Source organism: Novosphingobium sp. B1, from assembly GCF_900176395.1.
Taxonomy (GTDB): Bacteria; Pseudomonadota; Alphaproteobacteria; order Sphingomonadales; family Sphingomonadaceae; genus Novosphingobium.
In genome coordinates, this window is record NZ_FWXL01000018.1 from 1 (window position 1) to 50,952 (window position 50,952).

The following is a 50,952-nucleotide window of genomic DNA, read 5'->3' on the forward strand; positions in this document are numbered from 1 at the left end:
GATGCGGTCGCCAAGGTCATCGCCTACCTACAGAACGACTGGGACGGCTTCACCACATTCCTCGCCGACGGCCGCATATGTCTCTCGAACAACGCAGCAGAGCGACAGCTGCGCAGCGTTGCTTCGCGGAAGAAAAGCCTGGTTGTTCGTCGGCTCAGATCGCGGTGGCCAGCGCGCCGCAATGATGTTCAGCCTCTTTGGCACCGCGCGTCTTAACGACGTCGATCCACTCGCATGGTTCACCGACGTCCTCGCCAAGATCGACGACATACCCCAGAGCCGTCTTCACGAACTCCTCCCGTGGCATTGGAAAGAAAGTCAGTTGCTGCAGCAAACCGATGAAATCGCTGCATGATCTCTGGCAACTCCGCGCCACCTACCGAATGCGTACTCTTCAGCATGCTTTAAGCTGAGAGATGAGCACTTTGCGCCCCGCACTGAATTTCCAATGTGAAGAAGGCAGTCAATACTGGACGTTAACTAATCGTTCCACTACGCCCCTCATGTGTCCTCAAGCGCACTTAACACGCTGACGAGCAGGCATTTATTCAAATATTAAAAGAGGCAACGCAGCAAATACTTGAACGGGAATTTGTTCCCCCTGCTCGAAGCGCATTTGACAGCTCAGGCTGATTGCGCGGCAAACCGCAACGGTGCGTGATCGCACAGTGTGGTGGGTCATTCCTGCATCCAGGCGGGCCAACCCGATCGGCGTCAGCAGATTTCTCGCACTGGACCTTGCCAAGATCTTAGACCCGCAGGTTTACCGTGGGGTAGCAGAGAAGCATTTCGGCTCTAACGTTAAATGCAAATTCTTGGCGGACACACGGCGCGCGACGTAAGCGCCCGGAGTTTCGTCCAGAACCAGCTTAACGCGAAGCCCTTGCGCTCCAAGGGATGTTAGCCTAGCTCCGCGGACAATATGACCGTCAAGCAAATCTGAGCCTAACCATGACACAAATGGACCTATCCGTTCCTCGCGACGGACCGTCATCACAAAATATTTCAGCCGTATCCGCTTGGCTGAAAAGGCGGCGTTGGTTCGTGCTTGTCGTGATAACTCCGACGATTCTTTCGGCCGTATATTTCGGCCTGATAGCATCTGACGTTTATGTTTCTGAATCTCGCTTTGTCATAAAAAGTGCTAATCAGAAACAGCCTCAGCTCTCGACCCTCGCCAATCTTATTCAGACAACAGGTTTGTCTTCCGGGCAGGAACAGACCAACGAAATTCTCGACTATGTCAGATCGCGCGATGCCCTGAAGGCGCTGCAGTCCTCAGCGAAGGTTAGCGAGCGTTATGGCGCTCCAAACGGGGACGCGTTGTCAAGATTTCCAGGAGTTTTCTCGGACACAAGCTTTGAAAGTCTCTACAAATTTTACGGCAAGATGGTGGACGCCAAGCTCGACAACGAAACGGGCGCTGCTGTTCTGACGGTCAAAGCTTTCAGCCCGCAAGACGCATACACGATAAATGCGAGCCTGCTGCGCATGAGTGAGGGGTTGATAAACCAGCTCAACAATCGCGCGCAGAGCCGCGCGATACTTGAAGCGCAAAAACAAGTCGATCTCGCCATGCAACGGGCCAAAACCGCTCGAGTCGCCATCACGCAATATCGTAATAGCCAGTCCTTGCTCGACCCTACGAAACAGGCAGGGGGGGTACTGGAGGTTTCAAACGGCCTTGTTGCAGCAAGAGCTGAACTCCAATCGCGACTTCAAACAATGCAACAGGTTGCCCCACAAAACCCATCAATACCCGCTTTGCGGCAGCGGATTGAGGCTTTGTCATCGCAAATCGCTCTACAAGATGGCCGGGTGGCAGGGACGCCTACAGGGCTGGCTTCCAAGCTGGGTGGGTATGAAGAGCTTGTAGTCGAACAGGAGTTCGCCACAGAAAGTCTGAACGCCGCGAACGCAGCATTAGTTCAGGCTACAAATGAAGCCCAGCGCCAGAAGTTTTATCTTGAGCGTATTGTCGATCCCAACGTTCCAGACAGAGCTCTTTTACCTAAGCGCATATGGAACATCATCGTGACGGCAGCCGCCATGCTATGCCTTTATTTCATTGGCTGGATGCTGGTTGTTGGTATTCTCGAACACGCGCCGGATGACTGACATGGCCGCTCCCGCTTTTAGAAAGCTTGCAAACGGATGGCGCATACAGCGCCGCGTGATCCATGCCCTCATGATCAGAGAGCTCGTTACACGCTTTGGTCGTGAAAATATTGGCTTCCTCTGGATAATGGTGGAGCCATTGTTGTTTGCAGGCTTGGTGGCGACTGTATGGCGCTTCATGAAAGGACCAGAAGAGCACGGTGTCGGAATCATTGCCTTCATCGTCTCAGGCTATATCCCAATTACGTTGTTCCGTCATGGAATGTCACGCAGCGTCAGTATCTTCATTTCAAATTCTAGTCTAATGTATCATCGCCAGATAAAGATTCTTGATTTTATATTTGTGAGATTCATTATTGAATTTCTTGGCGGCGCTATGGGATACGTGTTTATTGCTTCAATACTTATTGTATTTAACGAGTTTCCGGTTCCAGCAAACATAGGTTTGCTAATCGCGGGTTGGATGGTTTACGCGGTGTTTACGCTATCAATCTGCTTTATCGTAGCCCCTTTGTCCGAAATATCAGAAGTGATGGAAAAGTTCATTCCAGTAATCACCTACATTATGGTGCCGTTCTCAGGTTTGTTTACAATGGCCTCATGGCTTACGCCCACAATGCGGGAATACCTTCTTTGGTCGCCATTCGTTAATGCGATGGAGATGATGCGTGAGGGCATTTGGGGCAATAAGATCACAGCATATTATAACGTTTGGAATCCAATCATTTGCTCAGCCGTGGCTGCGACCATTGGGTTGGCCCTCTGTCGGCACGTACGAAGGACTCTGACGGTCGAATGATCCGGTGCAAAGATATTAACAAGATCTATTCACATGGGTCGCAGCGAAAGCAGGTGCTGCAGAATGTCAATTTCGACGTTTTGCCTGGCGAGCGCGTTGCTCTTCTAGGACGGAACGGAGCTGGCAAGAGCACCTTGATCAAGCTCATTGGAGGCGTTGAACTGCCTACCTCGGGTAAGATTGTTCGAGATATGACGCACTCGTGGCCTTTGGGATTCTCTGGCGGTTTTCAAGGCAGCTTGACGGGTTATGATAATGCTCGTTTTATAGCTCGTATCTACGACCATGATTATAAATCGGTCCGTGCGTTTGTCGAAGAGTTCACTGAACTCGGAAGGCAATTAAAGATGCCGGTGAAGACCTACTCCTCAGGCATGCGCGCGCGCTTAGCCTTTGCCCTTTCATTGGCGATTGAGTTCGATTGCTATTTGATCGACGAAATCATCTTGGTCGGAGATCAGAATTTTCAAAAAAAATGCCATGAGGAATTATTTGAGAAAAGAAAAAATCGCGCCATGATATTGGCTTCTCATAGCACGGACGCGATAAGGTTGTTTTGCAATAAGGCAGTAGTATTAAACAAGGGCATCGCAACGACGTATGCGAACGTGGACGAAGCTCTTGATATCTACTCTGCTCTCTAAGAAAATTTTCTACCAATTGGTCGGGAGTGTAATTTGACGGTCGTCGGCATTCTTGGGGCAAATGGTTTCATCGGCCGGCATCTCGCCCGTGAGCTTGTGCGCACTGGTTATGACGTCGTTTGCTTCGCACGACAATTTCCTATCGATTTTCAAGAGGAATTTCAGAAGCGCGCGCGATTACAGTTTATCGAACTTAGCGACACCCTTAACGCATATACCAAAATAAAAGGCATAGATCATATTGTTCAATTGATCAACACAACCAATCCATCTTTAGGTAATTCTATGGTTGTGGCTGATATAAAAGAGAATGTCGTACCGCAAGTCTCGTTCATACAATCGTGTATCGAGGCAGGTGTCAAATCGTTCACATTCCTTTCGTCTGGCGGCACGGTTTATGGAGTTCCATTGACTGTTCCAATTGATGAAGATCACCCTTGCAGGCCGTTAAATTCGTATGGCATGACAAAGTTGGTCACCGAACAATACCTTCACATGCTCTGCACAGCTTCGGCGATGCGTTTTAATATTCTTCGGGTGGCGAATCCGTTCGGGCCTGGTCAGCTAGGCATTGGAGGTCAGGGGCTAATTGCTACTGTTTTGCAGAAGCATGCCAAAGGTGAGCCTCTGACAATATTTGGTGACGGTTCGAGTCAGCGTGATTATATTTATATTGAAGACACCATCGGAGCAATTGTTAGTGCTGTGGAAGTCGGTGGGACAAATTCTGTGATAAATATTGGGAGTGGGGAGGGGCGTTCCATCCTTGATGTGATCTCAACGATCGAGTCATGTATTTCTGTACCTATAGAAAGAGTCCACGTGCGCTCAAGATCTACGGATACGTCTATTAATATTCTTGATGTCAAGAAGGCGAAGCAGTTACTTGGATGGCAGCCGCAGGTAACCTTCCGCGAAGGTATATCGAAGACGGTTGCGCAATTTAGCCTATAAACTCGCCTTTTTGGGAATCGCTTATGAAGGTAAAGTCACTCGCTCTAGATGGAGTAAAGGTCCTTTCTCCCTTGTTTCGGCGAGACGAGCGCGGGTACTTTGCTGAAATATTCAGGCAAGAGCAGTTTTTTAGTGAAATTGGCCCGGTCAATCTCGTTCAAGAGAATGAGTCTCTGAGTATGAATGTGGGGACGATAAGGGGATTACACTTCCAGAGCCCTCCACATGCGCAAGGTAAGCTTGTTCGTTGTAATGCCGGTGCAATTTTCGACGTCGCAGTCGATATTCGACACGGGTCAAGTACATTCGGGCAATGGGTTTCTGAGGTTCTGACTCCGGAGAACGGTTTCCAGATGTGGATCCCTTCTGGCTTCGCTCATGGGTTTTGTACGCTAGAACCGGGCTCGGTAGTGTCCTATAAAGTCTCAGACTACTATTGTGCAGAGAGTGACAGAGGGATTGCATGGGACGACCCGGATATCAACGTTGCCTGGCCGGACCTTGCCGATCCCAGTACGCTTTCGAGCAAAGACAAGACGCAGCCCCTGCTCTGTACGCTTCCCCACTTCTTTGAATTGGACCTTTAGATTATGCGCGTGATCGTAACAGGTGGTGCCGGTTTCATTGGCTCTGCGCTTGTCCGCTATCTCGTTCTTGAACGGCAGCTGACCGTTCTTAATATCGATGCTCTTACCTACGCAGGATGTCGTGCTTCCTTGCGAGACGTGGAAACATCCGAGAATTACTTCTTTCTCCACGCTAATATATGTGATCGGGTCGCGATGGACAAAGCCATCAGCGACTTTCAACCAGATCGAGTAATGCATTTGGCGGCCGAGAGCCACGTAGATCGATCCATAACGGGCGCAGCCGACTTCATTCAGACTAACGTTGTGGGTAGTTTTGTCCTCCTTGAAGCGGTCCGTGAATATTGGAGTAAATTGGATGAGCCAGCAAAGAGTGGCTTCAGATTTTTGCACGTGTCGACTGATGAGGTGTATGGTTCTCTAGGGGAGGAAGGTCTTTTCCATGAGGATACAGCGTACGATCCAAGCTCGCCGTATTCTGCATCAAAGGCGGCATCGGACCATCTAGCAAAGGCCTGGCACAGAACTTATGGGTTGCCGGTAATTGTTTCTAATTGCTCGAACAATTATGGACCATATCATTTCCCCGAAAAGCTGATTCCTCTCACAATTTTGAATGCGCTCATGGGCAAGAAGCTCCCTGTGTACGGTCAAGGAACTAACGTTAGGGACTGGCTTTATGTCGAGGACCACGCTCGAGCCCTAGATCTTATTGTTTCCAAGGGGAGGCCTGGCGAGACATACAATGTGGGTGGTAGAAATGAACGTCGGAATATTGACGTTGTGAGAGGTATCTGCCGTGTTCTAGACGACCTGCTTCCAGAAAATGAGCCGCGCGAGAATTTGATTGAATTTGTAGAAGATCGTCCAGGTCATGATGCTCGTTATGCAATCGACGCCACCAAGCTAGAGAACGAGCTAGGTTGGCGGGCTTTGGAAAACTTCGACTCTGGGATCATCAAGACGGTTAAGTGGTATCTTGCCAACCAATGGTGGTGGAAACCTTTGCGCGAGAAGTATGACGGTGCTCGGTTGGGCCTTGAGGTTGAACACTCGCCGGTTGTTCAGGTCCCAGAATGAGGGTTCTAGTCACTGGACGGTCTGGGCAGGTTGCGACCTGCTTAGCGGAAAGAGCAGCCGTCCATGGCTATGAGGCGGTCCTAGTTGGCCGACCTGAGTTCGACCTGACCGACGCAAGCACTATCAGCGCTGCCTTTGATCGCTGGAATCCAGACATTGTAGTTTCCGCAGCTGCTTACACAGCCGTTGACAGAGCGGAGAACGAGCGAGAGTTAGCTTTTTCGGTCAACTCGACCGGTCCCGCTTTCGTTGCCGCGGAGGCAGAGGCAAGATCGCTGCCAATTATTCATATTTCGACTGATTATGTCTTCGACGGAGAGTTGCAAAGAGCTTATGTCGAAACCGACCCTACTGTTCCAACCACTGTGTATGGCCAGTCAAAGCTTGGTGGAGAAGCAGCAGTCTCTAAGCATTCAACGAACTGGGCAGTGTTGCGGACAGCATGGGTTTTTAGCCCATTTGGCCGAAACTTTGTAAACACGATGCTTCAACTCGCGGAGCAAAAAAGTGAGATTTCGGTAGTAAAAGATCAATTCGGTAATCCCACTGGCGCACATGCTATAGCAGACGGAATCCTAGCCGTTGCAAAAAATCTGATTACCGACAGTCGCCCGCAATTGCGCGGCATTTTTCACATGGTGTGTTCGGGCTCGGCAACATGGTGCGAGTTTGCTGAAGCTATATTCCAATTGTCGGCACGGCGTGGAGGGCCGGCGGCGAAAGTAGTTGGAATTATGAGTGATGCTTACCCAACTCCTGCACGTAGGCCGGCCAACTCTCGGCTTGATTCAACTTTGATTCGCCAAATACATGGCATAAAACTGCCAGCTTGGCAGGTCGCTCTTGAAGACTTAATGCGACGCCAATACGAACAATACGCAACCTTTGAAGGATAGTTAAGTATGAAGGGCATTATTCTTGCTGGTGGAAGTGGTACTCGGTTATATCCGATGACGCTACCGACGTCTAAGCAGCTTATGCCTATTTATGATAAGCCAATGATCTACTATCCCCTCAGTACGCTAATGCTTGCCGGGATCAAAGAGATTTTGATTATTTCCACGCCGAGAGATTTGCCTGCTTTCCGTTCGCTATTAGGCGACGGTTCTTCGTGGGGGTTGGAAATTCAGTATGCAGTACAACCGAGCCCCGACGGGCTTGCTCAGGCTTATATAATTGGCGCCGACTTCGTTTCTGGTGAGCAATCTGCGCTAATTCTGGGTGACAATATTTATTACGGAAATGGTCTTCCGGAATTGTTGGAGAGCGCGCGGACTCGGAAAGTTGGCGCCAGTGTCTTTGCTTATCATGTCAACGACCCTGAGAGATACGGTGTAGTCAGTTTTGATAAAGCGATGAGAGCAGAGTCAATTGAGGAGAAGCCCAGCCAGCCGAAATCGCATTGGGCGGTCACTGGGCTTTATTTTTACGACGCGGACGTCGTAAACATTGCGGCAAACTTGAAGCCCTCTCCGCGCGGCGAGCTAGAGATCACTGATATAAATCGCCATTATCTCGAACGTGGTGACCTTCACGTTGAAATTATGGGACGTGGTTATGCGTGGCTTGATACTGGTACGCCTGATAGCCTGCTTGACGCGGCGGAATTCGTGCGAGTGTTAGAAAAACGCCAAGGATTTAAGATATCAAGCCCCGAAGAGATTGCATTTCGTCAAGGCTTCATTGATGGTCAGCAATTGGAGAATTTAATAACGAAGCTTGGAAAGTCAGATTATGGTTTGTACTTGAAAACCGTTCTCAATTCTGAGGAGTGATTTTATTACTTTCACTCGTGCGTCCAGCTTGGTGGTCGATCCTTTGGCTATCAGGCTCGTGCGTATAGTCTATTTCTATGATTAGCCTATTGCGCTTTCAACCCTTTTTGCTTGGGCAACTGGCTGGTTATCCATCATACTTAAGATTATAGAATGATAAGTCCAACTGAGCTTACCCTCTCCACTGCTCATGTAGATACTTGCAGCTAAAAATAATTAGTTTAATCGCCCTCCGAAATTGCGTCTTAAATATTTGTGTATGTCGTATGATTTTAAACAGATCCAGCTTTGCGGTTTTTGACAATGAGGGTTCGAGCTAAGATTGATGCACAGGTTGCGTGTAATAACCTTGTAGATATGGCGTTGTCATAATTCGGAATACTCGTACACTCAGCGAACGTGTTACATGTTTGGCATAAGTTTACTCGCGAAATGCCTCATCGCGGATGCGGATAAATGGCCCCAAAATGTAGCTGAGGATCGTCTGGCTGCCGGACCGGATGGCCACATCTCCGGTCATGCCCGGAACAACCGGTTTGCCTAAGCCGAAGTCAGTTTTGGCTGCAGAGAGCCGCACACGATAGTACATTCCCCCTTGTGGATCCTGGATCGCATCAGGCGATACCTCAATAACTTTGGCCTCGATCGAGCCAAATACCGTTGAATCATACGCCGAGATCTTGACCGTTGCAGGCAGGCCTGGCCAGATGCTGCCACGATCTTTGGGTGCAACCTTGGCTTCGATGACCACCTGCGAGGCGATCGGCACGATTTCAGCCACGGGCTCACCGCCCCTGATCACACCGCCTACAGTTTGGACGTTCAAGCGGTTAATCACGCCATCTACAGGTGCGCGAATTTCCTCTCGCTCCACCCGGTCCTGCACTGCTCCAAATTGTTCGTCTGCCTTGGCCAATTCCAGGCGCAGCTGCGTTGCTTGTGCCTTGGCCTGCTCCATCACGCTGGTCCAAATCTCACCTCTGCGTGCGACCGATTCACTGACACCGGCATTCGATTGCGGTATTTGATTCTGGACATCCGCAATTCGGGTTTGCAAGGAAAGCAACGAAGCCCGTTTTTCCAAGACCTCGCGCTCTGATATTGCTTCCTCAGCATATGCCCGTTCAAGCTTGTCGAGTTGCTGCATTGCCAAGCGCTCTTCGTTGCGCAAATTTCTCAAGCGCGCCTGTAAGGAGCTGACCTCTGCGGTTTTTGCTCGAGCTTGCTGGTCAATGATACCAGCCTGCTGCATGCGTTGAGCCCTACGCGAGGTAAACATTCCAACCTCGCTGGCCGCAATCTCTGGTGCTTGGCTGGCGAGTTCTTGCGGGGGTTCAAAAAAGGAGGCGCCGGAGATTTCAGCTTCTAGCCGCGCAAGCATCAACCGCTTGGCGACAACATCTGTTCGCGCATTCTGAATGTCAGCTCCGGTTACGGCATTGGCAATGCGAAGCAGTACTTGCCCCTTGCGCACTCGCTGTCCTTCATGGACCAGGATCTCCTTTACAATCCCGCCTTCGAGATGTTGGACAATCTGGTTCTGGGTCGAAGGCAGGACACGGCCTGATCCTCGCGTCACCTTGTCTACGGTGAAAAAGCAGGCCCAGAGCGCAAAGGCAGTCACCAAAAGCATTATCGCCTTGAGAAGGCGCGAGGGTGCAGCGATCGACAGTCGGGCGCTCCACGGCAGGACCTGGGCGATAGGCCTGCTTGGCAGTGCAATTTCACCTGCGAACGCTCGATCGACTTCGCCCGGATGCACATCGTCAAGGAGACTTGCTCCTCCAAGATTTCGGATCAGCTTATCTCGAACTTGCGCAAACATCATGGTTAAGACCCGGCTATTTCAGCCACGCCTTTACGCTTCGTTATCCTTGTTTTTGCGCTTCAGACGGCTACGCAAAAACCACTAGCGGGCAATTCACCCCACATTTTCCATAAACTGGCACTTCACAGGCTCCTAAGGGGGAATCCATATGTCGTGCCTCGCGGATGCAAGTGAGCAAGTCCATAAAAACGCACAAGAAACCTCCGGGCAGATCGAGTCAACGGAAGGTGATGCGTGTGGACGTGGCTACGTCGAGCTCGCTCAATTTGCGATCGTTGATGCCCTTGTAGCGCTTGCAGCTATGCGAGGCATAGAGACTTGCGCCGATGAAATCTCCGTCGCTTTACCGGTTAATCAGGGGCACCTTGCAGACAGGTTTGTACCTCTGGCGCTTTCACGCATTGGTTTGGAAGCGCACTGGCACAAGCTTAGCCGGACCCGCCCCGAGCCATCTGATTTACCCCTGCTGGTTACGGTCCTGAACGGTGGTGCCTTTCTCATCACTGCATTGGGCGAGGGCGATCTGATCCTTGTTAAGCACTCCGCCGGGCAGAGTGCGGTCAACTATCAAGAGTTGCTGAAGTTTATTTCCGGTTATGCTCTCGTCACGGGGCTGAGTGATCCTGTAAACGGGGCAGGGGACGGTCAGGATCGTGAGCTCGTTCGCCGAAATCCAAGGCTTTGGTTGCTTGGGGCCTATCTTTCGGAACGGAAGATTCTCGGCAGGATGATAGCGGCCTCAGCGCTGCTCAACCTTTGCGCCCTTGCCATCCCGTTATACATGCGCGCGGTCTACGACCGGGTTGTTCCAAACCTTGCCATGTCCAGTCTCTGGGCGCTGTCGGCCGGCATCATCATTGTGCTGTTGTTCGAGCTCCTTCTGAAGAAAGTCCGCAGCAGCTTTGTTGACAGCCTTGCTGTGAGGGTCGGGCAAGCCGTACAACACCGCGCGGTATCGGCAGTTCTCAAGGCACGTATCCGATCCCAAGGACAAAGCGTTGGCACGCTGATGACAGCCTTGCGCGATCTTGAGCAACTTGCTCTTTTGATCCCGCAGGCCATTGTTACCTTCTGCGTCGACCTGCCGTTTGTCATTCTGTTTTTCACGCTGATAGCTGCAATCGGCGGCCTCACTGTACTTGGACCGGTCCTTGGCGCTGCGGGCCTCCTGATATTCGGCATGGTTGCCAACTATGCCCTGAAAGTCGCCAGCCGGCGTTCCAGCAAACTCCTCCAAGCGCGCAGCGACCTTATCGCTGAGCTCACTGAGGGGTGGACCACGATCAAGGCCAATAGGAGCGAGGGCCTCTTTGAAGGGCGCTGGGACGTGCTCGCCGACCACTTGGCGCTGAGCAACAAGCAGGTGCGGCATTGGTCTGAGTTGCCGGCTTCGGTCTCCGGACTGCTTGTTCAGCTTGTCACGGTAATGGTCGTCGTGATCGCGGTTATCCAGATTAAAGCTGGTGCCATGACAACAGGCGCCTTGATAGCGGTCGTCCTCCTGACAGGGCGCGCCATGGTTCCAGTTGCGACAACCGTCTCCATGTTCGCCCGGCTCTATCAGTCACTAGCGCAATTCAACGCCTTGGCGGCAATCCTGCAGGAAGAGCCGGAGCGCCAGGTGTCAGATCCGGCAATCGGCAATGGCACATTGAAGGGAGCGATAGCTGCGCGTGGACTTGGCCATCGCTTCTCAGATGCGGCTGGTCCAAGCCTTAGGGATGTGGACTTCACTGTTCGCCCTGGCGAAAAGATCGCGCTGATTGGCAAATCAGGATCTGGCAAGTCTACCTTGCTCCAGCTGATTGCCGGCTTGATCCCGGTCGAGGAAGGCCTGCTTACGATCGACGGCCATGCGATCGATCGATTTGCCATTCCTCACTTGCGTCGATCCATCGTTTACAGCGCACAGGATGCGGCGATCTTTGATGGAACCTTGTGGCACAACATACTCCTCGGCCTACCTGAGCCGGAAGAGCAGATTGTAGACCGTGCCATTCGTTGCTCAGGGTTGGACTCGTTCGTCGCGCGGACAGCAGAAGGCTATATGCGTCGAACCGGCCCGCGTGGGAGCGCCCTGTCGGGTGGTCAGCGCCAGTCGCTCCTTCTGGCGCGCGCGCTCATCCGGGATCCGCAAGTCTTGCTGCTTGATGAGCCGACTGCATCGCTTGATGTGTCCAGCGAGCAGACCGTCATCGCTGGATTAAGAGAAGCCTGCGCTGATAAGACCTTGATCGTAGCGACCCACCGTCTTGCCGTATTGGACATAGTCGACCGCGTTATCTGGCTGGAAGAGGGCAAGATCATCGCAGACCGCCCCAAAGCAGAAGTCCTTGCAAGACTAAACGCGCAAGCATCAAGCCGACCGGCAGCTGAAGCTGCCTGACGTGGTTAAATGCACTTTAACCAAGTTATCGTAAGTACCGCTAATATCAATCGCACTGCGACGTGCGTTATCGGATTCGGGAATTAAAGTGGCAGGCGCATCAAGCGATGGCGAAGTCAACCATTGGCCCGCTTTTGTCGACGTTTTGACAACGGTGATCATGGTCGTGACCTTCCTGCTCGTGATCATGAGCGCTGCGGTCATGCAATTATCCCAACGTGTAATCGCAAATTTCAAGCAACAGATGGAAGTTCAAGAAGCAGTCAAAGACGGCAAGATGGCGCCTGCAGGTAAGCAATCCTCGCAAAGCTCCAACTTTGGTCAGCCGAGCCCTGTCACCGCACCTGACGGCACTTCTGTGGCAGAACTGGGAGACGTTTTACGTAGCCCCACGCCCGTCAACGGCGCTGAGAAGCTGACTATTCGTACCCGTGAAACCAAGGACACTCTCGCAATCCAGGTTAAAGCTGTCGAGAAGACTGACAACACCAAAGGTGTCGAGGTTACCACCGCAGATACGCTGCTAAAGGTCGCGTTTGCGGCCAATGCAGCGAACTTTGACGAGGCTAACTCTGCACGGGTCATCAGCTTTGTGCGAGCGAAGGCCTCGCCAAACGTCAAGTACGAGATCTGGTCGTTTGCCCCGCAAACGGGGTCAATCTCCGAAGCGGAGCGCATTGCTTTCTATCGCGCGGCGATGACCCGTAACCTGCTGGTTAGAGCCGGAATTTCTCCTGGCAATATCCTGACGCAAATCCGGGTCACCGATCCATCAGCACCTGACGGGCACATGGTGCGCGTCGTGGTCAAACCTTAAGCCGATTTTGTAGCATCACTTTAGACCGGACGACGCTCATGGAACGGAAACTTCGGACAGAACTGTTCAAAATGTCCGGCATCATGCTGGTGCTGCTAGGGCTCGGCATTTACGCGCGGGATTTTGTCATCGCTGGCATACAAGCCAAGATGGCACTCAACCTTTCGATCTTTGCGATCTTTGGGCTTGCTGCTGCAATTGCCTTCAAGCACGTCCTTGCCTTGCGTAATGAAATCCTTGCGTTGCGCGCCTTGCAGGTTGACCATGGCGTAAAGTCGCGGCGTCCAAAAGATCCCTATGACAAGCCTGCGATCCTGTTCCACGAACCCGAACTGCTTGGTGAGGGGTACCACCTGATCGCCGGTGAACTGGGCAAGCAAGGGGATCTGCAGATCTCGACGGCTGCCGTACAGACGCTCCTCCACGATGTCGATCAGCGCATTAATGATCGCAAATCGACGATCATTTATTTCTCGGGGCTCATGGTGTTTCTGGGCCTGCTCGGCGCTTTCATGGGCCTTATGAAAACCGTTCACTCGGTTTCAGAGCTCATTGGCGCAATGGATGTCTCTGGCACAGCAAGTGCTGACAGCTTTGGCAAGATGATCGAGGGCATGAAGGCCCCGCTCAATGGCATGTCGGTGGGTTTCAGTTCGTCGCTGTTCGGGCTTATGACTTCCATGGTCCTCGGCGCCCTGGAGCGCTGCATGACCAGTGCGATGAAAGCGCTTCGCAACGAGTTTGAACGCTGGCTCTCGAGTGTCGCCGCGCTGGAGGGGAGTGCGACCGAGACTGCAGCTTCATCTTCCAACGAGCATGACCTGCCTGGCGTTCGGCGTGCCATTGATGCAGGTGCTCGTGAACTTGCTGCCATGCGCGAAGTGCTGGGAGAAGCAGCGCGCCAATCGGTTGATACGCAGGAGGAATTGGGTGCCCTTGCGGAAACTGTCTCGACACTAGCGGACGTAGTCAAGCAGACCGCGGACCCAAAGCCGTTCCTGGAGCCAATCAGCCGAGCTGTAGCTGAGCTTGCTAACAATCAGATTGTGATCATGTCACAGATGCAGGCTTTGTATCTGGATGCAGAAGCTGATCGTGCTGAACTTCGAGCGACACTTGGGCATATCGGAGCAGTCGTCGACCGTACCGCCAAGATCGATGCCACCATGCTGCATCGTCAGCTTGATCAGCTGGTAGCGTTGGAAACGTCGCGTAGCCACGGGTTCGCTGAAAGCAAGGAGCCCTCCCCTCCGGCCCGGAAGGAATCAGGCTGGACGAGTTGGGTGACCAGACCATTCTTCAGGCTGGGCGATGCTGTGGAGCGTGCCCGCAGCGCAAATGACAATCGCCGTGCCGTTCGTGAGATCGCCAGGCTGCGGAAGGAAACGCGCCGTATGCTAGCCGTCAATCAGCGTCAAACGCGTCAGATGCAGCGCGAGCTTTCAGAACGAATTGATGCGGTTGGGCATGATGCGCTGCTTCCTCGTGAAGCTGTCCGTATGCTGGCCGAGCTGGTGCAACGCCAGCCTCAACTATTAGCACCCGTGGGAGAGGCACTGGCTCCCAATGATGGTTCTACGAAATTGGACGCACGCGCGCAGCTCGAGATGCTGCGCACACAACTAAATGCGCGCATCGAGCGCCGCTCTGAGAGCCGGAAGGCGTCCTTGCCTGGCAGTGTTCAGACAAGCGTTGCAAGAGGGAGTTTCTAATGTCGCTCAACCCCTTCAAGATGTTCCGGCGTAAGCAGTATTTCGCTCGCTCTGCTGAACGTCATGCTTGTATGGTTAACGCAGAGTTGGTCCTTACCGACAGTCTCGTTACCTACGATGGCCGCCTGATTAACATCTCAGCTGGTGGAGCGATGTTCCGGCCGCGGCTTTCCTATCTGATGTATCGCCGTGATATTGAAGTAGAATTGCGTGTTGCGGGGCTCGTGCTGCAGGGTACGATTGTCGCGACAACGCCTGCTGGGTTCGGTATCCGCTTCTCCAACACGGTGGATCCAGCTATCATGCGAACGATCCTTGCGGCCGGAGAATCCCTACAAATTGCTGCATGAGCCTAGGTATCTTTATCTAAGTTCTCTCAACATCCGAATTAACCACACTCGGTGAAAATCATTGCCAGGATAGTAACCATCCTGGAGAACGGATTTGTCACGCCTTTCGGCCGCTCTGCGGCTTTCGACCGCCACACTCTCCATCGTGGCGATGTTAAGCCTCCCTGTTGCCACCGAAGCGCAGGAAGCTGGCATGGGGTCGCAAGTGCTCTCTGCGCTTGATCTGCAGGTTATGCCGTTGCGGCGTAGTCGCCTTGCAGGGCCGACGTTCGATGGAACTCCGCTTGCGGCGGCCGACGAGCGTTGGAGCAGGCCGTCAGCATATTATGATGTCGGTGCGCCAGGCGAGTTGCAGGCTCTTGAGCAAAGCGAGGATGCGCCCTCAACGCAAAGTCCGGGGCTGCGAAGTTCAGATCAGCAAGCTTCTGGGCAGCAAAGTGCTGCACAGGGCGCAACCGCAGTTCCTGATCAGGCAATGCAGGACGCGATCCTTGATGCGATAACACCGCCTCAATATTCGGGCCAGCAAGCCGTCCCCGAGCAAGGCGATGCAGACAATCCGCCTGCTGGTGCCGTGGAGTCGCTGCGGGATGCTATCGTTGCTTCACTGAAGCAGAACCCTGAAATTCAGATCGCAGTCGCGCAGCAGGACGACGCGCTTTACGCAGTCGATGAAGCTCGGGCCGGCTATTTGCCGCGGGTCGATATCCAGGCAGGCTGGGGACGCGAGTATGCCCAGGCGGCCTCGCAGGCCTCGACAGAACGATACAGAACCGAAGCAACCATCACACTGAACCAGAACATCTGGGACTTTGGCGTTACCACGAACGACATCCGGCGTGCTCGCGCCACTTATCGTTCTGCGCAGTGGGGTACTCGGGAGCGCATCGAGGCAATCTCCTACGACATAACGAATGCCTACCTTGCGGTCCTTCTTCAACAAAAGCTGCTTGAGCTGACCGAAAATGAGATCGCAGCCACCAAGAAGATCGTTCGTATCGTCACGATCCAAAAGGACCTTGGCCTCACCACACCTGCAGACGTTGGACGCGCACAAACGCGTTTGGAAAACGTGCAGTCCCTGTTGCTGGACCGCAAAAGCGCTCTCCAGCAGGCTCGCTCTGCGTACAAGCGGCTGACAAATCATATGCCGGGGGTGGTGAAGGATCTGCCGCTTGCAGGGAATACCTTGCCGGAGTCGGTGGAAGGCGCCATCGACATGATGGAAAGCCACTCGCCCCGCCTTGCCCAAGCCGTTGAAATCCGGCGCTCGCTCGACCGGCAATATGACAGTCAATCGGGCACGTTTTTCCCACGAGTAGGCTTTCAGGTTCAAGGCAATCGCCGTGAGGATGTGCTGGGAAAAACCGGCATCGCAAATGACGCACGTGCCATGATTACCTTGTCGTACAACCTGTTCAACGGGGGCGCTGACCTGGCACTCAAGCGCCGCATCGGTGCTCGCTTGAGGCAAGCGGACTACGAACTTGATCGCCGCAGACGCGAGGTCGAGCAGGACATTCGCATTGACTATGAAAGTCTCAATGCCGCCCGGGAAAAGATTGCCACGATCAACGCGGAAATCGACGCGGCGCAGAGGGTTGCTGATCTCTACAAGCAGCAATTCCGGGAAGGCCGGCGTACTGTCTTTGACCTGTTAGATAGCCAGCAGGTGCTGTTCAACGCACGTAACAGCCAATACGCCAACGAAATCTCGATGCGCGCCGCTGAATATCGCGTGCTGCAAAAGCTGGGCGGCTTGTTCGATCTTGTGAGCGAGGGCGAACCTTTAGGGCCGATATCGGTGCCTGCTCCAGGCGGGCTGAACTGAGGGCCCGATCGCTTACACTGCAAACACAACTGCTCTGAAATTGGTCCGCTGAGAGCGATTGGGCAGAGCTGGAACTGGATATACGATGGTCAAGATCTCGCGCGCAAAATCTGGCCTTGCCCGGAAGGGCAAAACGCCCAGCGCCTCTAAAGCTCAGTTGGCAGATGCGGCAACTGATGCGGGCGGGCCGCAGCATGATTATGGCGCTGTGAAAGTTGTCCAGTTGGACAGTTCCGACAGGGCCAAGCTTGGCATCAATTATGCTCCGTTCAAGGTCGAGATCGTCGACGTTGACGTTGTACTGGTCTTCCTCGACGGGACACGCATCATTATTCCAGGAATGGCGATTGCGGCCTTTTCTGGCCGCAAACCAGTCATCGTATTTAATGATAAGGAAATCACCGCAGACCAAGCCGTGGGCATGGTGGGCGAGATCAAGGCGGAAAACAATTCTGTCGAACTGCACCTCAGCAGTGCTGAGAACGCCAAGACGGTTGAGGGTCAAAAAGAACCTGCCAGTGTTCAACCGGAGGACTCAGCCAGGGCGCAGGCGCAGGAAGCGTCCAAGCAGCAAGCGCAAGGTAGCAACGAAGATGCTGCCAAGCGTCTCACAGAAAAGATCAGTGACACATCCTCATCAAGCGCTGCTTCTCCAGGCGTAATCAGCGCAAAGGCGGTAGAGCCTGCGCCAGACGACGCTATTGGACCTGCGGGCATTGGTAAGCTCGTACCCAAGCTCACATTCTCTCTATACAATTCAGAAGGAAGTGAGCGGACTACCGAGAACGGTCAGACTGTCATAAAAGGTGACACAGGCGGTCCAAACTCTGCCAAGAGCGCAAGCTTTTCTGCGCAATCGGCCCAAGAAACGCTTTCCGGGACCTCCGGGAATGATTTGATCTACGCCGATACGCCAGCCCATGCGCCGGTCGGCTCGACCATGCGCGTGCTCCAGGTCGAGGCCATGGTTCCTGCAGGTGGATTGTCTCTCACCAGCATTCTCGTTCCATCGCTTCCCGAGGGCTACACCGTTGTAAACGGAACTCTGACTGACAAGGGCTGGCTGGTTTCGATCGATGACGGCAACATCGTAAAAGAGACGACCACAACCAACGCTGAGGGTAAGACTGTCCCGGTCCCTTCAAGCCAGTCGATCTTCACTTTCGAGCTGCAACTCACATATACGCTGCCATCAACCGGTACACCGACGATGAGCAGTGGCTTCATCGACGAGTTCTTCTTCCCGGTCATGCTTGGCCTGTCGTCGGACGGAAAGACGAGCACCTACTCGGTCGCTGTTTCCACGCACTTTGGCATCAAGGACGTTACTGACGAAGCAGGCATGACGGTCAAGGATCCCGTGACCGGCGAGCCGATCTATGTGCTTTTTGCCAATCCCCCGGGCACCAAGGTTTCCGCCGGGGAAGGGGATGATCGCATTGTCGCCGGGGCTGGCGCTGACGACATCGATGGTGGATCAGGCATCGATACCATCGACTATAGCCGCTCAGGCGAAGGCGTGCGCGTCAACCTTGCAACCGGCAAAGGTGAGCAGGGATTTGCAGAAGGCGACACTTATACCTCCGTCGAAGGAGTAACTGGCTCCACTTTCGATGACGTCTTGACCGGCAACTCGAGCGATAACCGGTTCGTAGGCGGCAAAGGCGCAGATATCATTGATGGCGGAGAGGGGTTTGATACTGCCGACTACACATCTGCGATCGACGAGAAATCGCCCGGTACAGAAGGGGTCGAGATAAATCTCGATGGCTCTCCATCCAGCGGCGGTGACGCGCAAGGCGACATACTTTCCAGCATAGAGCATGTCATCACCACCTCCCGGGATGATGTTATCCGCGGTGGCAACGCCAATGAATGGATCGAAGCCGGCGCGGGCGACGACACAGTTATCTCAAGTCTAGGTGCTGATCGTCTCGACGGCGGCGCTGGGATAGATACGGTCGATTACAGCAAGTCCTCCTCGGGCGTACAGGTTGCGTTGGATGGCACGATCGGGCGGGGCGGGGACGCAGATGGCGATACTCTGCAAGGCTTCGAGAACATCATTGGGTCTGCCCATGATGACATTCTTACAGGCGATGGCGGTGACAACACGATTGTAGGAGGCGCAGGCGCTGACAAGATCGACGGCAAAGGCGGGGTCGACATCGTCGACTTCAGCAAAAGCGCAGTTGCAGTCGAAGTCTTCCTCAACGGAACTGCTGGTCACGGCGGGGACGCCGAAGGCGACACTTACTTCAACATCGAACAACTGACAGGATCAGCTTTTGACGATCACCTCGTGGGCGGTAGCGGCGAGGAGACACTTCGTGGCGGCGCTGGCGACGATGTCATCGAAGGTGGTAGCGGAGCTGACCTGATCGATGGTGGCGCAGGATTCGACGTCGCCAGCTACGCAGGCGCACAATCCGGCGTCAAAATCGCCCTTGATGGCTCAGTGTTGAGCGGTACCGATGCGCAAGGGGATCGCTTTGTATCCATCGAAGGGCTCGAAGGATCTGCCTTTAACGACACTTTGCTGGGAACCGCTGGCAGTGACGTTCTGAGAGGTGGTGCGGGCGACGACATTCTGAACGGATTTGGCGGTGCAGATACGCTCGAAGGCGGTGCAGGTGTAGATACCGTCGATTACAGCCAGTCTCGCTCTGGCATTACTGTTTCGCTGGATGGCACTGAATCTACAGGTGGTGACGCTGATGGAGACATTCTGTCCAGTATCGAAATCGTCATCGGCACGAGCTATGACGACAAGATCAGCGGCACCGCAGAGAATGAGGTTCTGTCCGGCGGAGCGGGCGACGATGTCTTGTCCGGTGGCGGGGGCGCTGACGTCCTGAAAGGCGGCGAGGGCCTTGATACTGCAGACTACAGCAGATCGCTTGAAGGAGTTGATGTTGCGCTCGATGGCGGAGTCGGTCGAGGCGGGGATGCGCAAGGAGATACTCTGACTGGTATCGAGCGGTTGATTGGTTCGTCCAACAACGACCGGCTGGGCGGAGACGAGCGCGACAACATCCTGACCGCTGGCGCCGGCGATGATGTCCTTCGAGGGGACCTCGGTGCGGACCTGCTGCAGGGAGGCAGTGGTTTTGACACGGCAGATTACAGTGCCGCTTCCGGGGCGATCAGAGTTCGCCTCGATGGAAACGCCTCGGCAGGAGATATTGCCGAAGGCGACAGGCTGACTGGCGTTGAACGCGTAATTGGCAGTAGCTATGCTGACCATCTTTCCGGCGATAGCGGCGACAATACTCTCGAAGGTGGGGCCGGAGACGACATCTTAGTCGGTGGTCTTGGCGCAGATCGCATGATCGGCGGCGAAGGCGTCGACACCGTCCAATACAGTGAGTCAAACACTGGGGTCATCGTAAGCCTCAAAAATGGAATTGGCCAAGGGGGCTCTGCTTCTGGGGATATTCTCAGTGGCGTTGAGAACCTCGTTGGGTCGGAATACGCAGACAGACTTGTAGGTGACAGCGCAAGTAACCAGCTCGAGGGGGCGGCTGGCAATGATGTCCTCGAGGGCGGCGCAGGTGCTGACGTCTTGATTGGCGGCGTAGGCTTCGACACTTCTGACTACAGCAATTCCCTGGAAGGCGTCAGCGTTTCGCTCGATGGCAGCAAAGGCCAGGGCGGCGATGCAGAAGGTGACAGTCTTCGGGAAATTGAGGCGCTTGTTGGTAGTCAGTTTGCAGACCGGTTGACAGGTGACGAGAATGCAAACGCACTGTCCGGGGGCGATGGCGACGATACACTGCAGGGGGGCGCAGGTGGCGACAGTATTGACGGCGGCAGCGGTTTTGACACCGTAGACTACTCACGTAGCGCAACCGGAGTAGTCATATCCACTGATGGGGCAGTCGGCCTTGGTGGCGATGCGCAGGGTGACACGCTTGCGAGCATCGAACGGATTGTTGGTAGTAGATTTGCTGACACTATCTCTGGCGGGGAAAGTGACGATCAGCTGGAGGGCGGCGCTGGTGACGACGTGCTCCAAGGGGGCGCGGGCTCCGACCTGCTTGACGGCGGAACTGGGTTTGACGTTGCCGATTACAGTCGCTCCAAGACGGGAATTGTTGCAGGCCTGGATGGGCGTGAAAATAGCGGCGGTGATGCTGCGGGTGATAAGTTCGTCGACATCGAAGCTATCCACGGTTCAGCATTTTCTGACACCCTCTATGGTTCGCAGGACGCAGAGACGCTTCTTGGTCAAGGCGGGAATGATATTCTCGTTGGCTCGAGCGGGGCTGACGTTCTGGACGGCGGTGCGGGATCCGATACCGTTGACTACTCGCTCTCCGATGGTGCTGTTACAGTAAACCTGGCTCAGCTCAGCGCGTCAGGAGGGTTTGCCGAAGGAGACACCCTGGCCGGCATTGAGCGTATTGTTGGCTCGGCCTTTGGCGATGACCTCTCTGGCTCGAGCGCGGCCGATTCTCTCGACGGTGGCGATGGTGACGACACCATCGAGGGGCGTGGAGGAGCCGACATACTCTCAGGCGGAGAGGGCTACGACACTGCTACATACACCAACAGTGCTGCGGCGATCACTCTAAGCCTGGATGGTAGCGCTGGCCTTGGCGGTGATGCGCAAGGCGATCATATTCAGGGATTCGAGCACATCATTGGCTCCGAGTATGGTGACACCATCACCGGGATCGGCTCGGATGAGTTTCTTGAAGGTGCAGGCGGCGATGATCGGCTCTTCGGGGATGCAGGCAATGACCACCTAGCAGGTGGGAGCGGCGCAGACCTCTTGGCTGGCGGTGCCGGAGAAGATCGCCTCGAAGGCGGCGAAGGTGATGATGCTCTGCGTGGTGGAGCCGGCGCGGATTTCATCGACGGCGGGGCAGGCACTGATATTGCAGATTACAGCGATAGCAGCGCTGGCGTCACAATCGATCTTGCTTCCGGAACTGGCTCTGGTGGCGATGCACACGGCGACACGCTCACGAGTATCGAAGGGGTTATCGGTTCAAATCAATCGGATCGTCTCGCGGGCTCACAAGCCAATGATATCATTGACGGTCGCGCAGGGGACGATGCCATCATTGGCGGTTCCGGGAATGATATTCTTCGCGGCGGCACGGGCAACGACCGTATTGAAGGTGGTACCGGTGCTGACGTAATCGAGGGCGGCGATGGTCACGATATCGCTGATTACAGCCAATCGACAGCAGGTGTTTCGGTCTTCCTCGATGGCTCTGCTGGCCTTGGTGCGGCCGCGACTGGCGACACTCTCTTTTCAATTGAGGAGGTCATCGGAAGTAGCAGCGGCGATACCCTTACCGGCGCGGGGGCAGATGAAATCCTCCACGGTGGCGGAGGCGACGATGTTTTAATCGGCGCTGGAGGCGCAGACCTTCTGGATGGCGGCGCTGGTATCGACACCGCTAGCTACGCCACCTCAGCGCAGGGCGTTTCGGTTGACCTTGCTGACGGGAAGGGATCAGGGGGCGATGCGGAAGGCGACACCTTATCTTCTATTGAGCGCTTGATCGGCTCAACCGGTAACGACGTGCTGCGAGGATCCGCACAAGATGACGAGATTCTCGGTGGTGGCGGAAATGATCTTCTCTCAGGCCACGATGGATCTGACCGACTGCAGGGCGGTGATGGCAACGACACCCTCGATGGTGGCGCTGGTGCTGACCGTCTTGATGGTGGAGACGGCTTTGATACCGTCGACTACTCCTCGTCAGCCGTCGCGATCCAGGCAAGCCTTGATGGTAACATCGGCGCCGGAGGTGATGCGCAGGGCGACATACTAATTGGCATCGAACGACTGGTAGGTTCCGCCTTTGCTGACACTCTGACGGGGGGTGTTCTTGGCGACACTCTTGAGGGTGGCGCTGGCGATGACGTCATCTCGGGCGGATCCGGTAGCGATACGTTGCGCGGCGGCGCAGGTGATGACCAACTCGATGGCGGTGCGGGTTCAGATGTCCTCGACGGCGGCGAGGGTATCGACACTGTAGACTATTCGGCATCTTCTGCGGCTGTGGCCATCAACCTTGACGGCAGTTTAAGTGCAGGCGGCGACGCGACAGGCGACCAGCTGATCGGAATCGAAGACCTGACGGGGTCTGCTTTTGATGACAGACTGACCGGCGCAGGTGCTTCTGAACGTATTCGTGGTGGCAGCGGCGACGACACGATTTCCGGCGGAGCCGGTGATGACGTACTTGACGGCGGAAGCGGGAATGATCGTTTAGAAGGCGGGGAAGGAGCTGACCAGCTGATTGGTGGTACAGGTGATGATACCGCCAGCTACGAAAGCGCAACGGCAGGTGTTACTGTGTCGCTTGATGGAAGTCGCGGCACTGCCGGTGACGCAAACGGCGACGTCCTGAGCAGTATTGAAAACCTTGTTGGCTCTGCGTTCGATGACGTTCTGGGAGGGGAAGCCGGTACAGAGCATCTAACCGGCGGAGCTGGTGACGACTTGCTTCTGGGAAGCCAGGGCGCCGACATTCTTGATGGCGGAGCGGGCTTTGATATCGCAGACTATCGCAATTCCAGTGGCGCCATCGATGTGCGCCTGGATGGTTCCAGCGGGATTGGCGGGGATGCTGCAGGCGATCAGTACACGTCTATTGAAGGTATAAGAGGCTCCACCCTTGATGACCGCCTGACAGGCGGAATGGCATCTGATCTGCTTGACGGCGCTGCAGGTAACGACGTGCTTTCTGGCGGCGGTGGTGACGATATCTTGCTTGGAGGCGCCGGTAACGACAAACTCGATGGCGGCGCAGGCTCTGATCTCCTCGATGGTGGAGATGGGCAGGACACAGTCGACTTTTCCTCGTCCACCTCTGGAGTATCAGTCTCGGTCGATGGTTCCGTTTCCAGCGGCGGTGCAGCTGAGGGCGATCGCCTGCTGAACATCGAAAATCTCATCGGGTCTGATTTTGACGACCGGCTGTCAGGCACTGTTGGCAACGATATCCTCATCGGCGGATCCGGCAACGATGTGCTCGCCGGGCGCGCGGGTGCAGATGTCCTCGATGGCGGCAGCGGATTTGATACCGCAGACTACTCCGAGGCTGCCGAAGCTGTAACAGTGTCTTTGCAAGACGGCACCGGTAGCGCAGGGGATGCAATTGGCGACGTTCTTATCAGCATCGAACGGATTATCGGTTCGGCCAATAACGATCGCCTAATCGGCTCTGCCAGTGCAGATACGCTTGAGGGCGGGGCCGGAGCCGATACGATCGTTGCCGGCTCTGGCGACGACTTGCTGTATGGTGGCGTCGGAGACGACTTGCTCGATGGCGGCGCAGGTGCTGATCGCATCGATGGCGGAGCCGGACTCGATACCGTAGATTACTCAGCATCTCTGGTTGCTGTGCAGGTCAATCTCGCGGGCTCTGCAAGCTCGGGTGGCCTTGCAGAAGGTGATATCCTCACTAACGTCGAAGCCGTTACGGGCTCAAATTACGCTGACGTTCTGAACGGTTCGGATGCGGCTGAGCAGCTTCATGGCGGCGCGGGCGACGACATTCTGCGAGGGGGGGCAGGTGCAGATATCCTCGACGGTGGCGCAGGTACCGACGTTGCAGATTACAGCCAAGCTACCTCCGGAATCTCACTTGATTTCTCGACTGGTGGGAGCAGTGGCGACGCTCAAGGCGACACCTTCATATCGATTGAGATCGTTGAAGGCTCGGATTTTGACGACATTGTCGTAGGTGGCTCGCAGGATGACGAGCTGCGCGGAAACGCTGGCAACGACTTCCTGAGCGGAGGGCTTGGTGACGACGTTCTGCTAGGGGGAACCGGCAACGATATCCTGCGGGGCGGGGCGGGCGCCGACATTCTGTCAGGCGGTGCTGGGAACGATACTGCCGATTATTCAAGCTCAAACGCTGCGGTAGCGATCAATCTCGACGGATCCCTGTCGGCTGGCGGCGATGCACAGGGCGACACACTCAGCTCAATCGAAACTGTTGTAGGCTCATCCTTCGATGACACCCTGACAGGCACGTCGTTGAACGAAGCCCTTGATGGAGGCGCTGGTAACGACCTTCTGCGCGGTGGTGCAGGGTCAGATAGACTGACTGGTGGCAGTGGCGATGACACGCTGCTTGGCGGATCTGGTGCAGACGTTCTTGATGGCGGTGCAGGCTTTGACATTACCAGCTATGCCGGATCATCTTCGGGCGTCACCGTCAGATTGGACGGCGGCCCCTCGACTGGTGGCGATGCCGAGGGCGATACGCTGACAGGTATCGAAGGTGTGACTGGTTCTGGCCAAGCTGACGCCCTTTACGGCGGGTCTTCTGACGACCGTCTTGATGGTGCAGCCGGCGACGACCTGATTTCTGGCGGTGCTGGCAACGACACATTGCTGGGCGGCAGTGGTGACGATGTGTTGATTGGTGGAGCCGGCGCTGACTCAATTGACGGCGGCGCAGGCAGCAACACGGCCAGTTATGCCGGCGCTGCAGCTGGTGTTGCGGTAGACCTGTCTGGTGCAGCGGGCACCGGCGGCGAGGCAGTGGGCGATACCCTCACCCGTATCTCGCGGCTCATCGGATCGGCATTCGATGATCGCCTTGGCGGTGGTAGCGGCTCTGAGATAATTGAAGCCGGCGACGGCAATGATACCCTGATCGGCAGCATCGGGAGCGATACTCTTGATGGTGGAGACGGCCGAGACACGGTTAGCTACTCATCCTCCGGCTCTGGCGTCACCGCCTACCTGGACGGACGATCGGGAAGCAGTGGCGATGCTGCCGGTGACGTCCTCATTTCGGTCGAGCAGCTCGAAGGTTCAGAGCACGACGACGAACTCTACGGCAGCGAAGCTGCCGATACAATTTCGGGCGGCGAGGGGGGTGACATCCTTCGGGGCTTCGGAGGAAGCGATAGCCTCGAGGGCGGAGGCGGCGACGACCTCTTGATCGGTGGCGATGGCGCTGATGCTATTGATGGCGGGAGCGGTGTAGACACAGCTAGCTACGGTGACTCCACGAGTGCGGTTACAATTTCTCTGGATGGTTCTGCTGGAAGTGGTGGTTCGGCGCAGGGGGATACCTTGCTCGGCGTCGAAATCCTTGAAGGCTCGATTTACGCTGACGTGCTTGGTGGTTCGGCTGGCTCGGATGTGCTGCGGGGTGGAGAAGGGGATGACCGCCTCTTGGGCTCAGCTGGAGCGGACAGTCTTGTCGGTGGCGCTGGCTCAGACACGGCCGACTACAGTCTGTCTGACGCAGCTGTGCAAGTTGCTCTGGATGGAACCACGGGAATTGGTGGTTTTGCGCAGGCCGATACGCTTAGCGGAATCGAAAACCTCACAGGGTCACGCTTCGCTGACGTCCTCGCGGGCAGCATAGGCAACGATACCCTGGACGGTGGAGCGGGGGACGACATTCTTCGTGGCTCGATCGGCGCAGATACACTGGTGGGCGGCGCAGGCTTTGACACTGCGGATTATTCATCATCATCAACAGGGGTCACAATTGCCAACGATGGAAGCTTTGGTGGCAGTGGTGATGCTGCAGGAGACCAGCTTAGCGGGATCGAACGTATAATCGGATCCGCTCAAGCCGATGCGCTGACGGGAAGCGGTTCGGCCGATACGCTTGAAGGTGGTAGCGGCAACGATGATCTGGTGGGTCTTGCCGGAAACGACAGTCTCATCGGTGGAGCCGGCGATGACGTGCTCTCTGGTGGCGCTGGCGCTGACATCCTCGACGGAGGAATTGGCTTCGATATAGTCAGCTACAGTGATGCCAGCGCTGGCGTTACAATCAATTTGGCTGCCGGCACCGGGCGAGGTGCAGAAGCCGAAGGCGACTCTCTCACAGGTATCGAGCAAGTCACAGGTTCGGACTTCGCAGACGTTCTTGTTGGCGCTGATGACGATGAAATACTCATTGGTGGCGCAGGCGATGACACCTTGGCAGGTGGCGCGGGCGCCGATCGCCTCGAAGGCGGTGTCGGCAACGATATGATCGCAGGTGGCGCCGGTGCCGATGAAATCTTCGGTGGCCAAGGTTTCGACACAGCCGACTATTCTGGCAGCACTGCTGGCGTTCAGATCAACCTCGATGGCTCGGCTGCCTCGGGTGGCGATGCCGACGGTGACACCCTTAGCTCTATCGAGCGGATACTGGGTTCAAGCTTCTCCGATATCGTTGTGGGCTCATCGGCGGCAGAGACCATTGAAGGGGGAGCAGGCGCCGACACATTGTTCGGTGGAGGCGGCGCAGACACGCTGCTGGGCGGAAGCGGCAATGACACTTTGCGCGGCGGGGCTGGCGCAGACCAACTCGATGGCGGCAGTGGCTTTGATACTGCAGATTACAGCTCTTCAGATTCGGCGGTTCAAGTTTCCTTGGATGGATCGGTCGCGCATGGCGGTGATGCCGAGGGGGACACTCTGACCGGTATCGAGAGGCTGGTTGGTTCGTCCGATAGTGACACGTTAACAGGCGGCAACGCCTCTGATACCTTGGTAGGCGGCGCCGGCGACGACCTCTTGAGCGGGGCAGGCGGCGATGACACGCTTCAAGGCGGGGCAGGCGATGACACGTTGGCTGGCGGCACTGGCGCAGACATTCTGGATGGCGGCAGTGGCACAGATACAGTCTCTTATGCAGCATCCGCGACTGCGGTGACTGCCTCTCTTGGCGGGATCACCGGCACTGGCGGCGATGCTCAAGGCGACGTAATCAGCAACGCGGAAATTCTTGAAGGTTCAGCCTTCGGCGACGTGCTCTCGGGCCGGGTCGGTGCAGATACCCTGCTTGGACAAGGTGGAAACGACACCTTGCTGGGAAGCGCGGGTGCCGATCACCTCGATGGCGGCAGCGGTTTTGACACTGTCGATTACTCGGCATCTGCCAGTGCAGTTACCGTAAATCTCGATGGGTCCGTGTCCTCTGGCGGAGATGCATCTGGCGATACCTTGAGCGATGTCGAGCGGGTCATTGGCTCGCTGCTGGGTGACATTCTGAGAGGCTCTGACGGCGCCGACACCTTAGAGGGTAATGACGGGGCTGACGCAATTTACGGCGGCGCTGGAGATGATACCCTGCTTGGCCAGGCCGGGAACGATACGCTGATCGGCGGTACGGGCGCAGACGCGCTGGACGGCGGCAGTGGAGCAGACACAGCAGACTACAGCGCTTCGGCGACTGGCGTAAACGTTGGATTGGATGGCGCTGCCAATAGCGGCGGTGACGCTGAAGCAGATACGCTTACCAATATTGAAAACCTTGTCGGTTCAGCATTCAACGACATCTTACGTGGCGGGACAGCTGCAGACGTCTTACAGGGCGGTGGCGGCGACGATATTTTAACGGGTTCGAATGGCGCTGACACGTTGGATGGTGGGACAGGCTTCGATACTGCGGACTACTCCCAATCATCGGCAGGAATTGTTGTATCCCTTGCAGGCGGGACCGGCAGTGGTGGAGCCGCTGCTGGCGATACTCTCCTTGGCATCGAGAAAGTCATCGGCTCGTCATTTGCGGACAGATTGTCGGGTGGCAACAGCGCCGATGTGCTGATGGGCGGAAGTGGCGCCGATACGCTTTCGGGCGGTATTGGTGATGACACGCTCGATGGCGGTGCGGGCGATGACGTGCTCGTTGGCGGCGCAGGCTCGGACATCCTGACTGGCGGGGCAGGTCTCGACACTGCCGATTACAGTGCCTCGATCCAGGCTGTCCGGGTAAACCTAGATGGTACAGCAAGCATCGGCGGCGATGCCGACGGCGACCTCCTGACTTCTGTCGAACGCGTGCTGGGCTCCTCTCAAGGCGATGTCCTCACCGGCAGCAGCGGAGACGAGCAACTTTTCGGCAATGGCGGCGACGACACGATCGTTGGCGGCGCTGGCGCTGATCTTGTCGATGGCGGAAGTGGCGCTGATACAGCTGACTACTCCAGCTCGACGACAGCGGTCACGATCTCCCTTGACGGCAACGTTGGGCAGGGTGGGGATGCAGCAGGCGATATCCTTACCAACATCGAACGTCTTGTGGGGTCTGGTGGCAACGACACTCTGGGCGGCTCGGCCAGCGATGATACAATCGTGGGCGGTAGCGGCAACGACGTGATCACTGGTGGCGCTGGCAACGATGTTTTGCAGGGCGGTACTGGAGACGATACGATCATTGGCGCTGCTGGCGCCGATGTGATCGAAGGTGGCGCAGGTACAGACACTGCCAGCTACGCCTCGGCACAGTCAGCAGTAACGGTCTTCCTGGACGGCACGACATCAAGCCGCGGTGATGCGGCAGGCGACACTCTGTCCAGCATTGAGCAACTGATCGGATCGGCTTTTGACGACCGCTTGGTCGGTGGCAATGTCAGCGAAACCATTCGAGCTGGCGCAGGTGCTGATGACATTTCCGGGGGCGCGGGCGACGACCAGCTCTTCGGCGAGGCAGGAGACGATATTCTGGCAGGTGGAGCTGGCGCCGACGCTCTGGACGGCGGCGCAGGCTTCGACACGGTCAGCTATGCAAGTTCTCTAAGCGCGGTGACTGTACGATTTGATGGCACCGCCTCACAGGGGGGCGACGCTGATGGCGACACTCTGCTCAACATCGAGAAGGTTATCGGGTCTGGCAACAGTGATACATTCTACGGCTCCTCGGCGGGCGAGCAGATCGATGGCGGTGCCGGGGACGACGTCATGTTCTCGAGCGCCGGCTCGGATAGCTACATAGGCGGGTCAGGCTTTGACACTGTAGACTACTCAGGCGGAACGACCTCTGTCAGCGTTCGTATGGACGGTCTGACCTCCAGCGGCGGCGAAGCTTCCGGTGACACTCTCAGCGGCGTTGAGCAAGTTATCGGCACGTCACTTTCAGACACGATCATCGGTTCCGCATTGGCAGACACGATTGTCGGTGGAGCCGGTGCCGATACCCTTTCAGGTGCAGCCGGCGCTGACATCTTGTTGGGCGGAGAGGGCAACGACGTTCTTGAAGGTGGTTCTGGCGCAGATCGCCTTGAAGGTGGCGCGGGTTTTGACAACGTTACTTATGCCAATGCTACCGCAAGTGTTGCTGCACGAATGGACGGGCTTGCCGGCACCTCGGGTGATGCGCTCGGTGACGTCCTCGTCGATGTAGAAAGTGTCACGGGCTCCAGCTTTGGCGATGCTATCGTTGGATCATCCGGCAACGATACGATAGATGGCGCGGCTGGCGACGATACACTTTTGGGCGGTGCTGGCGCAGACATTATCGCAGGCGGCAGCGGTAACGATCTTATCGAAGGTGGTGTTGGCGCCGACCAGATCGACGGCGGGGCCGGCACAGATACGGCCGACTATTCGAACTCATCCTCTGCCGTAACTGCATATCTGAACGGCACGAGCGGCGCTGGTGGCGAAGCTCAAGGGGACGTGATCAGCAATGTCGAAGTTCTCAAGGGCTCGAGCTTCGGCGATACTCTGATTGGCAGTTCTTCTGCAGACACGCTTCAAGGCCAATCTGGTGACGACATATTGGTCGGTGGTGCTGGCGCAGATACTCTTATCGGCGGTGACGGTTTTGATTCCGCAGATTACTCAGCATCGGCGCTGAGTGTCGTTGTTGACCTCGCGTCAGGCATTGGAAGCGCTGGTGATGCCAATGGCGATCGATTGACGGGAATAGAGCGCGTCGTCGGTTCGGCCCTGGGAGACACGATTTCTGGATCGACTGCCTCTGATACACTTGAAGGCGGCGATGGAAACGACCGGCTGGATGGCGCTGGAGGGTCTGACGCAATCTTTGGCGGCAGCGGTGATGACACGCTTATCGGCGGGGCTGGCAGCGATCAGCTTGATGGGGGCACCGGAGCAGACACTGCAGATTACACTGGGAGCACCCAGGGGGTAACTGTCTATCTCGATGGCGTGAGCAGCGGAGCAGGCGGCACTGCAGCTGGCGATACCTTAATCAACATCGAAACGGTCCTTGGTTCCTCTCTCAACGATTTCCTTGTCGGCGCACAGGGTAACGAGACTCTTATCGGTAACGATGGCAACGATGTGCTCGAAGGCGGTGGTGGGGCCGACCGGCTTGAAGGTGGCGCCGGAACAGACACCGCGTCATATGAGCATGCTCTTTCTGGCGTTTCTGCAAGCCTTGCTACAGGCACTGGTACAGTTGGCGATGCAAACGGCGACATCCTTGTCGGAATCGAGCGCCTCCTCGGCTCGGATTATGACGACACACTTGCAGGCGGCCTCGGCGCCGATACCCTCGATGGCGGCTCTGGAGACGATTTGCTGATTGCAAGTTTAGGAGCAGATACGCTGGTCGGTGGAGACGGCTTTGATACTGTGGACTATTCGGCAGCGTCGACAGGCATCACTGTTTCGCTTGATGGATCAGCTGGATCTGCCGATCTTGCAGCCGGTGACAAGTTAACCGGCATTGAATCAGTCGTTGGATCACTTTTTGCTGACGTGATCACTGGGACATTCTCAGACGACACGCTTGTTGGTGGTGCTGGGAACGACACGCTCTCGGGCGGCAGTGGCAGTGATATCCTGCAGGGCGGTGCTGACAACGACACATTGTCAGGCGATGCCGGGGCTGACACACTAGATGGCGGCGCAGGTACTGACACCGCAAGCTATGCAGGTTCCGGCGTAGCCATAATTGTCGACCTGTCTGCCAACACTGCAAGTGGTGGCGATGCGCAGGGGGACACCTTCGTGTCGATCGAGCGCTTTGTCGGTTCACGTGTTGGTGACACGCTGATCGGCGGAAGCGGCAATGATTGGTTTGACGGGTTTGACGGTAACGATACTCTGCGAGGCGGTGCTGGCAATGACACGCTGTATGGCGGCATTGGCGATGATATTCTCGATGGCGGGTCAGGTGCTGACACCATCGAGGGTGGCGCAGGAACAGATACCGTCGACTACTCTGCATCTACCTCGGCAGTAACTATTCGTACTTCTGCGACTTCGGCTGGCGGCGATGCTGAGGGCGACACCCTTTCATCCATCGAGAAAGTGGTTGGGTCAGCTTTTTCCGACCGGTTTGAAGGCTCTCTGGCGGACGAGGAGTTCGTGGGAGCAGGTGGCGATGACGTCTTCGTAGCGTCTGGTGGCGCTGACATTTATCGTGGTGACGCTGGCTCAGATACGGCTGATTATTCGGCCTCGACGACCAGCGGAATGCAAATTTACATGGATGGCAGCTTTGGTACGGGCGGCGATGCCGCGGGTGACCGGTTGTTCAATGTCGAGACAGTTATCGGATCGTCCCAGGCAGACACAATCACTGCCGGTGCAAGTTCTGCAGAGATCCGTGCAGGTGCTGGAAATGACGTGCTGTTTGGTGGCGATAGCGCTGACACTTTGGACGGTGGTAGCGGCGATGACACAATTGCCAGCGGCCTTGGCGCAGACCAGGTAATTGGCGGAAGCGGGACGGATATTGCCGATTACCGCAACTCGGGAGCGGCTATCGTTCTTGCCAATAACGGTTCTGCTGGCAGTGGCGGCTGGGCACAGGGTGATATTCTCTCAGGTATCGAGACAATCTACGGGTCGCAGAACTACGGCGACACGTTGAAAGGCGGTAGCCTCAGCAGCACGACGCTCTGGGGCTGGGGCGGTGACGATACTTTTGTTTCCTTGGGTCAAGCAGATAGCATCGATGGCGGTGCTGGTAATGACACGATCGACTACTCCGGCTCATTGAGTGCGGTGACCGTGCGGCTTGATGGTGCTGCGAGTAGCGGTGGTGATGCAGCAGGAGATACCATAACCAACGTTGAAAGGGTTATCGGTTCTGCACTGGGTGACACGCTTCTGGGCGCGTCTGGAAACGAGACGCTTGTGGGCGGTAGTGGAGACGACACGCTCGTTGGCGGGGCTGGAGCCGACACACTCGATGGCGGTGCTGGTTTTGATACTGCAGATTATTCCTCTGCAGGTGGCGTGGTTGTTCGCATGGATGGCACATCTGGCGGCGCCGGAGACGCCTCGGGCGATGTCCTCATCGGCATCGAGCGCGTGGTTGGTTCGTCACTTGCGGACGTTATTTACGGTTCAACCGGTGCAGACACCATTGTCGGCGGTGATGGCAATGATACTCTCGCGCCGGGGCTCGGTAGTGATACCCTGGACGGTGGCAACGGGACCGACACAGTTGATTACTCGAGCTCAAGCTCTGCTCTAACGGTCAACCTGGTGAACGCCTCGCTGTCGACCGGCTTGGCGCTGGGTGACGTCTTTACCAGCATTGAGATATACGCGCTTTCTGCATTCAACGATGTGTTTGTTGGCGCAGCCACTGCGGAAACGATCAATGCTGGAGACGGCAATGATACGATTGATGCCGGTGCCGGCGATGACACGCTTAACGGTGGAAACGGCAATGACCTGCTCGTTGGCGGCGCTGGTTCAGATATCATCGACGGCGGGGCGGGTACTGATACGGTTGATTATTCCGCTTCAAGCGGAGCAGTTTCGATCAACCTGGGTACCGGCACCGGGAATAGTGGTGGCGATGCACAGGGCGACATATTTGCCATTAACACAATAGAGAATGCAATTGGTTCGAGTGGAGATGACTACATCGTCGGGAGTTCAGCTGCCAACAATCTGAAAGGTGGATCTGGAAACGATACAATTATCGGTGGTGCGGGCAGCGACGTCCTGGATGGAGGCAGCGGAACTGACACCTTGAGCTACGCAAGTTCGGGAACGGCGGTAAACGTCAATCTCGCAAACGGGACGGGCTCGGGCGGCGATGCTGCTGGAGATACCTTCACAGGGTTCGAAGACCTTACAGGCAGCAGTGGTGCCGATACTCTCACAGGCGACAGTGCGGCCAACACGATCCGAGGTGGTGTTGGCAATGACGTCATCAATGGCGCTGCAGGTAACGATGCTCTCTATGGCGAGGAAAGCAACGACACGATCGATGGCGGCGCAGGCGCTGACTTCATGGATGGTGGTGTTGGCATCAATACGCTCAGCTATGCCTCAGCGACAGGTTCGGTGACGGTTTCACTTCTAGCCGGGTCTGGGAGCGCCGGTGATGCGTCTGGCGATACCTTTACGAACTTTCAGAACCTTACCGGTTCTGCAAGCAACGACATCCTAACGGGCGATGCTCAGCAGAATACCATCAATGGCGGTAATGGCGATGACGTGATCGATGGCGGTAGTGGTGCAGATAATCTCCAAGGCGGTAATGGCAATGACACCTTCCTCGGGGGTGCTGGTTCTGACGCAATGGACGGTGGCGCCGGTACTGACACTGTCGATTATAGCCTGAGCAGTGGCGGCGTTTCTGTTGATCTGACTGGCAACACCGGTAACGGAGCTGACGCTCAGGGCGATACTTTTGCGAACATCGAAAATCTTACAGGCTCTGCTGCTGGGGATACCCTGCTGGGCAACACTTCTGCCAACGTTCTGAATGGCGGCGACGGTAATGACCAGCTTTCCGGTCTTGCCGGTAACGACACCATTAATGGCGGTAATGGTGACGACGTTATCACTGGCGGTTCAGGAGCTGATGCTCTTGACGGCGGGGCAGGGACCAATACTCTGTTTTTCGGCAGCAGTTTCGGCAATCTTGCGAGCGTCTCTGCAACCTCTGGCGTCACCATTGTTCTGGATGGCGTAACCACTGGCATTGGTGGTGACGCACAGGGAGACACGTATCGCAACTTTGCGAACGTGTATCTGACCAACCTTGCCGACAGGGTCACTGGAACGGCGGCAAACGAATGGTTCAGAGGCCTTGGCGGTGCCGATGCGATCGATGGCGGGGCAGGGACAGATACTGTCAGTTACTCCGGCACCGGCGTAACTGGCGGCGTGTCGATAGGTCTGGATGGCGTTGCCGGCACTCTCAACGAGGCAGCGGGTGATGTCCTGACCAATATTGAAGTGCTGCAAGGCTCGCAGTTCGATGATACGCTCTGGGGCAACAGTGGCGCTAACACCATCTTGGGCATGGAGGGTAACGACACTATCCGCGGGGACGCTGGCGCGGATAGCATCGATGGTGGATCTGGCTCTGACACTGTGACCTACGCCAACTCAGCGAACGCGGTGTCGGTCAACCTGCTGTCTGCGAGCGGAACTGGCGGAGATGCTGCAGGTGACCAGTATACGTCGATCGAGAATGTCGTGGGCTCAGCGCTGGACGACACCCTGATTGGCGATTCATCCGCCAACACGCTGACTGGCGGGGCGGGGGACGATTTTCTCCGTGGTGGCCAGGGAGCCGATACTCTGAATGGCGGCAGCGGCACTGACACCGCCGACTATTCTGACTCGACGGCTGGAGTCACAGTTTATCTCGACGGTACCTCAGCGAATGGTGGATTTGCGCAAGGAGACGTCCTTGTCTCTATCGAAATAGTCAATGGCTCGGCATTTGCTGATACCCTCGTTGGTTCCAACGGGTCGGAGACGCTTAATGGCGGCGACGGAGACGACATTATCAGTGGCTTCGTTGGCGATGATGTAATCAACGGTGGCAACGGAAATGACACGTTGTCCGGTGGCAGCGGTGCCGACATCGTCGACGGTGGGGCTGGTACAGATACGTTCAGCTACGCATCGGCAACCGGAGGGGTCATTGCTTATCTCGACGGTACTGCTGGCAGCAGTAACGATGCGACCGGCGATCGCCTCAGCGGAATTGAGATCCTTGTAGGGTCGGGTTTCAACGACACACTTACCGGCACAAGCGCCGCTGACACTATCGTTGGCGGCAACGGAGACGATACTCTCGTTGGCGGCGCGGGTGGAGATAACCTGGACGGGGGAGCCGGCACGGACAGCGTCTCATTCGTCAACTCGCAAGTCGCAGTGGCTGCAAGCTTTGCGAGCGGGTCACTGGTTGTAAACACATCCGATGCCGTCGGCGACACTTACACTTCTATCGAGGGTGTAATCGGATCGTCATTCAATGACGTCTTGCGCGGTGGTACTGGCGCAGAATTGCTCGACGGTGGCGCAGGAGATGATACGCTCTATGGTAGCGGCGGCGCCGACATCATATCCGGCGGCGCTGGCATCGATAGCCTAGATTACTCGGCCTCCAACTCAGCCGTCAGCGTGCGTCTGGATGGAGTAGCAAGCTCAGGTGGCGACGCTGCCGGCGATGTTCTTACCGGCATTGAACGGGTCATTGGAACGGCGCTCGACGACATTTTTGTCGGGGTGAGTGCAGACGAAACATTCAGAGCCGGGGAGGGCGCAGATACAATCGACGGCGGACAGGGCAACGATCTTCTCTATGGTGAGGGCGGGAACGATCTACTGCTCGGCGGGATGGGTAGCGATGTGCTCGACGGTGGTGCTGGATCCGACACAGCGTCATATGCTCAATCGTCACTTGGGGTCGTCGCAAATCTGGCAGACAGTAGCTTCAACACGAATGAAGCGGCAGGCGATACGTACAGCAGCATCGAAAATCTCACCGGCTCGGCATTCAACGATCGTCTTACAGGTGATACTGGCGCGAATGTCCTCGATGGCGGCGCTGGAAATGACCGCCTTATCGGTGGCTCTGGAGCCGATGTGCTGCAAGGTGGACAAGGTTCGGACATCGCTGATTACACGTCGTCAGGAAGCAGTGTAGCGCTTAATCTGGGAAGCAATGGCACGCTCGCAGGTTTTGGCACTGGTGGTGACGCTGGCGGGGACGTGCTTACTGGTATTGAAAGCGTTCTGGGATCGACATTTGGCGATACGTTCACGCTCACACTGGACAAGGGCTTCTTCATCGACGGCGGTGCGGGTACTGATACGGTCGCGCTTGCCGCAAATTCCGGAACGCTTTCGGCGTCTCAACTGAGTTCTGTCCTGAACCACGTGGAAACCATCGACCTGACTGCCAGCGGAACGAGCGCCAATCTCCTGATTGATGCAGGTTTTGTGCAATCAATCGCTGGCGCAGGAAATGCCTCGCATCTGACATTGAACATCGACGGAAATGACCAAATCAGCTTCAGCAGCGACGCAGTCTATACGCAGAATGGCAATGACTACACATTCTACTCCGACACATCCATGACCCAGACAGTCGGTCAACTAACGCTAGGATGACATTGCTGCTAAGCGCCCAATCAATGCTTTGGCAAACGCCTCCTTGCTGTGCCGTCACGTCAAATGTGCGCTAAACCTTTGAAAAAGCCTCGACCAATCTGTGCGGAGATTGGTCGAGGCCGTACGGTTTGTCAAAGCGACGTGGGGAGTCGCACGAGTAGTCTACGCCGATTAACCGATAATCCAAGTAGGCTAATTTGAAAAATAGGGCCGCTTAAAAGATCCCCGACCATCGGGACGCGATTGGCCGGGGAAGTGCCACTTTGGCGAAGATCTGCATGATTCGCCTTATGTAGAATACGCTCATTAACCATAGATGCAAAGCCGCTTCCTTGCACTTTCTCCACGAAGCGAAGTAAACAGAAATACGGAACAGTAAGCGTTGTGCTCTGTGCTGGTGATTATGATGCAGCGTACTGTCCACTTGGCGCACTGTGCGACTTATCACGCGAGATCTGATCGCGGGCTCCCAAAATTTTGGAGCGATGCCAGGAATATGTGGGACTGTGGCACCAAACCGAAAATTTACCATCTGCCTGCGCAAACTCTTCACCAGATCTCAGGCTATTATGCTGCATGTGCACACTGACCGAACAAGCTGACCAGCACATCGAGACTGCAATGGAGCATCTTCGAGAAGCCCTCTACTATTGGAGCCAGGAAAATCGTGGCGTTGAAGACGCTGATGAATGTTGGTTGGCTATGTGCGATGTGGCTGAAAGATTGAGCCTGATTTCGATGGAAAGGTCCTATCGCAAAAAATCACCACGGAGCGCCTTCACTTTGTGACCCGCAAAGGCTGTCCTTCAGCACCTCGCTCTTCTGGATTTTCGCAGGCTGGTCGCCGACAAGTCTTTGATGTTGCGTTCGTCGCGGTTTTGATTGCAGACTGCCAAAACTCTTGGGAGTTCCATTCTTTATCGGACTGGCAATATGTCGCTAACGCAGGTCACATATAATGGCGCAGAGACAAGTTTCGCGCCCGAGGATAGCTCGAGTGCGTCTGGCGGCCATGTGCTGCGCGAACTAAGACTTGCTGCTGGCATTTCGCAAGAGGAGGCCAGTCGCCTCGCCGAGGTTGCCACACCCACGTGGCAGGCGTGGGAGCGAGGACACCGTAAGATTCGCCTCAGTCGCCTCAGGCTGTTTTGCAAAAAGCTTGAGCATCTCCTTGAATGCCGATTGCAGCAGGTTCGAGACGTATTAGCGAGTGTTGATCGTCGAGAGTGAGAATGCCCCTAAGCAGACAGATCTCGTGTCTGGATTTCTTAAGAAAAAAGCTTTTATTCGGTTAGAAACTTGCAAAATCTGCTCGCAGAAAAAAGTCGGCCTTTGATCAAAATTAGTAACAAATCGGCGCTAGTAAGAGATCGCGTTCATCGCGAACGCAACCTCGCTCTGCCCCACCGGATTAATGCCCCCTCTGTGATCCGGTGGGGCTTTTATGTTTGAGCTAAGCCGCAAGAAAGGCCGCCGAATCCCAAGTGCTCGGCTGCTTTGTCCTGAGGTCAGCAAGCTTGACCTGAAGAGCGGAGCGTTCCCTTCGCGCCACTGAATAACTCTTCAAGCGACCCGATTACCGCGGCTTTCATGAGGTCTGGACTAATTGATCCCGCGGCTCCGAATGAGGCGTAATCTGCACTGTGCAACGCCAGTGTTTGAAATTCTTCCAGCCAAGCCTCAGGGTTGGCGTGGCTTTTTGCTGCCATAGGAAGAAGGCATGCAATCACAAGCCGTAAGGTGTTGATATGTATTGAGTTAATAGATACCAGGTCACACGGTTGTTTTGCGTCTGTCTCAATTACCACTTACGACCATCCCTTTTTGATTTTGAGATCTCATACGGGTTTTACCATACTGGCGCTATCCGAACAGCGGATAAGAGGGCGGTGGGCGAAAAGGGTGTAAGCGGCATCCACTGCGGAGGTCTCTCAAAGTCTGCCGGCAATACCAGGCGTGCGCTATCCAGGCCGCCGCGCGGGCAAATGCTTTAGGCCCGTCGGTTCTCGCAAGAACGCTCGTAGCCAATCAAACAAAAAGTAAGTGGCGTGATCACCTTGTCAAATAGACCCTGGGCCCTTGCGCTGAGTGCTCTACGCATGCTTGCGCGGCCCTATATTGTTGCGTGCGTCGCTCAGGGTAGAAGCTGACGCTTTGAGCGTAACTAATAAATCACATCTCAACTGTACCAGCTTCGGACGCTCGGAACTTAGCGGTTCCAAGATCAGGATTCTTTGGCACGTTACATCAATCAAAACAGGAGGATGCCATGCTTTCGGTAGCCGACCAGTATGCAAGAAATCGCAAGGTGATACGGCGTCACCATTATATCTTGCTCATGAAGTCTTCAGATGGAGATATGACCAAACACGTCGAGCTGTTTGCTGCAGATGTCGACGAAGCGCTGGAGTGGTGCGCAAAGACGCGAACCTTCCATGAAGTTGAGATCTGGGAGGATGGTCGTAGTCGCGGCGTACGGCATCTGCATTCTTGACTAATTGACATGGTAAACAAGTTCGGCATTTTGCGTTCATGACGAATCAAATCTGAAAAAGTGCTCTTCGGGTCGCAAAAAACTGTAATAAAAGAATAATTTCTCATACACGAGCCCACTTCGCATCTCGCTCCCACGTGCCGGTTGGAAGAGCTTTGCGATTTTGTGTGGTTATTGCCCCTTAACGCGGTCTCGGCTGCGTGCTTACCAGCGGGGGTCGCAATGAGGCTCGACCCTACGTGGGGAGCCCCGCTTTGGCTTCGACGCTGTGCGAGAAAATACTACAGAGACAGGGCTGATCTACTTAGACACTGCAACAGGCGGGCTATCACAAATTCTTGGAACGGCTAAGCGCGCTGAACGTACGACGTGGCGCGGCTGTGATGCAGATGCCCTCGCTCTCGCTACCTCTGCGGAGCCTATTTGAAGGCTTCAGATCCTTTCCCCGGAATTGGCCGTGTTCATCTGGTTGGCAAGACCATGAGATGCTGGTCCGATCCTAGTGCGATAAGCCGACCGCACTCCAACTGATACGCCATTAATAGATGGTCCGCAGCAAGGGGAGTGACAAACCTTGCTGGTACCTGCGGACGCGCTACGGCGTTTCTCACTATCCGTGTTAGTGATAAATGCCACTGCCAGTTACAAGGGCCAGTGTTAGACCGAGGTTCACAGCAGGGCTTTTTGTGTCAATGGCCGATAACACAGGATCTGCCGGCAGCCGATCGCGGGAGGGCATAATGCCGACTTTTAAACGAGCGTGTTCAGCGCCCACAGCAGTTCTGATCCTCATCAGTATGGCAGTGCCCACGCCGTTCACAGGGCAGGCTCACGCGCAATTCGGGGGCTTTAGCCTCCCATCGATTGCGCGTAATAGTAATACTAGTCAAAGCAACTCCTCGGGGTGCCCCAAAGGAAAATCCAAAAGCGGAGGTTCATCGATTTTGGGAGGGATCATTGGACAAGGCATCAATCGGGCCGCCAGCTCCGCTGGCGTATCCAGCTTCATCCCAACTGCAGAAGTTGCTGAAACTCTCACGAATGCAATAGCCTGCCGCCTGGACCCCGAAGAGCAAAAGCAAGCAGCAGCTGCAACCATCGAAGCCACACGTGGTGATCAGGTTGGATTGAGCGCAACTTGGACATCTAACACGCGCGAGAACGTTTCAGGGACATCCACCGTAATCGCGCGCAACGATAAGGTTGCCTCTCCCAACGGGCAAACTGTTCAGTGCATAACGGTGACCGACGTAATCATTGTGAACGGCGAGGAAACGACTGCAAACAAGCGCATGTGCCGCGCGCCTGGATCTGCACGCTACACCCTGGCTGCATGAAGAAGCACCAAGCACAGTCGAAAACATCGAGAAAGATGCCTGCGGAACAAGTCTTCGCCCTTAATTTTCCGATCGAAGTTCTGAAAGCAGTTAAAGTTGTTGCCATGGATGAGGAATATCTGCTCTTCTCTCTGAAATGCTTACACCAGCACTTTGCCGGGCCGCGCGGGCTCTGATCGGAATCGACCGAGCCGAACTTGCAGAAACCGCAGGAGTCGACGATCGAACCGTTGAGGCATTTGAGGCTGAGCTGGCGGTGCCGGGAGGAAATGCCTTGCTCGCTATTGCAGCTGCATTGGCTTCCTTGGGCGTGAACTTTCTAGAGCCCGGCGAGACTGCGCCGGAATGGGCAGTGACATTCCGGCCTTAAACGCTTCCATTGATACCGCGGCGGTCGCAAAGCCAAGTCAATGTTTTTAGAGGTTTGTTAACCACACAAGTTGTAGCTGTCGATCAGCGGATCACTAATCCCACCCAGTGTCCGCTCGGGTCCTGATTCCCCAAGTCGTGGACCTTCGAAATGTGCTCCGCCCGTTCCTGCTGCTTAGGGCGGAGCACATACACTAACCCCGACCGATAATGCTGGGCGCAGATCGCCTCTATGGGGGCAATTGTGGGCAAGCGTCATTCGCACGCTACGACCCTTTTAAGCCAAAGCGCCTCGTGCACGCGCACATACTCAGACCCCCTGCAGAGAGAATTCTCACCCTTCGGTCTAACTGATCGGAAGCAGATGAACGGGCCTGGTTGCGATTACACAGTCGAATGGTTTTTCGTCAGCGCGCAATAACTAGCGAGCTCGGCCCTCCAGCGCTTCGCTCGACGCCTTCGCCTTGTTAGATTAATTGCGCTCCTTAGAGAGTAGCTGCCATCGATCAAGATGGTGATGCCTTTTCCAGATCCCCAAGCCTGCAATTTGCGCGAGACAAACATAGTTAACACAACTCCCGTGCCGATTCGCTCTTACCAGGACGGCGAGGAGCGTGGGCGCAACGTTGCAGGCCCGTTAAAGCTTCGATCTAATGGTAAACAACCTCTCCCTCAGCTGTGAGGGAGATACCTGATTAAAAGTAGATAAACACGCCGTGAATTGGGCTTAAGGGTAAGATTCTGGAAACAGTGTTGGGCGGCTTTTGCACGAGAATTGCTGCAGAAGGCCTATTTTTTGATGACGCAGGTGGACCGGGACAAGACGGCAGAGGGGGGCGGGGGCCACCTTCGAGTGCTGCGCACCCTGCTGTATTGGCTTCGCAGCGACACATCGGGCAACGTCCTGATCATCACGGCGCTGTGTCTTGTGCCTTTGCTAATGCTGATCGGCAGTGCAGTTGATATCAGTCGCGCCACCATGGCCAAAAGTCGTTTGCAGAACGCGTGCGACGCTGCGTCACTAGCTGCGCGGCGCGTAATGCGAAACGATACCTTCGAGGATAGCGTTAGTCAGACGGGCCGACAGTTTTTCTCGTTCAATTTCCCGCAAGGTTCATTTGACACCCAGAATTTCGAACCTCAAATATCCCGTCCGACTGCTGGTGTTGTGCGGGTGAGTGCCGCCACGCGCATACACAACCAGATTATGGACATGTTTGGCTTTGAATCGATCCCGCTTCAAGTCAGCTGCGACGCTTCGCTGAATTTCGTAAACACCGATGTTGTTTTGGTGCTCGACGTGACCGGCTCTATGGCCGATGCTGTCGGAGGAACGGCCAAGATTGCGGCTCTGCGAAGCGCAGTTATGGCGCTTTATGACGAGCTTGCCCCAATCCAGGCACAACTTGAAGCGCAAGGTCTGCGCCTGCGCTTTGGCATTGTGCCGTATTCCAGCACGGTAAATGTCGGTAGGCTCCTTTATGCAGCAAATTCGTCTTACCTGACCTCCACCACCAATTATCAGTCGCGTGTCGCGAACTACAATTCATCTGTGTATACCGCGAACACTCCGACGAGTGTAGGTGCTTGGGAATACTATAGTGGGAGCTCTGGGGCTGGGTCGTCATCGCCAACATCTTCGACGCGGTCTAACAGTCAGTGCCAGACTTGGGTGCAAGCGTCAGCGATAGACGGTAATCAAACAGCGCCGACGCCGAGAACAGTTACCTCTTACGGCGGTACGTCAACGAGCAGCGCTTACAATGCTACCGCGGATTTCGGCTGGACTGGTGCTCCGGTCACCACAGGTAACAACCGTAGCTGTCGCCGGTGGCGGACCGTCACGACGACCACTTATACCACGACGTATGGCTTCTCAAATTGGACCTACCGGCAAGTGCCCTATGATACCTCGCAGATCATTCAGCCGAATGGCTCCATGGTTATTGCATCGTCGGCAGGTAACACCGTAGCGACCTCGAGCAGCTACAACCTTCAGCAGCTTGCCGCAGTCCCCGGTCTGACTACGACGCGGCTGACTTGGAATGGTTGCATTGAGGAGCGCGACACGACGACTTCGATTGACGGTGGCACCAGTCTTACCATTCCATCGACCGCGAACGACCTGAACATCAATCAGATCCCGAGCAGCGACGCGACGCGCTGGCATCCCGCGATCCCGGAGTTAGTATACACCAGGACCGCAGGATCTACATCTGCAACGGTCAATGGGAATACCAGCACGACCAACTGGATCATGAACTACGCTGCAAACTTGGGGTATTACGCGTGTCCCACCGAAGCCAGACGTCTTCGCAGTTGGACGCGGACTGATCTCCAAAACTACGTGAATGGCCTGCAACCAATTGGTGGTACCTATCACGACATTGGTATGATCTGGGGCGCCCGGTTCATCTCGACTGGCGGCGTGTTTGCGGACGGGTGCGAGCAATACAACGAGATGCCGTGCAACCGGCACGTGATTTTTATGACTGATGGCTTGCAGACCGCTTACTGCAATGTGCTGACTGCCTACGGGATCGAACAGAATGACATGAGGACGACGGGTGCAGGATCGTGCCCCAATCAGCTTGCGCGTCACGAACAGCGGTTCCGGATGATCTGCAATGCCACGAAGAACCAGAACGTCTCGGTTTGGGTCATTGGTTTTGACACGGCCCTCAATTCTAATCTCACAGGCTGCGCCAGTAATTCAAACCAGGCATCGACATCGGAAGACGGTCCGAAGCTGATCGCCCGGTTCCGCGAGATTGGTAACCAGATCGGCGCACTAAGGCTAGTGAAGTAGGAGTGTGGCGGTGATCATCGAAATCTCTCGCATTTTCCGAAACCTGCGCCTTGGCGCTGACCGAGGCGGCTCAGTAACGGTCGAATTCGCCCTTGTTGCAGTGCCCTTCATTGTCATGGTGCTTGGCAGTTTCGACTTTGCTTACCAGGCTTATTTGAAAACTGTCGTCCAGGGCGCGCTCAATGATGTTGCGCGCACAGCTTCGCTGGAATCGCCTGATCTTGAGTGCGATGACGGTACGTTATCTGACAAGGTGAAGTGCGCAATCCAAAAAAGATCAGACGTCGTGGCGCGGGAAGCAACCTACAGTGTGAGGATAAACAACTTCTATGATTTCTCTACGGTTGGTCGCACGGAGAAACTAATTACGGACTACAATAAAAACGGGGCTTATGATGCCGGAGACTGTTTTGTCGACTTGAACGAGAACGGCACGTTCGACACAACCGCAGGCCGTGATGGCGTAGGTGGTGCAGACGACGTTTCGTATTATATCGTGACAGTCTCGATGCCCCGTCTGTTTCCCATCGACAAGTTTCTCCCGCTTAGCCCCAATTATTCCATTTCGGGAGAAACAGCGGTGCGCAATCAGCCTTATGCACGGCAGCGCATCCCTCCAACGGTGTGCGTATGAGGGCGTCTGTGAAAACCCTGCTCCAAGCGATGCACCAAGACCTTAGGGCCTCGTCTTCTGGCATTGCTGTCATCGAGTTTGCGCTGGCTATGCCGCTTCTCATTCTGATGACCTTTGGTGGCCTTGAGTTGGCCAACTTCGTCCTTGCGCACATGCGCATTAGCCAGATCGCCATTACCGTAGCTGATAATGCCGGGCGTGCACGCACTGGAATTGACGAATCTAACATTTATGAAGTGTTTGCTGGCGCTAACCTCATCGGTGAGAGCATTGATTTTGCCAACAATGGCCGCATCGTCCTATCTTCGCTGCAGCCAAACGGATTGATCGACGCGAATGCAGGCCAGATGATAAACTGGCAGCGTTGTTATGGTCGCCTTGCAGTGTCCCCTTCATATGGACGAGAAGGCGCAGGTCGAACTGATGCGAGCCTGTCCGCAGGAATGGGGTCAAACGGCAACAAGATCACTTCAGCGAGCGGAACAGCAGTGATGTTCGTGGAGGTTACCTATCGTTATGAACCGGCCTTTTTCTCTGCAATTTCGAACCTTGCAGGTAACATTCGCTATGAAAGCGCATTTAACGTGCGTGAGCGTACTAATCAGAACATTACCAATACGCAGCGTCTGACGGTGAACTCATGTTGAGCGTTTCGTTCAGGGATGGTGTGCAGGGGGAAAGGGCGCCATGACGCGCAACTCTGCTGTCGCAATTTGCGCTTTCATACTTTTCGTGGTCTCCATGTTGTTTGAGCCTGGCGGCCCGCTTCCTGCTGTCGCCGAGGCTGCCAAGCCAGCGGAACACGTCGGTGAGCACGGGCAATCGTCCAGAATTACGGGTATTTTCGGGGTCGAAAGCGATCGCTTCGAGGAGGCGGCCGATCAAGAACCAGATGAAGGCCTCTCGGAGGACCGCACCGTGTTGCCAGCAGTTGAAGCTTATGGTGAAGTTGAGAGCCTTTCGACTGTGCCAGCACCGTTGCGCGGGACAATAACGAACGTAGCGCGCGTCGAGTAAGACCAGTACAGTCCAACGACATTCCGCAAATAGCTGATTTTGGAAACTCCCGCCGCCTTGGCCAAAGGTCACTTGCGGCGACCGGCTTTACCTTTTGACGCGTCAGTTTTTCGTACAGCGGCCGTCTGGAAGCAGGATTGCGCTGGCAAGTAGGTGAATCGGTCGATGACGTTGAAGCCCGTTCGATAGTCCTTCACACCCCCTCGTCTAATACGATCAATCCTATGTTGGCTTCAGGCGCGAGAGGTCACGACACTTGGCACCAATACGTGCAACTGGCTTAGCCAGCGATGGCAGATCGCCAAAATCCAAAGCGGTTTTGCTTCATCCACCTGATGGGCGAATGAGGTTTCGTGTGCTCAAAATGCGCGGCAGGCGCCCGCACCACCTTTCAAAAAAGCATCGCATAAACACGAGATTTTCCGGTGATGGAACGAATATCAGTTAACGGCGCCGACGTCTGCGAAATCGCCTAAGTGCCCGTCAAATAGCTAACTTCTTGTATGGGTAGGTAACCACTCGTTAATCCTTACCTGCATCGGATATGGAATGAACCGAAACCCCTCCATTTCGAATTGAAGATGCCTTCCGGATAGGAGCTCCCGCAAAGGGTCGTATCAAAGGACGGTCGGAACGTGATCAAGAAGCAGCTCGGTATGGGGGCGAAAGCTATCTTTGTAGCCTTGCTCTTACTGGTAATCTCCTCTGCCTTGGGCATGAACGCTATTCGGGTCGGTGGAGCGCTACATAAGCGCCAGCTCCTCACGAATGAGTTTGTCGCTGATATCATGCCGCCGCCTGAATATGTGATCGAACCGATGCTTGAGATCACTCGGCTCATGCGCGATCCAACGAGCCTTGAGCATCGTCGCGCGAACCTGAAGCGTCTCGAAGCGGCATATAAAAGTCGCGCGAGCTACTGGCGGGAGAGCACCCTTGATAATGATCTCAAGCGTAAGCTGCTTACCGAAGCAGCAGCGCCTGCAGAGAAATTTTGGCAAGATGTGAACAGTCAGCTTCTGCCGGCAATCGAACAGAATGACATGGTGGCGGCGCAATCAGCATACGACAGTGCAGCGCGCGCTTTCGAACGGCATCAAAATGCCATCGAGAGGCTCACGTCAGCGGGCATCAACCGCAGTGCCGAGGCTGGTTTGGACGCTGAGCAAAAGGCACAATGGACTTTGGCGCTCTTGAGTGGTCTCAATGTGTTCATTCTTCTCATTATAGGTGCTGGCAGGCGGTGGCTTATGCGCCGGGTGATCGAGCCAATGCTCGCTGTTGCTGCCACCATGCGGGCAATGGCTGCAGGTGAACTTGAAAGCGGACGCGTACAAAATCACCGCGAGGACGAGATTGGCGACATGACACGTGCCGTTGAAGTGTTCCGGCAGGTATCGTTCGATCAACGTGAGGTCGCCGCAAATCAAGCTGTAGTGGTAGACGAAATCGATCGCGGCCTTCGCGCTCTCGCGGGCGGCGACCTCACGCATCGAATACGCACAGAGTTTGCCAAGGACCTGGACGCTCTTCGTCACTCATATAATCGCAGTGTTTCAATGCTCGCCAAGGCAATTCAAAATGTTTCTGACACAGCACAGCGTGTCTCGCTTAGAGCAAGCGAGATCGAGGCGGCATCTGAAGATCTCGCGCAGCGCAATGTCAGTCAGACAGCACATGTTGAAGAGACGCGGGCTGCCATTGGCGACGTGCTTGGGCTCGTGTCGCACACGGCAAATAGCGCGAAGGAAACGCGCAAACTGATCGAGCAGGCGGATGTCGAGGCAAGCGATAGCAGCGATGTCGTGACGCAAGCAACGATAGCAATGACGGCAATCGAGTCATCGTCCACTCAGATTTCTAAAATTGTTGCACTTATCGAGGGCATTGCATTTCAGACAAACCTATTGGCTTTGAATGCAGGAGTTGAGGCGGCGAGGGCCGGCGAGGCAGGAAAAGGGTTTGCTGTTGTTGCAAGCGAGGTTCGTGCGTTGGCTTTGCGTTGCGCCGACGCCGCTTCTGAAATCAGAACCCTAATCGCCCAATCTGAAACGCAAGTCAGTCTTGGTGTTACTCTGGTAAAGCGCACGGGATCTGCTCTTATACACGTTATAGGTCGGATGGCACGCGTGCGGCAAATGATTGAAACTATTGCTGTGGATGCTGGTCACCAGGCTTCGACACTGGCGCAGATCAATGCGACAGCCCACCAACTAGACCAAGTCACGCAACAAAATGCAGCGATGGCAGAGCAATCTACAGCAGCAGCCCGCAGACTCTCAACGCACGCTGGCGAGTTGTCGCAGCTAGTCTCCTGTTTTGAACTTTCGGCTGAAAGATCCGATCCCCCTGCAGAGCCATTGCGCGTTGCTGCTTAAAAGTTGCCGTCGTCTCGATCGAGGGCCGCTCAACACTGGGTTCGTATTGACATTCCCGATCGCATCTCAGCCATTTTTTGGCAAACGCAGTCAGAGCAGGGCTATCTCGCCTAGACGATACATTGTGCGTTTGGGGTTAGCTGAGGATTAATCGGCCAATTCCAACGGAAGAGAGCGGCAAAATGAGCTCGCCAGCTACTAGCGCACGCCTTGGCGAGTTGAAGGCTCGATGCATTCGCTCGACCATGATGGCGACAGCTGCCATCTATTTGGCTTATAAGTCTGCGTTGAGCCTTTCCTGAAGATCTCTAAGCATTTTTGAGCAAAGTGACATGCCGGCCTCCGTCAGATAAAGATGTGACCGACGACGATCGTTAGGATCACCAGTACGTCTGATGAGATTTTCTTCCTCTAAGATATTTATCCATCTCAAAGCAGTCGTAGAAGGCAAACCCGTAGAAAATATAAGGTCTGTTATAATCGGATGCTGCCCTCTGCCACAGGCAGTTGTTAATTCCAAGAGTAACAGCCATCCAGGAGGGGCGGATGGTAGTTCGGGAATCCAGTTTTCTCTGACGCGCAAATTGTTAAGATACGCGGCTGCAACTTCGGATATTTCCATTGACGAAAAGCCCTTGAGTACGCCAAGCAAAATATCTTATTCTCCGTGGCTATACAACTCAGACTTAATCCAAATACGAATAAAATTGAATAGGATTGCTGACATTCATGAGAGTGGATAAAGACTCTGAAGAATTTAAAAGAATTTAGATAATATTAATTATCATTGCAACTTGTAATTATGCGTTGCCTCGCCTCCGCACGCCGCAAGGTATCATCGTTCAAATCTGCAATCTCGCGCCGTTGGCAGCGATAGCGCCGGTAGGTGGAGAGGCGGCCGTAGAAACTTGTCGAAACAGTCAACGCATTCCCTCTCTCGCCGAACAGGCACGCAACAGGATCTAAGCTAGACGGCTCAACTCACAGAGCAAGTACGCAATGCTGCGTGGGCTCTTCCGGTAAGCAATGCAGATCCATCCAGAGTGCATAGTTCGGCACGAGGAACCGGTATGATCTGCATTGCACCCAAAACGGGGGCATTATTCGTATATAAATCAATGAGCTAAATTTAGAACTCACTAAATTCCCCCGTGATTGTGACATTCTTGCTCCCATTAATCCGAACTTATTGGAATGCTGAATGAATGGTAAAAAAAGCTCAGCTTCATTTGGTCGAAACCGATGCGCGATCGAGAGCGCAGCTTGCTAGACTGGCCTATAATGCGGGCTTTCATTGTGAAATTTACGAGGACGTTCAGGAGCTCCTGAGCAATGTGCCGGCGGGGGGCATCGTCTTGCTCCACGACCGTGGTCCGCGCAGCACGCTGCCTGAGCTAATTCACCAGCTGGCATTATCAGGGCATTGGTGCCCATTCATCGGTTTTTGTGACAATCCGTCTGTTGATTTGATTGTGCAGGCTATGAGGGGCGGGGCACTTTCATTCATTGGCACACCAACAGAGGCGCGCGGTCTAACTGACGCGGTTGCCTCAATCGCTGTCGAGGCCGAGCGCCGACGTGAAGTCTTGCAGAGGGCGGTCGAGGCTTATCGCAACCTCATGCGCTTGACCGAGCGTGAAAGGCAGGTGCTGGATGGCATTGTGTCTGGCGAAAGCTCAAAGACAATTGCTCGCGACCTTGAGATCAGCCCGCGGACCGTCGAAATCCATCGCTCTAAGCTTTTGGGGAAACTTGGTGCCCGAAATGCGGCAGACGCTGTGCGACTGAAAGTTGAGGCGGCGGCTTACACCGCGCTAGCCGCTTAATATTTCTGTGCTGTGTCAGAAGCTCCTGGATAACTAGAATGCTCTCCAGAGTTGCCGTGGAGCACATGTTGGTCGTCGTCTCAGTAACAGTGAGGCTGAGAACCTTTATGTTAAAAGAGCCCGCATAAGTGCCGCATAAGGTAATCTTACCCTCGCGCAGATGAGGCGAGCGTTTCTCGAATTGCAGTTTGTAGATCAAGCCGCTGCATGATTGAAAATGCCAGCCAGAAGAGGAGCGAGCCATCGTTCCACTAAGGCAAACCGCCGCCTGAAAAACATGTCGAAGCTTTCCAGATGAGATCGTAGGGCTCGCATAATTGTACATGACCGTCCTCGCTGCACTGCAATAAGAGCTGGAAGCCGGCCTACGCAAGCTGAAAGCTTGGTAACCGTAGCGTTAACGATCTTTATAGTGCTTCTGTAATGGGCCTTTGTTCGTCAAGTCCCTCTGAATGATTATCTCGTCGCCAAGGTCATGCTTCTGTCCGTGGTCAGCACGAAGGCTGCCACACCATGCCATCAGATCCAAGCCGGCAGATCAATCTAGGAAGCGTGGTTTGCCGAAGCATTCACAGCACTACACACGATCTTGCCAAGCCTGCGTCCCAGCGACGGGACCTCATTGGAAGCGTGCCGGTCCCGGCCCGCCTCGATCAGCAGTTCGTCCTTCAAGCGGCCATCGTGCTTGCCCCCCAGCGGAAGTCAGTGGCGTCCACCCACATGCGATGGAGCACAACCCCCAGTTTACGTGCGAGCGCGACCTTGGCGCGTTTCATGCCGCGACGCTTTGCCACCTCGAGCGCCCAGCGCTTGAGGCTGGAAAAGCGCGTCGCTCGCGTCAGCATGATGTGCGCCGCCTCGAAGAGCGCGGTTCGCACCATCGCATCGCCGACCTTGCTGACACCTCCGTCCCGGTCGGTCTCGCCAGACTGATACTTCTTTGGCGTGAGGCCAAAGTAGGCGCCGACCGTACTCGATTTTCCAAAGCGGGCCGGATCGTCGATCGCGGATCGATATGTCAGGGCGACCAATGCACCGACGCCGGGTATGCTCATCAACCGGTGGCAAATCTTGTCTGCGCGTGCGATCTTCAGCATCTCCCGGTGCAGCCTGGTGAACTCCCGCCACAACGCTTCCCGTGC

Annotated in this window: 29 protein-coding genes and 1 pseudogene; 26 read left to right on the forward strand and 4 right to left on the reverse strand. The window is 55.2% G+C overall.

The annotated features are described in order from the left end of the window. From B9A23_RS19000 to rfbA, 9 genes and pseudogenes are all read left to right on the forward strand, one after another. A pseudogene (locus tag B9A23_RS19000) lies at positions 1-355 on the forward strand (transposase); the annotation flags it as partial. A gap of 596 nt (positions 356-951) precedes the next feature. Then, positions 952-2,118 carry a KpsE/RkpR family capsule polysaccharide export protein gene (locus B9A23_RS19005; RefSeq protein WP_084280724.1) on the forward strand — a complete coding sequence of 389 codons (1,167 nt, stop codon included), beginning with the start codon at positions 952-954 and terminating at the stop codon, positions 2,116-2,118. 1 nt (position 2,119) lies between these two features. Next, positions 2,120-2,917, forward strand: coding sequence for an ABC transporter permease (locus tag B9A23_RS19010; RefSeq protein ID WP_084280794.1), 798 nt, complete (start codon positions 2,120-2,122; stop codon positions 2,915-2,917). Next, on the forward strand, positions 2,914-3,561 hold the full coding sequence (locus B9A23_RS19015; protein WP_084280726.1) for an ABC transporter ATP-binding protein: 648 nt from the start codon (positions 2,914-2,916) through the stop codon (positions 3,559-3,561). Before B9A23_RS19010 ends, B9A23_RS19015 begins: the two co-directional genes overlap by 4 nt. A 33-nt stretch (positions 3,562-3,594) precedes the next feature. Continuing rightward, complete coding sequence (locus tag B9A23_RS19020) at positions 3,595-4,515, forward strand: NAD-dependent epimerase/dehydratase family protein (protein ID WP_176218073.1); 921 nt, start codon at positions 3,595-3,597, stop codon at positions 4,513-4,515. Between the two features lie 23 nt (positions 4,516-4,538). Beyond that, complete coding sequence (rfbC, locus tag B9A23_RS19025; RefSeq protein ID WP_084280729.1) at positions 4,539-5,102, forward strand: dTDP-4-dehydrorhamnose 3,5-epimerase; 564 nt, start codon at positions 4,539-4,541, stop codon at positions 5,100-5,102. Between the two features lie 3 nt (positions 5,103-5,105). Then, positions 5,106-6,182 carry a dTDP-glucose 4,6-dehydratase gene (gene rfbB, locus B9A23_RS19030; protein WP_084280731.1) on the forward strand — a complete coding sequence of 359 codons (1,077 nt, stop codon included), beginning with the start codon at positions 5,106-5,108 and terminating at the stop codon, positions 6,180-6,182. Continuing rightward, positions 6,179-7,078 (forward strand): dTDP-4-dehydrorhamnose reductase, encoded by a 900-nt coding sequence (gene rfbD / locus B9A23_RS19035; RefSeq protein ID WP_084280733.1) that lies wholly within the window; start codon positions 6,179-6,181, stop codon positions 7,076-7,078. Before rfbB ends, rfbD begins: the two co-directional genes overlap by 4 nt. A 6-nt stretch (positions 7,079-7,084) precedes the next feature. Then, the gene (gene rfbA / locus B9A23_RS19040) at positions 7,085-7,957 is read left to right on the forward strand and encodes a glucose-1-phosphate thymidylyltransferase RfbA (protein ID WP_084280734.1); all 873 of its coding nucleotides are present in this window, start codon (positions 7,085-7,087) and stop codon (positions 7,955-7,957) included. A 421-nt stretch (positions 7,958-8,378) separates the two neighbouring features. Here rfbA and B9A23_RS19045 read toward each other — a convergent pair whose 3' ends face one another. Beyond that, positions 8,379-9,785: an HlyD family type I secretion periplasmic adaptor subunit gene (locus B9A23_RS19045; RefSeq protein WP_084280736.1), complete on the reverse strand. Its 1,407-nt coding sequence runs from the start codon at positions 9,783-9,785 to the stop codon at positions 8,379-8,381. 148 nt (positions 9,786-9,933) lie between these two features. On the opposite strand from B9A23_RS19045, the gene B9A23_RS19050 reads away from it, so the two are divergent. The 16 genes from B9A23_RS19050 (at position 9,934) to B9A23_RS19165 (ending at position 47,984) form a co-directional block, all read left to right on the forward strand. Further along, positions 9,934-12,171 (forward strand): ATP-binding cassette domain-containing protein, encoded by a 2,238-nt coding sequence (locus tag B9A23_RS19050; protein WP_084280738.1) that lies wholly within the window; start codon positions 9,934-9,936, stop codon positions 12,169-12,171. Positions 12,172-12,259: 88 nt separating this feature from the next. After that, on the forward strand, positions 12,260-12,988 hold the full coding sequence (locus B9A23_RS19055) for a hypothetical protein (protein WP_139797568.1): 729 nt from the start codon (positions 12,260-12,262) through the stop codon (positions 12,986-12,988). Positions 12,989-13,026: 38 nt separating this feature from the next. Then, positions 13,027-14,700 (forward strand): hypothetical protein, encoded by a 1,674-nt coding sequence (locus tag B9A23_RS19060; protein ID WP_084280742.1) that lies wholly within the window; start codon positions 13,027-13,029, stop codon positions 14,698-14,700. Then, entirely contained in the window at positions 14,700-15,050 is a 351-nt protein-coding gene (locus tag B9A23_RS19065) for a PilZ domain-containing protein (protein ID WP_084280744.1), read from the forward strand. Before B9A23_RS19060 ends, B9A23_RS19065 begins: the two co-directional genes overlap by 1 nt. Before the next feature lie 94 nt (positions 15,051-15,144). After that, entirely contained in the window at positions 15,145-16,881 is a 1,737-nt protein-coding gene (locus tag B9A23_RS19070) for a TolC family outer membrane protein (RefSeq protein WP_084280746.1), read from the forward strand. A gap of 85 nt (positions 16,882-16,966) precedes the next feature. Further along, a complete protein-coding gene (locus B9A23_RS22410; protein ID WP_139797569.1) occupies positions 16,967-36,946 on the forward strand; it encodes a hypothetical protein in 19,980 nt (6,659 codons plus the stop codon). 576 nt (positions 36,947-37,522) lie between these two features. Then, positions 37,523-37,735, forward strand: a complete 213-nt coding sequence (locus B9A23_RS22415) for a hypothetical protein (RefSeq protein WP_139797570.1) — start codon at positions 37,523-37,525, stop codon at positions 37,733-37,735. Between the two features lie 144 nt (positions 37,736-37,879). Further along, entirely contained in the window at positions 37,880-38,176 is a 297-nt protein-coding gene (locus tag B9A23_RS23545; RefSeq protein ID WP_084280773.1) for a helix-turn-helix domain-containing protein, read from the forward strand. Positions 38,177-39,215: 1,039 nt separating this feature from the next. Next, the gene (locus B9A23_RS22420; RefSeq protein ID WP_139797571.1) at positions 39,216-39,440 is read left to right on the forward strand and encodes a hypothetical protein; all 225 of its coding nucleotides are present in this window, start codon (positions 39,216-39,218) and stop codon (positions 39,438-39,440) included. A 740-nt stretch (positions 39,441-40,180) separates the two neighbouring features. Further along, positions 40,181-40,777, forward strand: a complete 597-nt coding sequence (locus B9A23_RS19135; RefSeq protein ID WP_084280775.1) for a hypothetical protein — start codon at positions 40,181-40,183, stop codon at positions 40,775-40,777. Next, a complete protein-coding gene (locus B9A23_RS22945; protein ID WP_176218074.1) occupies positions 40,774-40,953 on the forward strand; it encodes a hypothetical protein in 180 nt (59 codons plus the stop codon). Before B9A23_RS19135 ends, B9A23_RS22945 begins: the two co-directional genes overlap by 4 nt. A gap of 992 nt (positions 40,954-41,945) precedes the next feature. Then, positions 41,946-43,955, forward strand: a complete 2,010-nt coding sequence (locus B9A23_RS19145) for a TadE/TadG family type IV pilus assembly protein (RefSeq protein WP_139797572.1) — start codon at positions 41,946-41,948, stop codon at positions 43,953-43,955. Positions 43,956-43,965: 10 nt separating this feature from the next. After that, entirely contained in the window at positions 43,966-44,589 is a 624-nt protein-coding gene (locus B9A23_RS19150) for a TadE/TadG family type IV pilus assembly protein (protein WP_084280796.1), read from the forward strand. 8 nt (positions 44,590-44,597) lie between these two features. Next, a complete protein-coding gene (locus tag B9A23_RS19155; protein WP_254895196.1) occupies positions 44,598-45,236 on the forward strand; it encodes a TadE/TadG family type IV pilus assembly protein in 639 nt (212 codons plus the stop codon). Positions 45,237-45,276: 40 nt separating this feature from the next. Then, entirely contained in the window at positions 45,277-45,606 is a 330-nt protein-coding gene (locus tag B9A23_RS19160; protein WP_084280782.1) for a hypothetical protein, read from the forward strand. A 635-nt stretch (positions 45,607-46,241) separates the two neighbouring features. Beyond that, positions 46,242-47,984, forward strand: a complete 1,743-nt coding sequence (locus tag B9A23_RS19165) for a methyl-accepting chemotaxis protein (RefSeq protein WP_084280785.1) — start codon at positions 46,242-46,244, stop codon at positions 47,982-47,984. Between the two features lie 274 nt (positions 47,985-48,258). Here the strand turns inward: B9A23_RS19165 and B9A23_RS23550 are convergent, their stop codons facing one another. Beyond that, a complete protein-coding gene (locus B9A23_RS23550) occupies positions 48,259-48,606 on the reverse strand; it encodes a MarR family transcriptional regulator (RefSeq protein WP_084280788.1) in 348 nt (115 codons plus the stop codon). Between the two features lie 155 nt (positions 48,607-48,761). Then, positions 48,762-48,908 (reverse strand): hypothetical protein, encoded by a 147-nt coding sequence (locus B9A23_RS23555; protein WP_368655948.1) that lies wholly within the window; start codon positions 48,906-48,908, stop codon positions 48,762-48,764. A 281-nt stretch (positions 48,909-49,189) separates the two neighbouring features. Between B9A23_RS23555 and B9A23_RS19175 the strand changes: the two genes are divergently transcribed. Next, the gene (locus B9A23_RS19175) at positions 49,190-49,810 is read left to right on the forward strand and encodes a response regulator transcription factor (protein WP_084280791.1); all 621 of its coding nucleotides are present in this window, start codon (positions 49,190-49,192) and stop codon (positions 49,808-49,810) included. A 668-nt stretch (positions 49,811-50,478) separates the two neighbouring features. Here B9A23_RS19175 and B9A23_RS19180 read toward each other — a convergent pair. Continuing rightward, positions 50,479-50,952: transposase (locus tag B9A23_RS19180; RefSeq protein WP_139797573.1), on the reverse strand; the 474-nt coding region annotated here is incomplete at its 5' end.

Bases quoted from the DNA above. Each gene is read 5' to 3' on its own strand.
- B9A23_RS19045 (WP_084280736.1), bottom strand. From the start codon at position 9,785: ATGATGTTTGCGCAAGTTCGAGATAAGCTGATCCGAAATCTTGGAGGA.
- B9A23_RS19065 (WP_084280744.1), top strand. From the start codon at position 14,700: ATGTCGCTCAACCCCTTCAAGATGTTCCGGCGTAAGCAGTATTTCGCT.
- B9A23_RS22410 (WP_139797569.1), top strand. From the start codon at position 16,967: ATGGTCAAGATCTCGCGCGCAAAATCTGGCCTTGCCCGGAAGGGCAAA.
- B9A23_RS19050 (WP_084280738.1), top strand. From the start codon at position 9,934: ATGTCGTGCCTCGCGGATGCAAGTGAGCAAGTCCATAAAAACGCACAA.
- B9A23_RS23545 (WP_084280773.1), top strand. From the start codon at position 37,880: ATGTCGCTAACGCAGGTCACATATAATGGCGCAGAGACAAGTTTCGCG.
- B9A23_RS19160 (WP_084280782.1), top strand. From the start codon at position 45,277: ATGACGCGCAACTCTGCTGTCGCAATTTGCGCTTTCATACTTTTCGTG.
- B9A23_RS19010 (WP_084280794.1), top strand. From the start codon at position 2,120: ATGGCCGCTCCCGCTTTTAGAAAGCTTGCAAACGGATGGCGCATACAG.
- B9A23_RS22420 (WP_139797571.1), top strand. From the start codon at position 39,216: ATGCTTTCGGTAGCCGACCAGTATGCAAGAAATCGCAAGGTGATACGG.
- rfbB (WP_084280731.1), top strand. From the start codon at position 5,106: ATGCGCGTGATCGTAACAGGTGGTGCCGGTTTCATTGGCTCTGCGCTT.
- rfbD (WP_084280733.1), top strand. From the start codon at position 6,179: ATGAGGGTTCTAGTCACTGGACGGTCTGGGCAGGTTGCGACCTGCTTA.
- B9A23_RS22415 (WP_139797570.1), top strand. From the start codon at position 37,523: ATGTGCACACTGACCGAACAAGCTGACCAGCACATCGAGACTGCAATG.
- B9A23_RS19135 (WP_084280775.1), top strand. From the start codon at position 40,181: ATGCCGACTTTTAAACGAGCGTGTTCAGCGCCCACAGCAGTTCTGATC.
- B9A23_RS19175 (WP_084280791.1), top strand. From the start codon at position 49,190: ATGGTAAAAAAAGCTCAGCTTCATTTGGTCGAAACCGATGCGCGATCG.
- B9A23_RS19060 (WP_084280742.1), top strand. From the start codon at position 13,027: ATGGAACGGAAACTTCGGACAGAACTGTTCAAAATGTCCGGCATCATG.
- B9A23_RS19145 (WP_139797572.1), top strand. From the start codon at position 41,946: ATGACGCAGGTGGACCGGGACAAGACGGCAGAGGGGGGCGGGGGCCAC.
- rfbC (WP_084280729.1), top strand. From the start codon at position 4,539: ATGAAGGTAAAGTCACTCGCTCTAGATGGAGTAAAGGTCCTTTCTCCC.
- B9A23_RS19005 (WP_084280724.1), top strand. From the start codon at position 952: ATGACACAAATGGACCTATCCGTTCCTCGCGACGGACCGTCATCACAA.
- rfbA (WP_084280734.1), top strand. From the start codon at position 7,085: ATGAAGGGCATTATTCTTGCTGGTGGAAGTGGTACTCGGTTATATCCG.
- B9A23_RS19015 (WP_084280726.1), top strand. From the start codon at position 2,914: ATGATCCGGTGCAAAGATATTAACAAGATCTATTCACATGGGTCGCAG.
- B9A23_RS23550 (WP_084280788.1), bottom strand. From the start codon at position 48,606: ATGGAAATATCCGAAGTTGCAGCCGCGTATCTTAACAATTTGCGCGTC.
- B9A23_RS22945 (WP_176218074.1), top strand. From the start codon at position 40,774: ATGAAGAAGCACCAAGCACAGTCGAAAACATCGAGAAAGATGCCTGCG.